The sequence below is a fragment of the Streptomyces sp. NBC_00425 genome, assembly GCF_036030735.1.
Classification (GTDB): domain Bacteria; phylum Actinomycetota; class Actinomycetes; order Streptomycetales; family Streptomycetaceae; genus Streptomyces.
The window spans coordinates 9591977-9648187 of record NZ_CP107928.1 but is presented as its reverse complement, the minus strand read 5'-3'; the positions used below and the strand labels follow the sequence as shown (position 1 = coordinate 9648187).

Sequence of the window (56211 nt, the reverse complement as noted above, 5' to 3'; positions counted from 1 at the left end):
CTTCGGCCGTGACGTTGGCCGGCGGATCGAAAGTCCAGGTCGCCAAGGACACGCTCGCGAGGGACACGATCGGCCGTTGGCGTTCACCGCCACAGCGGGCGCCCACCGCAACCCCCTGGCCAGCACACGCACCTGGCTCGACACATCATCGGCGGCCGGATACGTCGCGGCGAACCCCGGTGCCGCCTCGACATGCACGGCCGCCGTCACTGCCGCGACCACGAACGTCCGCCCCAGACGAGCCAAGTGCTGATCATCTGGGCGGCCATCACGCTCACGACCCGACGGCTCACCCGCCGCACGGACCGTCCTGCCGAACACCGTGACGTCACTCACGGCCACGAACTGTCAGGCCGCCTGACCAACTCAGAACCGCCGCCGGGCGCTGACGAGCTCAAGGCAGGTCAGAAATGCTGGTGCCCGAGGGAAGCCGCAGCCCAGAGGGCGTCACCTGCAGGCCGAACTTCGGAGGGTGCCTGAAGTCGGCTGCCTGGGACATGTCGACGACGCCACCGCTGAAGTGAGCGGGCGGCACCGTACGGTAGATGGAAGGGAGGTGGTGTTCACCGAAGTTCACCGTGCTGCCGATGAAGGTCGCGCCGGTGAAGTCGACGATGCCGTCGGAGAACTCAGCTCCCTCGAATAAGACATCGCCTGCAATGAGTGCAGCGTCTCGAAAGCTCACACGTGCACCGGTGAAGCGGGCATGGTCGAAGGTGACCCAGCCGCCGCTGAAAGTGGCACGGTTGAAGCGGACAGTGCCGCTGCGGAATTCGGCGAGCCGGAAATAGACGTGGCCGTTTTCGGCGAAGTTCACCTCATCGAAGATGATCTGGTCTGTTCCGTCGCCAGCGAAGAGAGTCTTGACGAAGAGGACGTCACCGCCGGTGAAGCGGACGCCACGGAAGTCAGCTTCGACAAGGACAGCGCCCGTGAAGTCGAGATCGTGGCCCTGCCAGGATACGGGCGCATCGTCGAGCAGGTGAGCGGCAATGAGCCTCAGAACAGTCACGCGCACTTCCCGCTCGCGGCGCCACGACGCCAGCGCCCCTTCGTCGGCGGGTGGATCGGGAGAATGCGGCATTCGCAGATAGCCGCACAGCACGTCGATGCACATCTGGCGTTCCTGCGGCCATTCATCGGCGAGCCGTGCCATGGCGTAGGTGCCCGCCATGCGTACAGCTGGCTGGTCTGCACCGAGTTGTTCCGCGGCGGCGCCGAACCGTTCGATCAGCGTCTTGTCATACTCACGCAGCTCAGTCGCTTCACTCAGATGCTGGCGCCGATAGGCAACCACGAGCGCCACGACCCCGCCGACGCCGGCAACGACAGCCAGTGCGATCTTGATGGCGTCATAGGTATCACCGGGTTTGAGCGGTCCGGACACCTGAACCTGCGGCGCCCCCAGCATCAGCCACAGCAGTCCCAGGACGGTGATCGCTGCGGCTACGGCCAGCACCAGTACGACGGCGATATGCAGGCCCAACGGCCAGCGCATGGCACCGCGCGGCGCCAGGTTCGGATTCTGCTCAGCCGCGGTCAAACTCGACCCTCCGGCCACACGGCACCACCGGCCATCACGAAGCCGACCGCACGTTCACCGCGGCGACAAACAACCTCATCATGCCCTCCCCCTGGTTCTGCTGCAGACAGCGTGACGTACCCACAGCACCCGCACCAGAGGGCTGACACCGCCGGGAAGACCGCTGAGGGCCGTCCGGTGCCAACGATCACCGCCGGTTCATGGAGTGCTCGAAGGCCCGGGTGTGGGCAGAGCTGCATCGCCTGGTCCTGGTCGAGATCGGTTCGCGCGGCGAACTGGACTGGTCGCGGTGTGCCATCGACTCGGTGAACATGCAGGCTCTGAAATGAGATGACCTCTTAGTGAGCGTTTGGTTCGGTTATCAAACGTTTCCTGCCGATTCTCGGCGGTCAGACCCAGACGCCGGACCGGGCGATCCGCCGGAATAACGGCTTATACGGCATCAGCGGACCAGTAATGCGCCGGGTTCCTGGCAAAAGCTCCTGTCTCATTCAGAAACCACCCGGTTCATACGACACCGCGAACTCGCGACCCTGAAGCACCCAACACCCCCGCACACGCCCTGCACAGGCCGGCTGCCACCGCATACCCAGGCATCATGCAGCCCTCACGGCCCTACCCCAGCGACCTGTCCGACGCCCGCTGGGAACTCATCCGTCCCACCCTCGAAGCCTGGCGCCAGGCCCGCAACGGCATCCGCAAACCCACCCACGACCTGCGCGCCCTGATCAACGCCATCCTCTACGTCGACCGCACCGGCATCCCCTGGCGCTACCTACCCCACGACTTCCCGCCCCACCAAACCGTCTACGGCTACTTCGCCCGATGGGAAACCGACGGCATCTTCGACCAGCTCACCGGCCTCTTACGCGGCAAAGTCCGCCAGGCCGAAGGCCGCACCAGCGAGCCCAGCGCCTGCCTGATCGACAGCCAGAGCATCAAAACCTCCGCCACCGTCCCCCTGACCAGCCAAGGCATCGACCCGGCCAAGAAAATCATCGGGCGCAAGCGCCACATCATCACCGACATACTCGGCCTCCTCCTCGCCGTCGCCGTCACCGCCGCCAGCGTCCACGACTCCGCCGCCGGCACCCAACTCCTGACCCACGTCCGCGAACGCCACCCCACCATCACCAAAGCCTGGGCCGACAACGGCTACAAGACCAAAGCCGTCGAACACGCCGCCCAGATCGGCATCGACCTGGAAATCGTCCAGCGCAACCCCGGCGTCCGCGGCTTCCACGTCCAACCCCGCCGCTGGTCATCGAACGCACCCTCGGCTGGCTCATGCACCACCGCCGCCTGACCCGCGACTACGAAACCCACCCACACCGATCAACCGCCATGATCCAGCTCGCCGCCATCAACCTCATGACCCGCCGCCTCACCCACGAAGCCACCACCAACTGGCGCGACAGCTAAGCCAAATGAAACGGACAACAGAGAACCAAACGCTCACTTATTCGACTGTCCGACCGCGCGGGGACGAAGTGTTCGCCCCAGTCGACGCGTTGCTGTGCACGGACGATCCGGTGACCTCGCCGGTGGACCTCACGTCGGTGGCCGAGCACGGCGCGGGCACGGCGCGAAGCTCAACTTCTCGGTCCGCGCGCTCTACAAACGCCATCGCCGGCGGCCACAAGCTGATGGTCAAGCTGGACTGCGCAGGGCATTCGGTGGTGTGGGAGATGCAGTACAAGAACGTGCACAACCTCGCCAAGCACTGGCTCAAGCACCTGAAGGTCGACGGCAAGACCCAGGGCATCTTCGACATGAACACCAACGGTGACATCAGCCCGGCTGCGTAGAACAGCCGAGCTCTCGACCGCGAACCGTGGAGCCCAGGGTCCGTACGTCAGCCTTGCGCCGTCGTCAGGGCCGCCACTGACACCGGCGAGGTGGAGTCCGCCGTCTGCAGGCTCTCGCCCGAACGGCGGGCCTCGACCTCGTCCGCCGGGGCGCCCTGAGCGCGAGCGGTACCGGGTGGATCATCTGGTGGACCAGCGACGCCGACCCGGCGCTGATCCCGTCTTCCACCCGGTTCTGGTGGTCCCGGTCGTCCAAGGCCGGGATCACCGGATCCGTCGGTACTCCCCGATGTGAGAGTCGGTGACGCCTGCTGCACCCGGTGGTGCCTCCAGCAGCGCGGCGAGCTCGGGCCGGCACAGCCCGGGGCCGATGCGGTCCTGATCCTTCACCAGGACGAGATCCTGGCTCCAGTCGGGATGCGTGAGGAAGTACACCGTCGTCGCGAACTCCTCGCCGCTGTTGAAATGCACGACGCTCGCGAAGCCGCCAGTCAACCGCACCGTGAACGTGGGCTGGGCGCCGGTCGTCGGCGCTCAGGTGGAGATTGCTGGTGATCCAGACCCCGCGAGCGGCCCGAGCCCTCCGACCAGCGCCGGTGTCCGCGGTCCTCCGGGTGGCCGGTCACGCGGTCCGGGCGGAAATCGGGGGCCCGGGTGCGCCGCCGGCGAAGCAGTCACTCGTCGTTCACCCACCGCATGAGCCGTTGCAGCGGGTAGAAGCCGTCGTGCGAGAGGCCCGGTGGCATGCCGCCCGCCCTGCCGAGGGAGACCACGCGTTGCACGCCGGCGCAGGCGAGGGCGTCGCGCAGTTCCGCCTTGCGGGTGTCGGGGTACACGCCGACCGTCTGGGTGGCGACCCCGGCATGTGCGATCGCCTCGGACAGTACGCCGACCGGGACGACGTCGACGATCTTCCCGTCGGGGTGGAAGTCGACCGGTTCGGGAGAGCGGATGACCAGGCCCCGGCCGTCGTAGGCGCCCCACACCCGGTATTCGGGCTCCATGGACCGCAGGACGTCGATCTCCTCGCGCAGTTGCGCGGCGACCCGTGGGCCGCCGGCCGAGCTGAACTCCCTCGCCACGCCCAGGCGTTCGCACAGCAGGGCGGCGTAGCGGTCGGCGTCTTCCCAGGAGCCCTCGACGAACTGGAAGCGGCTGGCCACGCAGGCCTGCTGGTTGAAGAAGGTGGCGTCGACGGCGCCCGCGTCGGCCGCCCGGGCCAGGCTCTCCTCGGACGCGAAGGCCTCGCGACCGATCATCGAGATGGAGGTCTTGGGGTCGAAGGAGACGAGCTCGAAGCCCGGGCCGACGTACTTCAGCGCGCTGCGGATGGTGGACTCACCGCCCCAGGCGACCAGCTTGTCGAAGAACTGCGGGCGGAACAGCACGCTCTCCACCGCCTCGTCGCCGCCGCGCCAGTACACCGCGGAGAACGACCGCACCACCGGGTGCCCGGGGGCGACCGTGGCCATGGTGCGCAGGATCGCGGTCGCGGTGAACAGGTCGTTCGAGGGCAGTTTCAGGAGGTTGACGCCCTTGGTGAGCGCGCCGCGCACGACGGACATCGCCGCGACTCCGGGTGCGTTGCCCGCGATGATGTGCACCAGGCGGGGCGGGAACGCGCGGGTGGCCGCGATCCGGTCGTCGGGCAGACGCACCTCGCGCCAGCCGTCGAGCACGTCCGCACCGCCGAGTTCGTGGTCGATCTGGGCGTACAGACCGGGGCGTTGGAAGCTGCGCCACAGCACGGCGTAGGCGCGCTCCAGCACTTCCGCGGGCAGCGGGCTGACCGGGACCATCCGGTCCAGGGCTTCGGCGAGCAGGCCTGCCCGGTCCGCTTTGAGGGCCTCGCCGGTCTCCACCAGCAGATCGACGATCTCCGCCACGGGCACGTGGAAGGCGGGGCCGGGTTCGGTGCGGGGCCACACGAGGCGGTCGAGGTCGAGGGCCGGTGCGGTGAACCGGCCGAGGTCGACGGGGGTGCTCCGGTCGGCCTCGCCCCGGATCACGTGGACGACGTTCACGGGGGCGGCCGTGGTGCCGTCGCGTGTCGTACGGCTCATCAGTGGATCATCCCTCGCACGTAGGAGTCGAGTGTCGCGGCGCAGGTGATCTTGTCGTCGCCGCCGAGGTCGCCGTAGCGCCGGATGTCCGGCAGGACCGCCGGTCCCGGGCGGCCGCAGGCGCACGGCGAGAAGTCCACGAAGACCCGGTCGCCGCTGATCAGCCCGCCCCAGCGGCCCTCCAGGGAGACATCGAGGAACGCGCACCGTCCCTCGACGACGCCGTGTCCGGGGTTGAGCAGCTTTTCGCCGGGCTCGTCGAGCACCAGGGGGATGACCCAGGGCGGCACGTGGTAGTTGCCCTGCTCGCAGGCGAGGCAGGAGCCCTGGAGCTCGGTCATGCCGTAGCTGCGTACGCGGCGGACGCCGTCGTAGAAGGCGGCCAGCTGCTGCTGGTAGTCGTCGGGGAGGGCGCGGCCCTTGTTGCCGCCGCCGCTGAGCACCAGCGTGTCCGGGTGCAGGCTTCCGTCGGCCACGCCGCGGGCGCGCAGGGCCTGGATCAGAGCGAACTGCTGGTTGTTCATGCCGGCGATCAGCAGCGGTTCGTCGCGGTGCGCGGCGATGTCGTCGACGATCTCGGCCATGGCCGTGCCCAGTTCCCGTTCGCGGGACTCCGAGACGGTCTCGAAGGAGCTGATCTCCTGCGGGGTCGCGGTGCCCTCGGCGATCCGGCGGCGCAGCAGCGCGCTGCTCATCAGCTCGGACACCCTCATCGGGTCCTCGGTGAGCAGCCTGGTCTCGCCGGGCTGCGCGAAGACCTCGGCGTGCCATCGGAAGCCGTCGATGGAGCGCATCGGGCCGCTCGCCGGTGCGAGCAGATATCCGCGGCGGGTGGGTTTCGCCGGCAGGGGGTCGGGCCAGCAGGTGAGGTGTTCCAGGATGTCGTGCAGGAGACTCAGGTCGCCGGCGTCGCAGTTGAGGAAGGAGACCTTTCCGGAGGTGCCGCTGGTGATGTACGGGCGGTGGCCGGCGGCGGTGATGCGGTCGGTCCACTCGTCGATGTCGCGGACGCCGTCCATGTCGACGTCGCCGGGTTCGACCGCGGAGACGGTGGTGTACCAGCGCAGGAGCCGGTCCCAGCGGCCGGCGGTGATGAGGGAGACGGGGTAGGACTTGTAGCTGGTGTGCGAGAAGAGCAGCGGCACGAGGTCGTCGAGGGCGGTGATCTCGTCGACGCCGGTCTCCGCCGCCCGGGTGCGCAGCAGCGGAACCCGCTCGCGGTGGGCGGTGAAGGTCTCCCGGGCGGCCTCCAGCTGCAACTCCTGCAGTTCGTCGGCGGGTTGGTCGAATGTGTCGCCGGAGAGGACGAGGGATCGGATCTGCTCGCGTGCGCCTGGCACAGCGTTCACCTCAATCAGTTGCGTACGTTGTCTTTTCCGCAGGGGTGCGCGCGAGGTACGAGGACTCGATCGCGTCGAGGTTGCCGCGCAGTTCTGCCGGGGTGCCGGTCATGGTGACGTGGCCGCGATGCAGGACGTACACGCGGTCGGCGACGTCCAGCACCTTGCGCACGTGCTGTTCGACCAGCAGTGCGCCGAGGCCGCGGTCGGCCGCCTCGCGTACCGCGTGCAGGAGGCGGTCGACCACCAGCGGGGCCAGACCGAGGGAGAGTTCGTCCGCGAGGAGCAGCTTGGGGGTGCGGCACAGGGCGCGGGCCAGCGACAGCATCTGCTGCTCGCCGCCGGACAGCATGCCCGCGCTGGTGCTGAGGCGCTTTTCGAGCTCGGGGAAGAGTTCCAGCGCCTGCTGGGATCCCACCCGGCCGACCCGCAGGTTGTCCGCGGTGTCGAGCCGGGTGAAGACCGCCCGCTCACCGACGTATGCCAGGCCCTGGCGGGCGCGGCGGTGCAGCGGTGTCCGGCCGGGTTCGCCCAGCCAGCGCACCTCGCCGCCCATCGGGGCCAGGCTTCCGGAGAGCGCCCGCAGGGTGGTGGTCTTGCCGGCGCCGTTGGGACCGAGCAGGGCGACGACCTCGCCGGGGCGGACCTCCAGCTCGAGGTCGCGTACGACGGGCTGGCTGCCGTATCCGGCGGACAGAGAGCGTGCTTCGATCAGGGGTGCGTCGGTGTCGTGCACAGGCCTGCTCCTCAGCCGGACGACATGGCCGTCAGGACCTTGCGGACGTCGACGAAGGTCGATCCGGGCTTGGCCCACTCGATCTTCCCGTCGCGGATGGTCAGTTCGGTGGCGGTGGTGTTGTGGATGCGGTCGAGCCCCTTGATCGGCAGGGCCGTGGACGCCTTCCAGCTCAGCGGCGGGGTCAGGCCGCCGGTGCTGATGCCCGGGCTGGTGTCGAGCTCCTGCACGAGGGCCTTCGCGGTGATCGTCGGGAGTTTCCTGGCGGCCTCGGTGAAGACCTTGAAGGCCACCCAGGTCGTCTCGTTGGCGCCGTTGCTGGTGTCGATGTCCTTGTCGCCCTTGGTGGCTGCGACGAAGTCCTTCCAGGCGGCGTCGGAGGTCGGCGGGAAGTAGCCGGTGATCGCGGCGCCCTCCAGCGGGCCTCCGGCTCCGCCGGTGCTCTCGGCGAGCTGCGGGGTCAGGTTGCCGACGACGCTGCCGAGCTTCGTCTTGGCGCCGGACTGCACGTACGACTTCACGAACAGGCCCGAGGCGGTGCCCATGATGACGCTCACGCAGTCGCTTCCCTTGGTCGCGGCGGCGACCTGCGGGGCGAGGTCGGTGGCGGTGAGCGGCACCTTGATGTCCTTGGGCGCCGCGCCTCCGGCGGAGAGCGCGCCGACGGTGAGGAACTGCGAGACGACGGCGGCGGCGGCCACGTCGTAGCGCACGCCGGAGATCTTGTTGCAGCCGCTCTGCACCAGTTGCCGGCCGTGGGCCGCGAACACCACCGGGGTGCCGCCGTTGACCGGGAACGACAGTGGGTTGGAGAACTCGGCCGCCGAGACGCCGGTGCCGCCGATGTACGGGATGGCGGCCTTCTGCAGGATGGGCATGTAGCGATCACCGGCGAGGCTGTAGGAGCCCACCACCGCGACCACCTTCTCGGCGACCGCCTGCTGGGCGCACTTCTCGGCCTCGTCGGGGTTGTTCTTCTCGTTGCAGGTGAGGACCTTCAGCGGGGCGCCCTTGATCCCGCCGTTGGCGTTGATCCACTTCTCGTAGGCCTGGGCGGTGAGCCGGACCCCGGGCTGGGCGCTGCCCTGGGTGTCCTCCGGCGTCCAGACCATCACCTTGACCGGTGCGCCCTTCAGGGCGGAGGTGTCTTCTTTCGAACTCCCGGACGCCTCTCCCCCGCAGCCGGCGGCGAGCAGGGCTCCGGTGACCGCGAGGCAGCCTGCTGCGGCGGTTCTGCGTCGGCGTGAGTGGTTCATGGGTTCCTCCGCTGGGCTCGTCGTCGAGATGCCGAACAGCATGGGGTGCGTTTTGTGGTTAGTGAAGTACTCTCGGCACAATTATTTAAATGAATGTGCTGTCTCGCTCCTGCCTTCGGGAGGTTCCTCGATGGACGACGTCCTACGTTTCGCGCTGCTCGGCCTCGCGCTCGGCGCCCTGTACGCGCTCACCGCGCACGGCATCGTGCTGGTCTACCGGGGCTCCGGCGTCCTGAACTTCGCGCACGGCGCGATCGGTATGGCCGGGGCATATGTCCAATGGGAGCTCGCAGCCCAGCACGGCGTGCCGTACTGGCCCGCCACCGCGTGCGGCGTGGTCTTCTCCGCGGTGCTGGGCGTGCTCACCCACCTGTTGGCGCTCCGCCCGCTGCGCAGAGCGTCCTCGCTGGCCCGTCTGGTCGGCACCCTGGCGGTCTTCATCGTGCTCACCGCGATCGCCGTCAAGCGCTACGGCGACGGCCTGGAGCTGGTGCCGGGCAAACTGCCCACCAAGCTGCTGACGATCGCCGGGGCCACGGTCTCCGAGGACCGTGTGTGGCTGATCGGCATCGCGGTCGTGGTGACCGTGTTCCTCCACCTCCTCTACAAGCGCACCCTGTTCGGCCTGGGCACCAGCGCGGTCGCGGAGAACGAGGGCGCGGCCGCCTCGCTCGGCTGGTCCCCGGACCTGATCGCCACCGGCAACTGGGCGCTGGGATCGGCGCTCGCGGGGCTGACGGCCATCCTGATCGTGCCCGTCATCGGTCTGTCGGTGACCGGACTGACCACCCTCCTGCTCAGCGCCCTGGCCGCCGCCCTGGTCGGCAGGTTCTCCTCCTTCCCCGTCACGCTGGCCGGGGGCCTGGTCATCGGCGTGGTGCAGTCCGAACTGACCCGCTTCGGCTCCGACGTCTCCGGACTCGCCGCGTCGGTCCCCTTCCTCTTCATCGCCCTGGTGCTGGTCGCACGCGGCCGGGCGCTGCCGCTGCGGGGCACGTTCCTTGACCGGCTGCCCGGCCTGGGCACCGGGAAGGTCCGCCCTCTGCCGTTGGCGCTCGCCGTCGTGGCCGGTCTGTCGCTGGTGAGCCTGGCGACGCCACTGTGGGCCGACGCGATCACCACCACCCTGGTGCTGTCGCTGATCATCCTGTCGATCGTCGTGGTCACCGGATACGCGGGACAGGTCTCCCTCGCGGCCTACGCACTGGCCGGGACGGGCGCCTTCCTCGCCGGACACGCGGCGGCCGACTGGGGTTGGCCGTTCGAACTCGCACTGCTGGCAGGGGTGTTCGGTACGGTGCCGATCGGTCTGCTGTTCGCCCTCCCCGCGGTCCGCACCCGCGGCGTCAATCTCGCGATCATCACTCTCGGCCTCGGCACCACCCTGGAGGCGATGGTCTTCCAGAACACCGACCTGGCGACGACCCCCGGCAGCGACGGCATCGCGGTGGGCAAGCAGACACTCTTCGGCATCAGCATCTCGGGCGTCGACCATCCGCAGCGGTACGCCGCCGTGGTGCTCCTGCTGTTCGTCGCCGCCACGCTCGTGGTCGCCAACGTGCGACGCAGCCGGACCGGCCGCCGGCTGATCGCCGTACGGGCGAACGAACGGGCCGCCGCCGCCCTCGGCATCGACGTCCGCGCCGCCAAGCTCTATGCCTTCGGCCTCTCCTCGGCCATCGCCGCGCTCGCCGGCGTGCTCACCGGCTTCCGCTCGACCTCGGTCGTCCTGTCCGACTTCGCGAGCTTCGGCTCCATCACCGCGCTCGGCCTCGCGGTCATCGGCGGGGTCGGTTTCCTCGTCGGTCCGCTGTTCGGCGCGACCTTCGCCGCGGGCACGGTGGGTGCCCGGTTCGGAGACCTCGTGCTGCCCGGGCTCAGCGAGTGGATGCCGCTGATCGGCGGAATCATCCTGGTGCTGACGCTGGTGAGCAACCAGGACGGCATCGGAAAGGGGCTCGGCACACGGGCGGCGGGGAGCCGGCGCAAGCTGCCCCCGCAGCGGCCGGCATCGGTCCCGCAGGACGAGCCGTCGCCCGACCCGGCCGTGACCCGCGCCGCCCCACTCCCCCTCCAGGTACGGGACCTCACCGTCCGCTACGGGGGTGTCGTCGCCGTCGAAGGGCTCTGTCTGGACGTCGGACCGGGCCAGGTCGTGGGGCTCATCGGTCCCAACGGCGCCGGCAAGACCTCCGCCATCGACGCGGTCACCGGCTTCACCCGGGCCGTGTCGGGCAGTGTGCGCCTCGGGGACCGGGACGCGACCCGGCTGCCGGTCCACCGGCGGGCCGCCGCCGGTCTGAGCCGGTCCTTCCAGTCTCTGGAGCTGTTCGAGGACATGACCGTCCTGGACAACCTGTACGCGGCCTGCGACCGGCCCGGCCGGTGGGCGTACCTCACGGACCTGGTCCGCCCCGGCAGCCGCCCGCTGCCTGCCCATGTGCTCGTCGCGGTAAGGGAGTTCGGTCTCCAGGGCAGCCTGGACCGGCCGGTGGGCGACCTGTCGTACGGAGAGCGTCGGCTGCTGGCCATCGCCCGCGCCGTGGCCGCCTCGCCGTCCGTGCTGCTCCTCGACGAACCGGCGGCGGGCCTGTCGGACGACGAGACCAGGGAACTGGCCCACCTGGTAAGGCGGCTCGCCGAGGACTGGGGCATGGGGGTCCTGCTCGTCGAGCACGACGTCGACATGGTGATGAGCGTCTGCGACCAGGTCGTCGTCCTGGACTTCGGCCGCCGGATCTGCGCCGGCACGCCGGAGGAGGTACGGCGCGATCCAGCAGTGCGGGCGGCTTACCTGGGCGACCTGGAGCCGGAGACGATGGTCTGAGCGTCCCGGGCGACGCCGAGAACCGGAGGCGCTGATCCCAGCGCCTCCGGCGGCAGTCACAGGGGCCGTGTCAGGCGTCGCGCAGATCCGCGACATACGGCTGATGGGACAGCAGGCCGCCGTCCACGCGCAGGGTGTGGCCGGTGATGAACGCCGACTCGTCGGAGGCGAGGAAGACGACCGCCGACGCGACGTCCTCCGGCTGTCCCAGGCGCGGCGTGAGGTGATGGCGCAGCATCGCCTCACGGATCGCCCCGTGCGCCGAACCGGAGCTGGCCGGCGTGACGATGAACCCCGGCGCGATGGCATTGCAGCGCACGCCCTGCTTGCCGTACTGGGTGGCGACGTACTGCGTGAGGTTGATGAGGGCGGCCTTCGAGGCGCCGTATGCCGGGTTGCGCAGGTCGCCCGAGAGCCCGGCCCCGGACGAGGTGTTGATGATGGAGCCGCCGCCGCGCGCGATCATGTGCGGGACGGCGGCCTGGACGGCGACCATGGTCCCGCGCAGGTTGATGCGCATGGTGTCGTCCCACACCGCCGGGTCGGCCTCGACCACGGCGAGGTCCTGACGGGCGGCCAGGTGGGTGGCCGCCGCGTTGTTGTGCAGGACGTCGAGACCGCCGTACGTCTCGACCGCCGCGGCCACCATGGCCCGTACGCTCTCGATGTCGCCGAGGTCGACCGGGACCGCCGTCGCGGAGCCGCCGGCGGCGCGGATCTCCTCCGTCACCGTCTCGGCCCCGTCGAGGTTCAGGTCGGCGACCACCGTGTGCGCGCCCTCGGCCGCCAGGCGGCGTGCGGTGGACGCGCCGATGCCGGACGCGGCCCCGGTGACGACGGCGATCTTGTCCTGGAGTCGCGTCATCGCGAACCGCCTGTTCTACTCGGTGAGTTGGCTGCCGACGACCGACACGAACGAGACACACTCGCCGGGTCCGCCGCCGAGGTTGTGGGTCAGGGCGAGCGAGCGTCCCTCGGCCACGGACTTCACCGTCCGCTCGGCCGGCGCCTCGCCGCGCAGCTGGAGCCAGGCCTCGAACATCATGCGCAGGCCGGAGGCGCCGATGGGGTGCCCGAACGCCTTCAGGCCACCGTCCGGGTTGACCGGCAGCGAGCCGTCCAGGTCGAACGCCCCGCTGGTGACGTCCTTCCATCCCTGACCGCGCTCGGCGAAGCCCAGGTCCTCCATCAGCACCAACTCCGTGGGCGTGAAGCAGTCGTGGACCTCGGCGAGGGCGAGTTCGGCGCGCGGGTCGGTGATGCCCGCCTGCCGGTAGGCCTCCTCTGCGGAGGCGACGACCTCGGGGAAGGTGGTGAAGTCGTACGCAGGGTCGAGGAGCCCGTCCGCGGGACCGGCGACGAAGGACAGCGCCTTCACGAAGATCGGCTTGTCCGTGTACTTGTAGGCGTCCTCTGCGCGCACCACGATCGCCGCCGCCGAGCCGTCCGAGACGCCCGAGCAGTCGAACACGCCCAGCATGCCCGCTACGGTCGGGGCCGACCGGATGCGCTCCAGCGGCACCTCCTTGCGGAACTGCGCGCGCGGGTTGCGGGCCCCGTTGACGTGGTTCTTCCAGGCGATGCGGGTGATGACGTCCTTCATCTCCTCCCCCGCCAGGCCGTACTTGGCCGCGTAGGCGGGGGCCAGGAGAGAGAAGTTGGCCGGGGCGGTGATCTCCCCGCGGCTGTCGTCGCCCGCGCCCGGCATGGCCGTGCCGGACAGTCCGGACATGCCTGAGTCCTTGAGCTTCTCCACGCCGACGGCCATCGCCACGTCGTACGCCCCCGAAGCGACGGCGTAGCAGGCGTTGCGCAGCGCCTCGGAGCCGGTCGCGCACATGTTCTCGACGCGGGTGACCGGCTTGTGGGGCAGGTGGAGCGCCCGGCTCAGGGTCAGCCCGGACACGCCGGACGCCTGGGTGCCGAACCAGTACGCGTCGATGTCGTCGAGGGTGACGCCGGCCGAGGTGACGGCCTCGCCGACGGCGTCGATCAGCAGGTCGTCCGCCGAGCGGGTCCAGTGCTCGCCGAAGGGCGTGCAGCCCATGCCGACGATCGCGACCCGGTCCCGTATTCCGTGCGAGCCCATCAGTGTGTCCCCTCGGTCTCGCCCGTGCGCACCGGCCGGGCCTTCCAGAAGTAGTTGTGGACGCCGGCCGCCGTGACCGTGCGCCGGAACGTCATTGCGACCCGGGCCCCGATGACGGCGTCGACCTCGGTGGCGTCGGTCAGCTGGCAGCGGAACCGGCCGCCGCCGTCGTAGTCGACGACCACGACGAGCATCGGCGGACTCGGCGTGGCCGCCAGGCGGTCGACGGTGAACGTGGCGACCGTGCCGCGCACGTGCGCCATCGGCTCGTCGGTCATGGCGTCGACGCTCCGGCAGGATGTGCACACTCGGTCCGGCGGCAGATGCCTGGTCGCGCACTTCTCGCAACGGGAGGCCACGAAGCCGTACTTCCAGCCGGTGCGGCGGTGTGCGGGCGGCGCGTACGGCGGCTCGGGGTCCGGCCGACGGGGCGGTTCACGGTCGAGAAGGCCGCGCCAGGACAGGTAGGTGGTGTACGGCATCGGAGCGCTGCCCGCCGCGATCTGAGAGGCGACCGGACGGGCCGCGCGGTGAGCCGGGAGCGCGTCGGTGGCGCGCAGCAGGAGGGCTCCGGCGCCGTCGCCGAGCACGACGAGGGCGATGGTCTCGCCGGGCCGGGCCCGGTCGAGGACGTCGGCGAGAAGCAGTCCGGGCTGCGCGGTGCCGGCGTTGCCGATCGCCCCGGCCAGGTCCGGGGTCACCGCCTCGGGACGGACACCGGCTGTGCGTCGGACCGCCGCGCACGCGCGCGCGTGGAGGCCCGCGACCACGAAGTGGTCGATCGAGCCGATGTCGACCGCCGCATGGTCGAGGGCCGCGGTGAGCGCCTTGTCCGCGAGGGACACGTAGATCTCCTCGGCGAAGCGCTCCTCCCAGACGCGGGAGACGGGCGCGCCCGGCAGCCGCCAGCGGTCGAGGATCTCGTCGCTGACCGTGTCGTGGGCGAGCACCTCCGCGATGACGGGCGCACCGTTGCGGTGTCCGCCGAAGACGAACGCCGCCGCGCCGTCGCCGCCCGCGACCTCGTCGCTGCCGCCGGGCAGGCCGATACGCAGGTCCGACAGGACCGTCAAGGTCGGGACCGGGGACCGGGCGGCCGTGACCAGGGCGCCGAGGCCGGAGCGCACGGAGCCGGCCATGTCGGCGGCGAGCACGTGCGGGTCGAGGCCGAGCGCGGCATGGACGGCGGCCGCGTTGGTCTTGTCGAGGTAGGCGGGTGCGGCGGTGGCGAGGAAGAGCTGGCTGACGCGGGCGCGCAGGCCGTCGCGGGCCAGGGCGCCGCGCGCTGCCTCGACGGCCATGGACGTGGTGTCCTCGTCATAGCCCGCGACCGCGCGGGTTCCCTTGCCCCCCTTGCCGCCCAGGGCGGCTGCGACATCCGTCCTCGCGAGGCGGTGATACGGCACGTAGGCGCCGTACGCGATCAGTCCGGCCATGTCAGCGTCCTCCATGAGCGTGGATTGGGTCGGTCGGCCGTTCGAAGACCGCGGCCAGGCCCTGGCCCCCGCCGAGGCACATGGTCTCCAGGCCGTAGCGGGCCTGGCGCCGGTCGAGTTCGCGCAGCAGGGTGGCGAGGATGCGGCCTCCGGTGGCGCCGACGGGGTGGCCCAGCGAGATGCCGGAGCCGTTGACGTTGAACCGTTCGAAGTCGGCCTCGGTCAGGCCCCATGCGCGGGTGCAGGCCAGCACCTGGGCGGCGAAGGCCTCGTTGAGTTCGATCAGGTCGATGTCGGCGAGTTTCAGACCGGCTCGCTCCAGGGCCCGCGCGGTGGCGGGAACCGGGCCGATGCCCATCGTCTCGGGTGGTACGCCGACGACGGCCCAGGAGACCAGGCGGCCCAGCGGGCGCAGTCCGAGTTCGGCGGCGCGCTCGGGGTGGGTCACGACGCACAGGGCGGCGCCGTCGTTCTGGCCGCTGGCGTTGCCCGCGGTGACAGTGGCCCCCGGGTCCTGACGGCGGAGCACGGGACGCAGCTTCGCGAGCCTCTCCAACGAGGAGTCGGGGCGCGGGTGTTCGTCGGTGTCGACGACCGAGTCACCCTTCCGGGACCGTGCGGTGACGGGCACGATCTCGTCGGCGAACCGGCCCTCCCGCTGGGCCGCGACCGCCTTCTCGTGGGAGCGCAGGGCGAGTTCGTCTTGTTCCTCGCGTGGGATGGCGTACTCGCGCCGAAGGTTCTCAGCGGTCTCCAACATGCCCCCGGGGACAGGGTGGTTGACCCCTCCTGACGTGACGCGCCCACGCGCCAGCCGGTCGTGCAGGGTGGTGCCGGCCCCGCGGACACCCCAGCGCACACCGGTCGTGTAGAACTCGGCCTGGCTCATGGACTCGACGCCCCCGGCCAGCACGAGGTCGCTCGCACCGGTCTGCACCTGCATCGCCGCGGTGATGATCGCCTGCAGGCCGGAGCCGCAGCGGCGGTCGATCTGCAGTCCCGGCACCTCCACGGGCAGACCGGCGTCGAGGGCGGCCACGCGGCCGATGGCCGGGGCCTCGCCGTTGGGGTAGCACTGGCCCAGCAGGACGTCGTCCACGGCTGCGGGCGGTATGCCGGTGCGTTCCAGTACGGCGCGTACGACCGTGGCGGCGAGTTCGGCCGCCGTCACGTCCCGGAGGGCGCCGCCGTAGCCGCCGACGGGGGTACGCACGGGTTCGCAGATCACCGCGTCACGCAGGAGGGCGGGCATCGGCAGTTGCCTTTCATGAGGGGTCACATGTATCGGCCGCCGGTGACCTCGACCACGGCTCCGGTGACGTAGCTCGCCAGGTCGGAGGCGAGGAACAGGACGACCTGGGCGACCTCGGCTGGCTCTCCGGCACGTCCCATGGGGATCTCCGCGAGCTTCGCGTGCCAGGCGGCCTCGGGCATCGCCTCGGTCATGGCGGTACGGATCAGACCGGGCTGGACGGCGTTGACGCGGATCCCGGCCCGGGCGAGTTCCTTCGCGGAGGCCTTGGTGAGGCCGACGAGCCCCGCCTTGGCCGCGCTGTAGTTCGTCTGGCCGAAGTTGCCGACCTTGCCGGCGATGGAGGAGATGTTGACGATGTTGCCGCCCCGACCGTGCGCGCGCATCGCCTCCGCGGCGTACCGGGTGCCGTTCCAGGCACCGGTCAGGTGCACGTCGACGACGGCGCGGAAGTCGGCGAGAGCCATCTTGCGCAAGGTCGCGTCCCGGGTGATCCCGGCGTTGTTGACCATCACGCCGACCGGTCCGAAGCTGTCGGCGCAGTGGGCGACAAGGGCGGCGACCTCGTCCTCGTCGGTGACGTCACAGCGCAGCGAGGTGGCAGCCACACCGTTCTTGGCCAGGCGTTCGGCCGCTTCCGCCGCCGCATCCTCGTTGATGTCGCCGAGGACGACGGACGCCCCTTCAGCGCCGAGGACACCGGCGATCTCGAACCCGATGCCCTGTGCGCCGCCGGTGATCACCGCGTTCCGGCCGTCCAGCAGTCCCATGTCAGCCCGCCCTGGCTCGACGCTATTCCTCTTAAATAGATAACCTATTATGCTGAAACAATCAATACAGCGACGGAGCTGTGGGCACGGGACCGGACGAGAAGAGTGCGCAGGTGGACATCAGCTATCCCCCCGAGACCGAAGCGTTCCGCACCGAGGTCAGGGCGTTCCTCGCCGAGACACTGCCGCCGGACTGGAACGGGATCGGCGCCCTCGGCGAGGAGGCGGCCTGGGCATTCGCCCGGGACTGGCGCCGTCTTCTGGCCGAGCGCCGCCATCTCTCATTGACCTGGCCGGAGCGGTACGGCGGCCGGGGCCTGACCAAGCTCCACCAGGTGGTGCTGATGGAGGAACTGGCGCTGGCAGGTGTTCCGTTCGGGCTGCCGCAGGACACCTTCGGCGTGAAGATGCTGGCCAACACGCTGCTGCGCTGGGGCACGGACGAGCAGAAGGCCCACTTCCTCCCCCGCATCCTCAGCGGCGAGGACACCTGGTGCCAGGGGTACTCGGAGCCGGACGCGGGCTCGGACCTCGCCTCCCTCCGGACACGCGCGGTGCGCGACGGCGAAGAATGGGTGATCGACGGCCAGAAGGTGTGGACCTCCGGCGCCCACCACAGCGACTGGATCTTCGTCCTGGCCCGCACGAACCCCGACGCACCCAGGCACCGCGGCATCTCCTTCCTCCTCGTCCCCCTCGACCAGCCCGGCGTCGAGGTGCGGCCGTTCCGCATGATGAGCGGGCAGTTGCACTTCAACGAGGTGTTCTTCCAGGGCGCCCGCACCCGCGCGGATCTGGTCGTCGGCGGCGTCGACAACGGCTGGACGGTCGCCCAGAGCCTGCTGGGCGTGGAGCGCGGGGAGGAGGCGGCGACCAACCCGATCCTCTTCAAGGCGGAGGTGGAGCGCCTCGTCGAGCTGGCACGGCTGTACGGCAAGGACCAGGACCCGGTGATCCGCCAGCGGATCGCCTGGTGCTGGTCCAAGGTCGAGATCATGCGCTATCTGGGCTATCGGATCCTCACCGGCTGGCTCAAGGGCGCCGAGCCCGGACCCGAGTCGTCGATCGCCAAGCTGTACTGGAGCGAATACCACAACAAGGTCACCGATCTGGCGATGGACATCATGGGCCTGCACGGCCAGGTGCCGCTCGGCCGCCCGCCCCTGCGCACGTACCGCACCGACGACCCCGGCGCCGCGAACTCCTCGGCGTCCTGGTCGACGACCTACCTCATCGCCCGCTCCGGCACCATCTACGCGGGGACCTCCCAGGTGCAGCGGAACATCCTCGCGGAGAAGGTGCTGGGGCTGCCGCGCGAGCCGAGGGCAGCAGCGGGTTAGAACCGGTCGGGCGCTGCGCCGGCAACGGCAGTGGGCCGCGTCGCGGGCGGGGCAACCGGCGGCCGGTGGGCTGCGGCGCCGTCGGTCTGGTGTCTCAGGGCCTGACGATCCTCGACTCGGTCCGGCAGAACCTGAGCGGCCAGGGGTCCTCCGACGCCAGCCCTCCCCCGGAGAGCGGCGGCAACGGCCTGCTCCAGCTGCACTCGCGCAAGGACGGCAAGACGGACGACGGCCCGGTCGCCGCCGGCTGACGGTTCCCCTGTCGGGGTCAGGGCGATGAGGCGGGGCGCGTCGACCGATCCGCCTCGACCGCCCACCTCTCGCTCGGCCCGGGCTTGCCCGAGCGCGAACCTTCCCCGCATTCAGGCGTCGGACGCCCCCGGACCCCGTTGCTCGAAGGTCCTGAGCGGCGGCACCGGACGCGGCCCGGTCCCCGGGACCCAGCCCGCGTCCAGCTTGCGCAGGCCCACTCCGTCCGGCGCCCAGATGTGGCAGCTGTTCAGCACACCGGCCGTGGAGCGCGGGTCGTGGGCCTGCTCGCCGGCGTACCGCAGGCCCGCGTTCGCCGAGATGGCCGCCTGCACCACCGCGGGGCCCAGGGCGCGGGCCAGCTCGTGCAGGTGCGAGCAGCCGGACACGCCGCGGAACCGCTCCTGGATGGCCCGGTTGTATCCGGCGGCGACGCCGAGCCCGACCAGCCCGTCGAACACCGGGGTGATCAACGGGCACTCGGCGTGCGGGAAGGTCCGCATGTCCGCTTCCGCGTGCACGACGACCATGTCGGCCAGGCGGACACGCACGGCGAGGGCCATCCGGTGGACGACGCCCGCCGACGGCTCAGCCCAAGGGCGTACGTCGCTCAGTTCCGCCTCGACCGAGATCTCGTCGCCGTCTTCCGCATACGCGGTGACGGTGATCGTGCGGCGGTGCAGCGGGAGTGCGGAGCGGCTCACGACGACGCCTCCCGCGCAAGCGCCGGGGCCACGGCCGGGGCCTCCCCCAGCCCCGCGAACTCCGGCGGCCGGCGCTCGATGAAGCTGCGCACGCCCTCCCGGTAGTCCGGGGCGCGCTTCGCCGTGGCGAGTAGGGCGGCAGCGTGGTCGCGGCTCTCGGTGAAGGTCCTCGCCTGGTCGTCGGCGAGCTGCCGCTTGATGAGGGACATCGCGTACGGGCTGGCCGAGCGAGCCAGGTCGCCCGCATAGGCGAGCGCCGCCGGGAGCAGGTCTCGCGGTTCGACCAGGCGGTTGACCAGCCCCATGGCCAGGGCCTCCGTCCCGTTGATCCGGCGCGAGGACAGCAGCAGGTCGGCGGCGTTGCCGTGGCCGACCACCCGGGGCAGGAGCCAGGACACGCCGTCCTCGGCCACCAGTCCGCGGGCGCTGAAGGCGGCGGCGAACCTGGCGTGCGGCACGGCGAACCGGACGTCGCACATCAGCGCCTGGTTGAACCCGATGCCGGCGCAGGCGCCGTTGACGGCCGCCACCACGGGCTTCGGGAAGGACATGGGGCGGGTGCGTGGGGGCAGCTGGCCGGTCGGCCAGGGGCGGGCGCCCGAGGAGGCGGCGTCCAGGATGCTCATGTCCATGCCGGGGCAGAAGCTGCGCCCGGCACCGGTGAGCACCACGACCCGCACGCTTGGATCGTGCTCCGCCCGGTCGAACAGTTCGTTGTAGAGCAGCTCCATCTCCAGCGTCCAGGCGTTGTGCCGCTCGGGCCGGTTCAGGGTCAGCAGCATGACCCCGTCGTCGGTGAGATCGGTGAGGATCTCCGGGTCCGGGTTCTCGGTCATCGAGGTCACTCCCGCGGTATCCGTCGGCTGGACCGGCTTTATAGATAGATGAATCATCTATATACCCGAGGACCGTCAGGGCGCCAGACCAGGTCGCGCACGGAGAAGATCACCGAGGGTTTGACCTGGTACCCTCGATGCACTAAGACGATTCATTTAGCTATACGAGGAGCCCATCGTGGCCGAGGCAGCCCGCACCGCAGAAGCGGCGACCGTGCCGGTCCCCGCCCGCAGTCGCGTAGGACGTCAGGTTCGGGTGCCGAAGACCGCCGAGCTGGTCGCCGCCCACCTGCGTCGCCAGATCGTACGGGGCGAGCTGAAGCCGGACGACGCACTGCCCCCGGAGTCGGGCCTGATGGAACAGTTCGGCATCTCGCGGCCCACACTGCGCGAGGCGTTCCGGGTGCTCGAGTCCGAGTCCCTGATCACGGTGCGCCGCGGCGCCCACGGCGGTGCCCGGGTGAGCGCTCCGGACTCGGACGTCGCCGCCCGCTTCGCCGGCCTGATCCTCGAGTACCGCGGCGCCACCCTGGGCGACATCTACCGCGCCGCGGCCGTCATCGAGCCGCCCTGCGCCCACCAGCTCGCCACCAAGCACACGGCCGACGACATCAAGCGGCTGCGTGACGCGGTGGCGACCGAGAAGGCCGCCCTCGACGACCCGCTCGCCCTGGTCGACGCACAGGACGCCTTTCACGCCCTGCTGGTCGAACTCACCGGCAACCAGACCCTGATCCTGCTGTGCGGCATGCTGCGCAACATCATCGACCGGGCCAACGCCTCGTACACGGCGGGCGCGGCCGACGCCGAAGCCCAGAAGGCGCAGGCCCTCAAGGGACACCGGGCACATGTGCGGATGGTCGGCCTGATCGAGTCCGGAAAGGCGGACGAGGCCGAGAAGCTGTGGCAGCGGCACATCTCCAGCGCGGACGACGTCGTGAACGCCGCGGGACCCAAGACGGTGCTCGAACTCCTCGACTGACCGGCTCCACCTCGCGGCGGACCCGCCTCCGTTCCCCTCTTGCGCTCTCTAATCAGTTAGATAATTATAGAAGGCGTACTGAATAGCTCCTGGGGCCCGGAGGCGACGCCATGGCCGAACAGCGCAAGCCCATCTTCGACTGCGACCAGCACATGTACGAGGAGCGGGACTCCTTCACCCGTTACCTTCCGAAGGAGTTCCTCGGTGCGGCCGTCGCCCCGGTGACCCTGCCGGACGGGCGGGAGGTGATCCTCGCCGGGGACCGTGTCGTCGTATGCCTGGAACCGGAGTTCGGGCAGGTGTACCGTCCCGGTTCACTGAAGGAGATGCTCAAGGCGATGGCCTCGGGCAATCCCGAGGAGACGTACCAGTTCGAGCCGATGCACGAGTCGTACCAGAACCGCGACGCCCGGCTGCGCGTCATGGACGAGCAGGGTCTGGACCAGACGATCATCTACCCGGGCGGCTGGGCGCTGGTCGCCGAGGAGTACGTGAAGGGCGTGGAGCCGCTCTACGCCAACTACCACTCCTTCAACCGGTACATGAACGAGGTCTGGGGCTTCAACCACCAGGGCCGCATCTACGCCCCCGCGCTGCTGTCACTGCGCGATCTGCCCAGCGCGGTCAAGGAGTTGGAGTACGTCCTCAACCAGGGCGCCCGCTTCATCCTGCTGCCCACCGGGCCCGTGTACGGCCGCTCGCCGGGCGACCCGTACTTCGACCCGTTCTGGAAGCTGGTCAACGAGGCCAAGGCGAGCGTCTGCTACCACATCAGCGAGTTCTACTACAACTCGCAGGTGGCGCCCTCCTGGGGCTACGACCCGAACCCCATCCACTTCCGGATGTCCGCCTGGCAGTGGCAGAACACCTACGGCCAGCGCCCCGTCGAGGAGACGCTGTCCGCGCTGATCTTCGACAACCTCTTCGGCCGTTTCCCCGACATCAACGTCCTGGTGTCCGAGTTCGGCTCCGAATGGGTGCCGCACTTCGTGCGTCACATGGACAAGAGCCGCGGCATGGGCCGCAACGGCCCCTGGATCGGCGGGCAGTTGGGCGAGCGCCCCAGCCAGGTCTTCCGCAAGCACGTCCGCGTGGTGCCCTATCCGGAGGACGACATCGTGAACGTCGTCAAGCGCCTCGGCTATCACGAGTCCATCGTCATGGGCTCCGACTTCCCGCATGCGGAGGGCCTGGCCAATCCGGCCGACTTCCGCAAGCTCATCGCGGAACTCGACGAGTCCGCGCAGGACGACATCATGTTCAACAACGCCCAGCAGCTGATCAGCCGCTGAGTGACACGGTCAAGCGGGCAGCCCGGTACCGGAATTCGGTACCGGGCTCAGATCTGCCTAGTCGGTGAGATCCGCCGCGAGATTCGCGATGTTGGTGAGCAGCGCCGTGCCGCGCGGGGAGTGGTCGTAGCCGGCGAGCGGGTAGCCGTTGCTCAGGCAGGCGAAGGACAGACCGGTCTCCGGGTCCATGAAGCCGAGTTGGTAGGCGGCTCCGGCGCTGCCGAAGAGGGCGGACGAACCGGTGGACGGCAGGTTGCTGCCCGCGTCCGGACCGGCCACGGTGACGAACAGGCCCATGCTGGTACGGCGGCCGGAGCCACCCCCGTAGATCTGCTCCCCGTGCGGGTGGTCCGTCAGCCGGATCCGGGTCCCCTCCGCCACGGCCTCCGGCTTCCACAGTCCCGAGTGCTCCAGCGCCTGGAAGTACAGGGCGACGTCGGCGGCCGTGGCCACCAGCGCGTGGCTGGGCTCCCCGGCCGCCAGCACCCGGGGGTCGGACAGGTACCAGGGGCCCCAGGGGTCGGGCTCCTGCTCGTCGCTCGTGCGGTCGGTGGCGGTCATCGGGGCGACGGTGCCGGGCTGCCGGTCCACCGGGACGCCGAGTTCGAGCGAGGACAGGCCGAGCGGTTCGGCGATCCGCTCGCGCAAGTACTCGGCGAAGGCGAGGCCCGTACGCCGCTCCACGATCTCGCTGATCAGCCAGGCCGCCGAAGTGAGGTGGAACTGGAAGCGGCTGCCGGGCGCATAGTCGAGCCGCCAGCGGCCGAACGCGGCGAGGCGCTGCTCGCGGTCGAGCATCTTCGGGTACCCGAGCGGTGCGAAGGGGAAGCCGGCGGAGTGGGTGAGCACCTGCTCCACCGTCACCTCCTCCTTCCCGTTGGGCGCGAACTCCGGAATGATCGAGGCGACTTGCTCGCCCACCTCGATCAGGCCCTCGCCGATCAGCTTCCACACCGCGCCCGCGACGATCGACCGCCCGACTGACTGCAGGACGTATCGGGTGGACGGTTCCGCTTCCCCCCAGGTCTCGAAGGCGACCAGGCTTCCGCCCCGCGCCACGGCGACCTGCGCGGACGGCAACCGTCCGTGCTCGACCTCCAGACGGATCCGGCGCAGGAGCACGTCCAACCGGTGCGGGTCGACGCCGACGGCCTGCGGGGCGACGACCGAGTGGTCAAGCGTCATATGGTTCTCCTTCGAGCGCGGTGGGTTCCCGAAGGCTTCGGCGTACGACCTTGCCGTTCGCGTTGCGCGGCAGGTCCTCCACGAACCACCAGCGGACGGGGACCTTGAACCCGGACAGCCGGGCGCGGGTGTGGCCGCTGAGTGCCGCGGACTGCGGTGGGGCGGTGGGATCGGCGGGGACGACGAAGGCGACGACGGTCTGGCCGAGCCGCTCGTCCGGAACTCCGGTGACCGCGACGTCCGCCACCCCGGGGTGCGCGGACAGGACCGTCTCCACCTCCAGCGGGTGGACGTTCTCGCCACCACGGATGATCATGTCGGTGCGGCGGCCGAGCAGGTAGAGATACCCGTCCTCCACCACGCGGCCCAGGTCGCCGCTGTGCAGCCAGCCTTCGGCATCGATCCTGAAGAGGTGGTCGGCGCGGGCGTGGATCTCTCCGATGCCGTCCGGGCCGGGGGCGTGGACCCTGATCTCGACACCGGGCGCGGGCCGCCCCACCGACCGCAGCAGCTCGGTGCGGCCGGCTACCGCCTCCCGGTGGTCCTCCGGGGTGAGCACGCTGATCGGCGAGCCCTCCGTCTGGCCGAACATGTTCAGCATGCGGACCCCGGGCATCGCCTCGTACGTTCGCCGCAGCGTGCCGGGGCGGACGGGTGCGCCGCCGTACTGGAGGGTACGCAGCCTCTCGTGGCGGGCCTGTCCCGCCGCCAACAGCGTCTCCAGCATCGCCGGGACCATGCTGGTGTGCGTGGTGCCGAGTTCCCGCAGCAGGGCCCAGCCCTCGACGGTGAAGCGGGGCAGGCCGGTGATCAGCGCGCCGGCGGCGAGGGCGACGGCGATGTTGCCGAGGCCCGCGATGTGATGGAAGGGGGCGCTGCCGCCGTAGAAGCTGTCGGAGTCCAGCGCGCACAGCCGCCCGTTCACGCGGGCCCGGGCGGCCAGGCGCCCCTGACTCATGGGGACGGGCTTGGGCAGGCCGGTCGTTCCGGAGGTGTGCAGAACGGCGGCGAGGTCTTCGGGTCCGCCGGTCAATTGCCGTGCGCCGGGTGCCAGTACGGGAACGACGGCCATCCGCCGGCCGGAGAGTTCGGCGACCTGCCTGGCTAGGTCGGCGAACTCGGGTTGGGCCAGCAGGACGTGAGCCCGCGTCTGCTTGACCACGGCGGCGATCTCGTACGCCGTCATGCGGACGCCGAGCGGCGCGAGCGGGTGGCCTGATCCGGCGCCGCCGATCACCAGCGCGAGGGCGTCGGCGGAGGTGGCGACCAGTGCGGGCACCGGTTCGCCGGGCTTCAGGCCGAGGGTGTCCAGCCAGTCGGCCGCGCCGGCCGCACGGTCGAGCAGTTCGCGTCCGGTCCAGGTCAGGTCGCCGAACCGGACGGCGGGGCGGGCATGATCGTAGGCGCGGCTCACCATGGCGGTCCAGGTGGCCGCCTGCATCCCTTCCTGGGCGACGGCCATCGGGTCAGGGCTCCAGGCGGGCCGCCGCGGTGCCGGTGACCACCTCGGCGCCGTCCTGGTTGACGGTGCGCAGGGTGAAGTGGGCGACCGGGCCGGTCGGCGTGTCCTCGATCGACTCGACGGTGACCGTGGCGGTGAGGGTGTCGCCGGGCCAGACCTGGGCCTTGAAACGCACCCCGTAGCGCAGCAGTGCCTCGGAGCCGACCCAGTCGGTCAGGACCCGACCGGACATGCCCATCGTCAGCATGCCGTGGGCGAACACGCCGGGATAACCCGCGGCCTCGACGGCGAACCGCTCGTCGGTGTGCAGGGGGTTGAAGTCGCCGGAGGCGCCCGCGTACTGCACGATCCGGGTGCGCTTGAGGTCGTCGACGAGGATGCTCTCGCGCATCTCGCCGACCTTGATGTCGTCCGCGCTCAGGCTCATCGGGCGTCCTTCGGGGTCGCCGGGCCCTCGGGGACGACGGCCACGGTCACGGCGCTGACGACCGGCCGGCCGTCGGCGTCCCGGTACTCGGTGATGCGCTCGCTGAAGAGCAGGCGGCCGGTGCGGCCCTGCTTCTCCCAGCTGCGGCCGGTGCTGTTGTGCGCGTAGAGGGTCTCGCCGGCGCGCACCGGACGGTGGTACTCGAAGTGCTGCTCGGCGTGGAGTCCGCCACCGCCTTCGGCCATGACGCCGGCGTCACGCCCCGACCCGAACCAGTCCTCGTCCGGCTTGGGACGCAGGTGGTACTCGGGGTCGTAGTGGGCGCTCGCCATGGTGAAGGTGGGCGGTGCGAGCGCGGACTCACCCTCGTACGCCGGGTTCTCGTCGCCGATGGCGCGGGCGAACATCATGATGTGCCCGGCCTCGACGGGGAAGGGTCGCCCTGTCATCTGCGTGTGCTCCTCGCATCGGTTCAGTACGGCAGAAACGCGTCGCGGGTGGCGTCGTCCGGGTCGAAGTCCGGCGGCAGGCCCTCGAACTTGGGCTCCCGCTTCTCCACGAAGCTCGACACGCCCTCGCGGAAGTCGGGCGAGCCCGCGAAGAACTCCATGGCGGAGTAGGAGCGGGCGAGGGCGTCGGTGAAGGTGCGGTCCAGGTCGCCGTACACCTGATGCCGCAGGACGGCCATGGCCCGCGGTGAGCAGTTGCGGGCGATGTCCCGGGCGTAGGCGCGGGCCGCGTCGAGCAGATCCAAGGGTTCCACGACGCGGCTGACCAGGCCGAGGCTCTTCGCCTCGTCGGCGTCGAAGACGCGGCCGGACAGCAGCAGGTCGAGCGCGTTCTCCAGACCGATGACGCGCGGCAGCACGTAGGGCAGGTTGTACTCGCCGGCCAGCCCGCGGCGGGTGAACGCGGTGGTGAAGCGTGCCCCTCGGGCGGCGAAGCGGACGTCGCATATGAGTGCCTGGACCAGGCCGATGCCCGCGCAGGCGCCGTTGACGGCGGCGATCAACGGCTTCGGCATGTTCCGCCTGCTGTACATGGGGACGCGGGCCTGGAGGTTGAGAGACTCCCCCGGCTGCGAGTTCTGCTCCAGGCGCTGCATGTCCATCCCCGGGCAGAAGGCCCTGCCCGCACCGGTGACGATCACGACCCTGACGGCGGGGTCCTGTGCCGCCCGGTCGAGGAGCGCGAAGAAGCGGCGCTCCATCGGCAGGCTCCACGCGTTCTTGCGCTCGGGCCGGTTGAGGGTGACGGTGGCGACGCCGTCCTCGTCCACCTCGTACAGGACCAGGTCCAGGTCCTCGGGGGCCATGGTTTCCTCGGGCATCGCGTCACTCCTCGTCCAGCGGTTCGATCGGTTCGCCGACGCCGGACCGTTCCCCGGAGATGGTCACCACCACCTGCCCGCGGGCGCAGATCCGCCCGTCCGCCCGCACGTCGACGTCGGCGAAGTGCACCCGGCCGCCCCGCCGCACACAGCGCGCGTACGCGACCGCCTCTCGGCCGCGGGCGGGTGCGAGGTACTGCACCGACATCGACACGGTGCTGAGCCGGCTGCCCTTGGTGAAGTCGTGCCCGGCGATCACGGCTCCGGCGCCGGCGGTGTCGATGAGTGCGGAGATGACGCCGCCGTGGAAGACGTCCTCGTGGGCCGAGAGGGACTCGGCGTAGGGGAGCACGATCTCGACCCCGTCCGCCTCCCAGCGCGTCACCCGTATGCGGCAGCGCCGGTTGAAGGCGACCCCGCGCTCCCAGCGGGCCCGGAACCAGGCCCGGCGTTCGCGCTGTTCCTGATCGGTGAGGGTCCTCGCCGCGACGGTCATCAGCCCGTCCTCCGGTCCCGGCCTGACGGCCGATCCATATAGTTACATGAATTGAATAGATGAGGCAATCGCCCGGACCGCAGCCGGGACGCTAGATGTATTATTTATATAACTGATTCGCTGTCTGTGAACAGAGGGAGGCCCAGATGCCGTCGACCGCACTGGCCGGGGTCCGCGTGCTCGATCTGTCCCGCATCCTCGCCGCGCCGCTGGCGACCCAGATGCTCGCCGATCTGGGCGCCGAGGTGATCAAGGTCGAGCGGCCGGGATCGGGGGACGACTCCCGCACGTACGGTCCTCCCTTCGCCGCCGGACCCGAGGGCGACCGGACCGACACCGCCGCCTTCTACCTCTCCTGCAACCGCAACAAGCGCTCGGTCACCGTCAACCACGCCTCCGCCGAGGGACAGGAACTGATCCGCGCCCTCGCCGCGCGGTCGGACGTACTGGTCGAGAACTTCCGGACGGGCACGCTGGCGAAGTACGGTCTCGACCACGCGAGCCTGCGCGCGCTCAACCCGCGCCTCGTCTACCTCTCGGTCACCGGCTTCGGCCAGACCGGCCCGTACGCCGACCGACCCGGCTACGACGGCATCTTCCAGGCCATGTCCGGGATGATGAGCGTCTCCGGGCACCCCGAGGAGCCGATGAAGGTCGGCGTCAGCATGATCGACATCCTCACCGGGCTCTACGCCTCCACGGCCGTCCTCGCGGCCCTGCGCCATCGGGACCTCACCGGCGAGGGCCAGTTCATCGACCTGTCCCTGCTGGACTGCGGCCTGGCCTCGCTGTCCCACTTCGCGATGAACTACCTGGTCTCCGGCGAGGTTCCGCAGCGGCGCGGCAACGGCGGGTACGGCGGGATCCCCTCTCAGGCCTTCCCCTGCAAGGACAAGCCGATCTTCCTGGTCGCGGGCAACGACAAGCAGTTCGCCGCGTTCTGCGCCGCGGCCGACCGCACCGACCTCCTCCAGGACGAACGGTTCGCCACGACCCCGGCCCGGATCGCGCACCGCGAGGAGATCCTGCCGGTGCTGGCGGCGATCCTTCGCACCCGCACCCGGGACGAGTGGCTGACCGTACTCGACGCACACGACGTGCCCGCGGGCCCGTACAACGAGATGCCCGAGGTCTTCGCCGACCCGCAAGTGCAGCACCGGGGCATGCTGATCGAGGTCGAGGACCCGGCCTCCGGACGCCTCCCGATGCTCGCCAACCCGATCCGGTTCACGGCCACGCCGGTCGAGGGGTACGCCCCGCCGCCGGCGCTGGGCGAGCACACCGACGAAGTGCTCGCCGTTCTCGCGGGAGTGACGGAAAGTCAGCTGGCTGCGCTGCGGGCACGAGGTGTCGTGTAGCGGCGTCAGCCGATCAGGGTCCGGCCGCCCTCCAGCATCAGCGTCGCGCCGGTCAGATAGGCCATGTCGTCGCTGACCAGCGCGACCACCGCCCTGCCGATGTCGGCCTCCGGGTCCCCGAGCCGGCCCATCGGGATCTGCCGGGCGAGTTCGTCCGCCTTGTGCGGGTGCGCGGCCAGGTAGTCCTCCGCCGCCGGGCTGAGCGCGGCCGGACAGATGACGTTCACCCGGATCCCGTACGCGCCCCACTCCCGCGCGGCGACCCGGCTCAGGCCGCGGATCGCCTCCTTGGCCATCGCGTACGCCGCGAAGGTCGCCTCGCCCTGTACGGCGGCCGACGAACCGAGGTTCACGACGCTGCCGCGGCTCTCCTTGAGGTGGGGCAGGGCGGCCTGCATGGCGTGGAAAGCCGCCAACGGTCCGCTGCGGTAGGTGAGTTCCACATCCTCGTACGACGTCTCCGCCAGCCGGCGCTGCACCGAGGACTGCGCGTTGTTGACGAGCACATCGAGACCGCCGAACTCCCGGACCGTCTCGGCCACCATGCGGTCGACGTCTTCCCGCTCCCCCACGTCCCCGACCACGGTGTACGCCCGTCCCCCGCGCTCGGCGATCTCCCCGGCCGTGTCCTTCAGCTTGCCCTCGGTGCGACCGGTGATCACCACCGCCGCCCCTGCGGCGGCCAGCGCGAGCGCGATGCCGCGGCCCACGCCCTGCCCGCCGCCGGTGACCAGCGCCGTCCTCCCCGACAACCGTGCCATCATGTCTCCTTCCAGAAGCCCGACCAGGCGGGGAAGGTCTCGGGCAGCGCCGGCTCTCCGGCATCCGCCCAGCCCTTGAATCCCACGGCCTGGGGGCGCTCGGTCACGTCCGCCGCGTACCAGTGCCGCTCGCGGCGCCGGGAGAAGTACCACTCGCCGTCCACGCGCGCGTAGTCGTCCCAGTAGCAGATCGCCATCACGATCCACCGCTCTCCCACCTCGTGTTCGGCCCGGCAGTACACCGCGCCGGTCGCCGTGTCGCGGCCGGTGAACTCGATGCGGTGGCCGCAGATCTGGTGGACCGACCGGTGGAAGCCGCGCACCTGGGGTTCGATGTGCCGACGCAGGACATCCCGCCCCCGGCCGTGGCGCCCCATGTCCACGTCAGGCCGGAAGCAGGCGACCCAGGCGTCCAGGTCGCGGCCGTCCACGGCGAGCGCGTAGCGGATGGGCAGCTGCTGGATGGCGAGCTGCGACTCGACTCGGTCGAGACGGTCCTCGACCGGCGTCACGGGCGTGGCTCCTTCGGCAGGCCCAGGACCTGCTCCCCGATGATGTTGCGCTGGATCTCGCTCGACCCGCCGTAGATCGTCTCCGCGAGGGAGAGCAGGAAGGAGCGCTGGCGGCGGTCCAGGGCGTAGCCCTCGCCGACGATCTGTCCGGCGGGGCCCGCCAGCTCCGTGGCCAGCCGGCCGAGTTGCTGGTGCCGGGTCGACGCGTACAGCTTCGCTGTGGTGGCCTGTGCTCCCGGCGTGCGGCCGGCGGTCAGTTCGGCGATGGTGCGCAGGTTGGTGGTGCGCATGATGCGTACGGAGATCCAGGCGTCGACGATACGGCGGCGCAGCATCGGGTCGTCGAGCGCGCCCCGTTCCCGGGCCAGGTCGATCAGCGCCTCGGCCTCCCGCTCGAAGGTGAGCTGCTGGGGCAGGAGCGTGGTGCCGCGTTCGATGCCGAGCGTGGCCATCGCGGTGCGCCAGCCCTGGCCGACCTCGCCGACGACCATGTCGGCGCCGGTGCGGGCGTCGGAGAGGAAGACCTCGGCGAACTCGTCCTGGCCGGCGAGGTTGCGGATGGGACGGATCTCCACGCCGGGCTGGTCGGTGGGCACCAGCAGCAGGCTCAGACCCTTGTGCCGCGCGGACCGCGGGTCCGTGCGGGTGAGGACGTAGAGCCAGTCGGCGTGCACACCGAACGAGGTCCACACCTTCTGTCCGTTGACCACCCACTCTCCCCCACTCTCGGCTCCGCTCGAGCGGGAGGTGCCCCCATCGTCCAGCTCCGCCCGGGTGCGCACGGACGCCAGGTCGGAGCCGGCGCCCGGCTCGCTGAAGCCCTGGCCCCACAGCTCCTCGACCGCGAGGATCGGCGGCAGGAATCGCTTCTTCTGTGCCTCGCTGCCCATCCTGAGGAGCATCGGGCCGAGCAGGTCGAGGGCGTTGACGGTGGCCCGGTACGGGGCGTTCACGCGGGCGTACTCGTACTCGAAGACGATCTCCTCGAGCAGCCCGAGCCCGCGTCCGCCGTACTCCCGGGGCCAGCCGACGCCCAGCCAGCCGCCGGCGGACAGTTCACGGTCCCAGGCGAGGCGGACCTCCCAGGCGGCTCCGTCGGTGGGACCGCCCACGCCCCGGTGCTCGGCGAACTCCCCCACCAGGTGGTCCGCCAGCCAGTCCCGTACCTCGTCGCGGAAGTCGCGTACGTCGGGCCCGAAGTCCAGCTCCATGTCAGCTTCTCCCTGAGGTCTCAGATGCCGAGCCGGGTGGCGAGGAGTTCCCGGTGGTACGACGGTGTGCCGAGCAGTACCTCGGAGCTCTTGGCCCGCTTGAAGTACAGGTGCGCGGGGTGCTCCCAGGTGAAGCCGATGCCGCCGTGGACCTGGATGTTGTCGGCGGCGACCTTGGTAAACGCCTCCGAGCAGAACGCCTGGGCGAGGGCGGCGGCGATGGCGATCTCCGTGTCGCCGCCCGCGTCCAGTGCCCACAGCCCGCCGTACGCGGCCGAGCGGGCGGACTCGATCTCCATGAGCATGTCGGCGCACTTGTGCTTGATTCCCTGGAACGAGCCGATGGGCCGGCCGTACTGCTCGCGGATCTTGGCGTACTCGACGGCGGCGTCCAGTGCGGCCGCGGCTCCTCCGACCTGTTCGGCGGCCAGGAGTACGGCGGCGGTGGCGAGGGTGCGCTCCAGGGCGGGCCACGCCGTGCCCTCGGGGCCCAGGAGGCGGGCGGGGGTGTCCGTGAACTCGACCCGGGCCTGTTTGCGGGTCTGGTCGAGGGTGGGGAGGGGGGTGCGGGCGAGGCCTGGTGCGTCGGCGGTCTCGACGGCCAAGAGGCTTGTGCCCGAGGGGGTGCGGGCGGCGACCAGGAGCAGGTCGGCGAGGTGTCCGTCCGGGACGTACGTCTTCACGCCGTTCAGCCGCCAGCCGCCTGTCTCGTCGTAGGCGGCGGTGAGCCCGATGCCCTGCTCGTCCCAGCGGCCGCCTTCCTCGGTGAGCGCCAGCGTGGCCACCGTCCCGCCGGACGCGATGCCCGGCAGGAAGTCATGCCGCGCCTGCTCGTCGGCACAGCGCAACAGGGCCTCGGCGGCCAGGGCGACGGTGGCGAAGTACGGCCCGCCGAGCAGCGCGCGGCCCGCCTCCTCGAAGACGATGCCGAGATCGACGTAGCCGAAGCCCGAGCCGCCGTACTCCTCCGGGACGGCGAGCCCCTGGAGGCCGAGTTCGCCGGCCATCCGCCGCCAGACGACGGGGTCGTGCCCCTGGAGATCGGCGGCCAGGCGGCGCACGTTCGCCTCGTCGGAGTGCCTGGCGAGGAACGAGCGGACGACCTTGCGCAGTTCGTCCTGTTCCTCGCTGAAGGTGAGATCCATCCCGAACTTCCCGTCCTCCGTGCAACGTCCCGTGCGGCCTGCTTGCCGCCCACCCTTCGATACAGTTAGATAATTATAGTATCCACACTGAATACACCAGGAGCGCGACGTGACCGATCCCTACGCCCCGTTCACGAGCCTGACCTTCGAGCGGCCCGCGCCCGGCGTGCTGCGGATCGTGCTCGACGCGCCGAACCTCAATGCCGTGGATCCGCGGATGCACGGCGAGCTCGCCGACGTCTGGTCCGTCGTGGACCGGGACCAGGGGACCCGCGCGGTGCTCGTCCAGGGGGCGGGCCGGGCGTTCTCGGCGGGCGGGACCTTCGACTCCATCGAGGCCATGACCGAGGACTACGCGGTGCGCGCCCGGGTGATGCGGGAGGCGCGCGACATGGTCTACGGCGTGCTCAACTGCGCCAAGCCGGTGGTGTCCGCGATCCACGGGCCGGCGGTCGGGGCGGGTCTCGTCATCGGCATGCTGGCGGACATCTCCGTCGTCGCCCGCACGGCGAAGATCGTCGACGGGCATACGCGGCTCGGTGTAGCGGCCGGTGACCATGCCGCCATCTGCTGGCCCTTGCTGTGCGGCATGGCCAAGGCCAAGTACTACCTCCTCACCTGCGAGACGCTCACCGGCGAGGAGGCCGAGCGGATCGGGCTGGTGTCGAAGTGCGTGGACGACGCCGACGTGCACACCGAGGCCCTGCGGGTGGCGACCGCCCTGGCGGCCGGGCCGGCCAGCGCGATCAGCTGGACCAAACGGTCCCTCAACCACTGGTACCGCACCGCGCAGCCGATCTTCGAGGCCTCGCTCGGGCTGGAGTTCTTCGGGTTCGGCGGGCACGAGGTCGTCGAGGGGCTCGCCGCGCACCGCGAGAAGCGGCCCGCTGACTTCGAGGGCATCGGCGGCAAGCACCCGCTCGACCTGTGACCACCGTACGAGAGGAACCGATCGACCATGGCACCACAGCAGACCAGCACCGAAGTCCCCCTTCTGGTCAAGGGGCTGACCTACGAGGAGATGCCGGTCGGGCAGATCTTCCGGACCGCCCGCCGCACCATCACGGAGACCGATCTGGTCAACTTCGTCACCTGGGGCGGCTTCACCGAACCCCTCTTCTGGGACGCCTCGCACGCCGCGGACGGCGGCTACACGGGGCGACTCGTCCCGGGGGGACTGACGTACTGCATCGCCGAAGGCCTCGTCCTCCAGACGAACGTGCTGCACGGCACGGGCCTCGCCTTCCTGCACATGGAGCTCACCGTGCACGGTCCCGTGTACGTCGGCGATACCGTGCACGCCGTCGTGGAGACCACGGACTGCCGGCCCTCCAGCAAGCCCGGCCGGGGCGTGGTGACCAGCCGGATCACCGTACGCAACCAGCGGGACGAGAACGTCCTCGTCTACACGCCGGTGCGACTGATCCGCGGCAGGGACTACGAGGCTCCGGCATCCTGAGCCCGGGACGGGGCCGGCACCAGGCTCAGACCGGCGGGCCGCCCCGCTTCGGGTACGGCGGCGTCCGCGAAGGCGCCGTGGTGCAGCCAGTCGGAAGGGATCGAGGGACGCGGCGGGGCCTCGTGGTCCGGGACCGCCATCGCGTACAGGCGGGTGTAGCGGAACTTGGCCTCCAGGTTGTCCAGGACCGACCAGTACTCGTAGCCGCACACCTGCACACCGGCCGCGGTGAGTCCGGCCAGCCAGGAGAGCCGGGCGCGCAGCAGGGCCCGGCGCCGGTCGTCGTCGCTGTGTCCCATGGCGTCGACGAGGTCCAGGTCGCCCATGCCGTTGTCGATGACGGACAGCGGCGGCAGCACGTCGCCGTAGAGCTCGTAGAGGCCGGCGACGGCGTCGGCGAGCCCTTCGGGGATGATCGGCCAGCCGTAGGCGGTGGTCTCCACGTCGTCGAACGGGACGATCGCGAAGCCCAGGCCCACGAGCAGGCGGTTCACCTCGTTGAGGGCGCTCTGGCAGGTTCTCGTCGGCAACACGCGGGGCAGGTTCTCCGGCGCGGTGACCCGGAACGGGGTGTGCCAGGACAGGCCCAGCAGGTCCTGCTCGGCGGTGATGGTCTCCAGGTCGCCGGGGCGCACGCAGCCGGTGTCCTCGACCGGTGAGTCGCCGTCTTCGGTCACCATGTGCTCGCCGAGCAGCAGGGGGTCGAGGAAGAGTCGGTTGGTCCAGCTCTCCAGGCGCTCCAGGGCGAGACGGTCGTAGGGGTCCTCGGTGGCCGGGTAGCCGCCCACGAGGGTGACCGTGGTGCCGATCCGGCCTCGCGTCCCAGTGGCCCTGAGGGCCTGGGTGGCGAGCCCGTTGGCCAGCAGGATGTGGTGGACCGCGGGCAGTCCGGCCCGGCCCGCACCCCGGCCCGGGGGGTACATTCCGGCCACGTGGTCCGCGAGCGTGGGGCCGGCGAGGTCGGTGGAGGTGATCCAGCGTTCCACGCGGTCGCCGAACCGGCGGCCCAGATCGGCGGCGTAGGCGGCGAAGTGCTCGGCGGTTTCGCGGGCGAGCCAGCCGCCGGCGTCGTCCAGCCACGCCGGAAGTGAGCGGTCGAGCAGGGTGAGGGCGGGTCGGCTGCCGTGCGCGAGCAGTGCGTCGAGCGCGCGGTCACAGCGGTCCAGGGCGTCCCGGTTCCAGCTGCCGGGGCCGTCGGGCTGGAGCTGCGGCCATCCCGCGACCATGCGGTGGGTGTCCGCGACGACACCCGTCAGCTGCTTGAGGTCGTCGGTCCACTGCCGGAAGTGCCCGCCGCGTTCCGAAAGGGGCGGCAGAGGCGCCGCGATGGTGTCCGCCGTGGCGACTCCCCAGTCGACACAGCGAAGGGATTCATGCAGGAAACCATCGCTCATGGTTACCGTCCAGGCGGTGAATGGTTTAGCGCATTCAACTGAATGTCCGCCGACCGGACGCTAACAGGTCAAACACACCACGACAATGTTTCGGCCGGATCTCGCGATACGGGATCAGCCCCCGTCCGGGGCATGGTGTCCCCGCCTGTGCCGCTGATCGAGGGCGGCGGCCGGGACGCCGCACCCACGATCGGAATGCCTGATGCGGTCGAACGTCGTCAGCCGTGGCCCTCCGATGCCGGTGCCCGCTCCTCCAGAGGACGGAACTCCTCCTCCTGCCACCAGGGATACAGGGGTGGCATGTCCTTGCTGACCCGGCCCGGGAAGGTGGGCGGCCGTTTGGCGAGGAACGACTGGACGCCCTCCACCGGGTCCGGGCCGCCGCCGATCTGGCTCATGATCCGGGAGTCGAGCCGGTGGGCGGCCATCGGGTGGGGTTCGCCCAGCATCCGCCACATCATCTGGCGGGACAGGGCGACGGAGATCGCGGAGGTGTTGTCGGCGATCTCCCGGGCGAGTGCGTACGCCGCCGGCAGCAGTTCCTCCGGCGGGTGCACGGAGCGGACCAGCCCGGCCGCGAGTGCCTCGTCGGGGCCGAAGACGCGGCCCGTGGCCACCCACTCCATGGCCCGCTGCATGCCGACGGCCCGGGGCAGAAACCAGCTCGCCGCCGATTCCGGCACGATGCCGCGGCGGGCGAAGACGAAGCCGAACTTCGCCGAGGTCGATGCCAGACGGACGTCCATGGGCAGGGTCATGCTGGCCCCGACCCCTGCTGCCGGGCCGTTGATCGCCGCGATCACCGGCTTGGTGCTGGAGAAGATCCGCAGGGCGACCCGGCCGCCGGTGTCCCGGTGCCAGGCGCCCGCCTTGCGGTGGTCGAAGGAGGAGCCGCCGGAGCTGACGTCTGCGCCCGCACAGAAGCCGCGCCCGGCGCCGGTCACCACGATCACCCGGATCTCGTCGTCGGCGTCGGCCGCGTCCAGGACGTCGAGCAGGTCGGCCATCATCTGGGGATTGAATGCATTGAGCTTCTCGGGCCGATCGAGGGTGACGGTGAGGATCCCGTCCGCCACCTGGGTCCGCACGGTGTCGTACTCCTGCTCCGGCATACGCGTCCTCCGTCACTCCGCCGAGCCGTTTCCAGAAAGCTTAATTAGTTATAGCATTCAACTCTAATGATTCGTTCCTGGCTGATGGATGAGCTGATGGATGAACTGATGGCGGTGGAGATGACCGACCTGGTGGTGACGGCTGTCGGCCCGATCCGGCTCATCGAGCTGAACCGGCCCGACCAGCTCAACTCGATGAGCGAGGAGCTGCACTCCGCGCTCGCGTCCCTCTGGGATTCCCTCGCCGCCGACCCGGAGGCCCGGGTGGTCGTCCTCACCGGGCGCGGCCGGGCGTTCAGCGCCGGGGGCGACTTCGACATCATGACCCGGGTGCAGCACGACCGCGCCTTCCGCGAACGCAACGTGGACGAGGCGCGGCGGATCATCACCGGCATGGTGCGCTGCCCGCTGCCGGTGATCGCGGCCGTCAACGGGCCCGCGGTGGGCCTGGGATGCAGCCTGGCTCTGCTGAGCGACCTCGTCCTGATCGCCGACGATGCCCATCTCGCCGACCCGCACGTCCAGGTCGGGCTCGTCGCCGGTGACGGCGGTGCTCTCGTCCTGCCGTTGCTGGTCGGTCTGACCCGCGCGAAGGAACTGCTGTTCCTCGGCGACCGGGTGAGCGCCGAAGAGGCGGTCCGGCTGGGCATCGCCAACCTCGCCGTGCCCAAGGACAAGCTCCTGGACGAGGCCATGGACCTCGCCGGACGGCTGGCCGCCCTACCCGCACAGGCGCTGCGCGAGACCAAGCGCGCGGTGAACCTGCACCTGGAGCAGGCGCTCGCCACCGTGCTCGAACCCGCCCTGCTCGCCGAGCGGGAGACCATGCACTCGCCGGACCACATCGCCGTCGTCGAGAAGATCATCGCGTCCCGCGCCCGTCGCCGGACCGCCGGAGACGGCTGAGACCCGGAGAGGGCTGAGACATGGACTTCGCGTTCAGCGAGGAGCAGGAGGAACTGGGGCGCACCGTAAGGGCGTTCCTGGCCCGCACCTCACCCGAGAGCGAGACGCGTCGCCTGATGGAGACACCCGAGGGCTTCGACCGGGCGCTGTGGCTCCGGATGGGGAGGGAGCTCGGGCTGCAGGGCCTGGCGGTCCCCGAGGAGTACGGGGGCGCCGGGTGCGGGCCGGTCGAAGTGGGCGTGGTGATGGAGGAGATGGGCCGCGCGTTGGTGTGTGCGCCGTTCCTGTCCTCGGCCGTGCTGGCGACGACCACGCTGCTGCGCTGCGCCGACGAGGACGCCCGCAAGCGCCTCTTGCCGGGCCTGGCCTCCGGTGAACTCGTCGGGACACTCGCCCTGACCGAGGGCTCCGCACGCTGGGACCCGGCAGGGGTCAGGCTCAATGCCCGTGAGAGCAAAGGGAGTTGGCTGCTCACCGGGCACAAGATGTTCGTCCTGGACGGTGCCTCCGCCGATGTCGTCCTCACCGTCGCCCGCACCGGCGACGGCATCGGCGACGGCATCGGGGTGTTCTGCGTGGAGGGCGACGCGGCCGGCCTGACCCGTGCGCCGCTGCCCACGATGGACCCGACGCGACGCCAGGCCCGCCTCGACTACCAGGACGTACCGGCGACCCGGCTGCGTACGCACGGCGACGGCTGGGACCTGGTCTCGGAGGTGCTCGACCGGGCCGCGGTGGCGCTGGCCGCCGAGCAGGTCGGGGTGGCCTCCCGCGCGCTCGACATGGCGGTGGAGTACGCCAAGGTGCGCCACCAGTTCGGGCGGCCCATCGGTTCCTTCCAGGCCGTCAAGCACCTGCTGGCCGACGTCCTGCTGGAGGTGGAGTCGGCGCGCGCCGCCGCCCACTACGCCCTGCTCGCCGCCGAGAACGCCGAGAACGCCGAGAACACCGAGAACACCGTGAAGACCGAGAACGCCGACCCGGAGCTGCCCGCCGTGGCGAGTCTGGCCAAGGCGTTCTGTTCCGACGCGTGCGTACAGGCGACGCAGGAGAACATCCAGGTGCACGGCGGCATCGGCTTCACCTGGGAGCATCCGGCCCACCTGTATCTGAAGCGGGCCAAGACGTCACAGCTGCTGTTCGGCGACCCGGCGTACCACCGGGAGCTGCTCGCACGGCGCATCGGCATGGAAACGGAACGGGACAAGGGAGCGGCATGAAGGTCGACGGCAAGCTCAACGTGTGGAGCACCACGGAGGTCGTGGAGGAGGCCCGGCACCACGAGAAGGCCGGCTACGACGGCCTGTGGGCGTCGGAGTCCAAGCACGATCCCTTTCTGCCGCTGGTGCTGGCGGCCGAGCACACCGACCGGCTGGAGGTCGGCACGGCCATCGCGGTCGCCTTCGCCCGCTCCCCCATGCAGCTCGCGTACACCGCGCACGACCTGCAGACCTACGCCGGCGGACGGTTCTCGCTCGGACTCGGCAGCCAGATCAAGCCGCACATCGAGCGGCGCTTCGACATGCCGTGGAGCCGGCCCGCGGCCCGCATGCGGGAGTACGTGAGCGCACTGCACGCGATCTGGGCCGCCTGGAACGAGGGCGAGAAGCTCGACTTCCGCGGCGACTTCTACTCGCACACCCTGATGTCGCCCTTCTTCTCGCCACCGCCCGCCCTCGGCGGCGCGCCCAAGGTGTTCGTGGCCGCGGTCGGCCAGGCGATGACCGAAGTGGCGGGCGAGGTCGCAGACGGGCTCCTCGCGCACGGCTTCACCACCGAGCGGTACCTGCGGGAGGTGACCCTGCCGACCGTGGAGGCGGGGCTGGCCGCGTCCGGCCGTACGCGGGCCGACTTCGCCGTCTCTCATCTGCTGCTGACGGCGACCGGCCGCACGGAGGAGGAGATGGCCCGCGCGATCGACGGCACCCGCGCTCAGATCGCCTTCTACGGCAGCACACCCGCCTACCGGGGGGTGCTGGAGCTGCACGGCTGGGGCGAACTCGGGAACGAGCTGCACGCGTTGTCGACGTCCCGGCGCGAGGACAAGTGGGAGGCGATGAGCGGCCTCGTCGACGACGAGGTGCTGCACACCTTCGCGGTCGTGGCGGAACCGGAGCGGGTCGCGGGCGAGATCCGGCGCCGGTACGGGGCATTGGTCGACCGGGTGTCCTTCTACACGGCGTACGAGATCGACGCCGAGGTGTGGGAGCCCGTCGTGCAGGAGCTGCGCACACCCGAGTGACGGTCAGCCGAGCAGGTCCAGGACGGTGGTCATGGACCTGTTCTGCAGCAGGTAGTCCTCGGCCTCCTGGAGATGGAGACGCCACAGCTCCTCGGCGGCCTCGGCCCTGCGCTCGGCGACCAGTTCGACAAGCGCGCCGTGGGCGCGGAAACCCCGGCGGTTGGCCCTGATGTTCTCGGGGCTGCCCGTGTCCAGGTCGACGTGGGACCAGTTCGCCTGGTCGATGATGTGCCGGACCATGCCGTTGAGGACGCTCAGCGTCTCGTTGCCCGCCAGTTCGACGACCAGGGCGTGGAACTCCATGTGGGCACGGATGAAGGCCGACGGGTCGTCCATCAGGGCCTCGCCCTCGGCGACGGCGGCCCGCAGCCGCTCCAGGTCCTCGTCCGTGCGCCCCTCGGCCAGCAGCCCGGCGCAGGGTACCTCGATGACCGTACGGGCGTCGTAGACGTCCTTGAGGGTCGTGCCCCGGTATTCGAGGACCACGCCGGCATACCGGGCCGCGACCGTGCCCTCCGGGATCTGCACCCGCGCCCCGCCCCGGGCTCCCCGGCGCACGCTGATCAGCGACTCCGACTCCAGCACCCGGAACGCCTCGCGCAGCGTCGGCCGGGACACGGCGAACTCCGCCATCAGCGCCGACTCGGCCGGCAGCGCCTCGCCCTCGGCCAGCTCTCCGCGCACGATCTTGCGGCGCAGCTGTGCCGCCACCAGCTCGGCCATCTTGGGGACGCGGACCTTGACACCGTTCACGCGCCCACCGCCGTGCCGCCCCGCCGCACTCATCACCGGGCCCACCTCCGTCCGCCCACAGGTGCGGGACAGGGCCCGAGCACCGGGTAGACGGTTCACTCTACTAGATAACTGATTTGACTAGGTTATCGAGTTCTCACATTCGCCCTCATCGGTGTCCACCGATGCGATCAACGCTCCGGAACAAAACAGGGCAGCGTGATCTCGTCCGTGAGGGGCCGGAAGTCGACGCGCACGCGCATGCCGATGGCGACGGCGTCCGGATCGCCGGCGTCCACGTGGGAGAGCAGGGTGGCGCCGTCGTCGAGGTCGATCACGGCGAGCGCGAAGGGCGTGTCGAAGCCGGGGCCGGGTGCGCGGTGCACCACGGTCACCGAGTAGACGGTCCCCCGGCCGGCGCTCGGAGCGTAGTGCCAGCCTGGGGCCAGGCATCCGGGGCAGGCGGGCTCGGGGACGAAGAAGCGCAGGTCACAGCTCGGGCAGTAGGGGACGACCAGGTCGCCGCGTCGGGCCGCCTCCCAGAACGGTTGGGACAGTTCGGTCGGGACGGGTACGGGCCGGCTCATCGCGTTCTCCCCAGCAGGCTCATCTCGTAGTGCTGGGCGCCGGACCCGGCGTTCCCCACGACGGCGAGCTCGGCACCCTCGACCTGGTGCACGGCGGTGCCGCGCAACTGCCTTACCGCCTCGACGACTTTGAGCGTCATCTGCTGGGTCCCGTTCCAGGCATAGGACAGGCAGCCCCCGTCGGGATTGACGGGATGCTTGCCGCCGACGGCGATGGCTCCGCTGGCCGCGAACGGTCCGCCCTCGCCCTCCCCGCACAGACCGAGTGCTTCCAACTGCCGTATGACCTCGAAGGAGTTGGGGTCGTACAGGGAAAACACGTCCACGTCGTGGGGACCGACGCCGGCCATCGCGTAGGCGCGGGTGGCCGCGTCCCGGCCGAGTTGGCCGACTTCCCGGTACAGAGCCGGGTTGGCGTACGCGGCCTGGTGGTACTCCATGCCGCCGCCGAGGACGGCGACGGGCGGGTGGGGCAGGTCGCGGGCCCGTTCGGCGGTGGTGACCACGAGTGCGGCGCCGCCCTCGCCGACGATGCAGCAGTCCAGCAGGTGGAAGGGCGTGGCCACCATCCGGGAGGCGAGGACGTCGTCGGCGGTGTAGGGCCCGCGCCCGTGCATCATCGCCTCCGGGTTGCTGCTGCCGTTGTTGCGGATCGTGGCGGCGACCTCGGCGAGCTGGCGGGAGGTCGTGCCGTACTCGTGCATGTGCCGTGCCGCCACCAGCGCGAACTGGGCGACGACATAGCTGCCCCACACGTCGGCGAACTCCAGGGGCACCCCGGCTCCCACGGGACCGGCTCCGCGCGAGACCAGCTTGCAGCCGCCGAGGACGACGGTGTCCGCGTATCCGGCGCTGATGGCGGCGGCCGCCTTCAGCAGGCCCCGTGAGCCGGCGTTGTCGAGCATCGAGTCGCTGGTCCAGCGCAGGTCCCGGCCGAGCATCCGCGCCCAGGAGCTGCCCTCGCCGGGTACGCCACCGGGGCCGGGCCAGTCGACCTGGGCGCCGTCTACGTCGGCCGGGGTCAGTCCGGCGTCCGCGATCGCGCCGCGTACCGCTTCGAGGGCGAGGTCCATGGCGTCGCGGTCGGGCAGTGTCAGCGCCTGTTCGGTGGCGTACACTCCGACGACCACGGGTTGGCGGCCGTTCACGACGTCACCGCCCCGCGCCGAGCGTGTCGCCGCCGGGGTAGCCGCCCCCGCCGAAGCGCTCGTCGAGCACCTCGTAGTCCTTGGCGTAGTCCTTGGTTCGCGGCAGGACCTCTACGAACTCGACCGTCTTCGGCTTCTTGTACGAGGCGATCCGCGCCCGGCAGTGCTCGATGACGTCCGCTGCGGTGACCGGCCCGGCGCCCGGCCGGAGCACCACTACGGCCTTGACGTCCTGCGCCCAGCGCTCGTTGGGCACACCGATCACGGCGGCTTCCTTCACCGCGGGATGGGACTCGATGCAGTTCTCCACCTCGGCCGGGAAGATGTTCTCGGCCGCGGACTTGAGCATGCGGGTCGTCGTCCCGAGGAAGCTGATCGTGCCGTCGGGCTCTCGCCGGCCGAGGTCGGTGGTGTGCCACCAGCCGAAGCGGAAGCGTTCCTCGTTGGTCTCGGGCCGGTTCCAGTAGCCGAGATGCACGAGGTCGCCGCGGACACAGATCTCGCCGGCCTCGCCCACCGCGCACTCCTGGCCGGCGCCGTCCAGGATGCGTACGGCGGTGAAGGGGCCGGGCCGTCCCGCGTTGCCGGTGCCCGCGTCGCCGTAGGCGCCGGTCACCGCGAAGCCGGTCACCTCGGTCTGCCCGTACCCGCGGCCCATGCCGCCGCCGTTGCGGGTGAAGCGGCTCTGATCGGTGGGGACGGTGCCCTCCCAGAGCTGTGCGGCGACACTCGCGCGCAGGTGGGAGAGATCGTGGCCGGCCTCGCGGTTGAGGGCGACGAGCTGCGCGATGGTCGGGGGCATCAGGTAGGCGTGGGTGCACTTCTCGCCCGCCAGGAGCGGGAGCAGTTCCTCGGCGACCACGCGGCGCACGACCACGTTCTTGCCGCCGTGGACGAAGGCCGGGACGCCCCAGAACTGGTAGTTGCCGATGTGGAACATGGGACCGGCGCCGAGGAAGGAGGTCTCCGTGCCGATGTCCCCCATCCAGGCGGCGCTCGCGCCCATGGCGAGCAGGTTGCGGTGCGAGAGCATCGAGCCGGACTGCCGGCCGGAGATCGCCGCGGTGTAGATGACCAGCAGGGCCGCCTCGGGGTCGACCTCGGCGACTGGGTCCTCCGCCGAGCCGGAGGCCAGGAAGGCCTCGTAGGAGTCGGCGCCCTCGGAGTCGTGACGCAGCCACAACGCCCGGTGGTCGTCGCCGAGTTCGGCCCGGGCCTTGGCGACCGTGTCACCGATCTCCTCGTCCTGCCAGACGACGACCGCGGGGTCGAAGTCCTCGACGGCGAAGGCCATCTCGGGCGCTGCCCAGCGCCAGTAGCCGGGGCAGACCATGGCGCCGATCTTCGCTGCGGCGCCGAGGAGCTCCCAGATCCGGAAGGAGTTCTGGCCCAGCCACAGGATGCGGTCGCCGGAGCCGACGCCCGCGTCCGCGAGGGCGCCTGCGAGTCGGTTGGTGCGCTCGTCCAACTGGGGCCAGGTCAGCCGGACGTCGCCGTCGACGAGGGCGACGCCGTCGGGGAAGGACCTTCGGTGCTCACGGATGATGTCGCCGAACGTCAGGCGACGGGCGGAATGCATGCTGTTGGCTCCAAAGGCTCGGGAGAGGTGGGGGCCGTCAGACGCGGCCGATACCCACACCCTTGACGTTGATGAACTCGTCCAGACCGGCCTTGCCGCCTTCCCGCCCGAACCCGCTCATGCCGACGCCGCCGAACGGTGTGGCAGGCGAAGTAATGGGATTCGGGCCGGGATTGACGTAGACCGTCCCGGCCTTCAGGCGCGGCACCAGCCGGTTGACGCGTGCGATGTCACGGGACTGGATGTAAGCGGACAGGCCGTACTCGCTGTCGTTGGCCAGGGCGACGGCCTGGTCCTCGGTGTCGAACGGGGTGATGGCCAGGACCGGGCCGAAGATCTCTTGCTGGGCGAGATCGCTGCGGTTGTCGACGTCCGCGAAGACGGTCGGCGAGACGAAGTAGCCGTCGGACGCGAGGTGTTCGCCGCCGTACACGAGCCGCCCCGCACCGTCTTCGACCGCCTTGTCGACCACGCCCCGGACGCGCTCGCGGGCGGCTTCGTTGATGAGGGGTCCGATGTACGTCGAGGGGTCGAGCGGGTCGCCCACAGGCAGGTGGGCGACCACCCCGGTGACCCGGGCGATGACCTCGTCGTAGATCGGGCGCTCCACCAGCAGCCGGGTGGGCAGCGCGCAGCCCTGACCGGTGTTGCTCATGGCGAAGGCGGCGCAGTAGGGGACGACGGTGTCCAGGTCGGTGTCGGAGAAGAGCAGGTTGGCGGACTTGCCGCCGAGCTCGAACACGACCGGCTTGAGGCTGAGGGCCGCGTCGGCCATGATGCGGCGCGCGGTGGCGGGACCGCCGGTGAAGGAGATCTTGTCGATGCCGGGGTGGGTGACCAGGGCCGATCCGGCGTCGCCGAGCCCGGTGACGACGTTGACGACGCCGTCGGGGATGCCCGCTTCGCGGGCCAGGTCGGCGAAGAGCAGCGCGGAGAACGGTGTGGACTCGGCCGGTTTGATGACCACGGTGTTGCCGGCGGCGAGCGACGGGGGGACTTTCATCGCCAGGGACAGTGCGGGAGAGTTCCAGGTGATGATGTGGCCGATGACGCCGTACGGCTCGGCGATGGTGTACTCGACGTTCTCGTGCGGGCTGTAGGCCGCGCCGACCATGCCTTCGATCTTGTCGGCCCAGCCCGCGTAGTACTCGGTCCACTCGGCGACGTGCGGTCCGACGTTCTCCGCCCAGCCGCCGATGCACACGCCGTTCTCCAGCGGGCAGATCGCCGCGAAGTCGGGGATGTGGTCGCGCAGCAGCCCGGCGAAGCGGGTGAGCAGCCGGCGGCGCTCGGCGGGGCGCATGGTGCCCCATACCTCGAAGGCCTGGCGGGCGGCCGCGACCGCCTGGTCCACCTCGGTGGGCCCGGCCAGCGGGATGTAGGCCTGGATGAGGCCGGTGGCCGGGTTGCGGTGCTCGTAGAGGCCGCCGCTGGTGTCGGTGACGTCCTTGCCGCCGATGACCAGACGCGGCTGCGGCAGGTCGTGCTCGGCTCTGTCCTGGTGCAGCTGCACATCGACCGTGACCACGGGTACCTCCTAGAGACCGCGCAACGCTGCACATATCCAGGCTAAATAGCTAACCTATTAAGCCAAGCTAGTCAATAAGTTCAGGGAGCTCCGGAGCGGGGCCTACAGTCCCAGCGACCGCCCGATGATCTCCAGCATGATCTCCGAGGTTCCGCCGAAGACCCGTTGGACCCGGGTGTCGCGCCAGATGCGCGCGATCTCGTACTCGTTGACGTAGCCGTAGCCGCCGAAGAGCTGCATGCAACGGTCGATGACCTCCCAGCCGGTCTCGGAGGTCCAGTACTTGGCGGCGGCGGCCTCCTCGGCCGTCAGCTCGCCCTGGATCAGGGCCATGATGCAGCCGTCCACGTAGATCCGGGCGGCGTTCAACTTGGCCCTGATGTCGGCAAGCGCGAACCTGTTGGCCTGGAACTCTCCGATGGGCTGCCCGAAGGCGGTGCGGGTCCTGGCGTAGTCGAGCGCCAGCGCGTAGGCGCGCTCCGCGGCCGCCAGCGAGGAGACGGCGATGGCCAGCCGTTCGGTGGGGAGGTTGCCCATCATGTGGTAGAAACCGCGACCCTCCTGCCCGATGAGATTGTCGGCCGGGACGCGGACCTCGTGGAAGAAGAGTTCGGCGGTGTCCTGGGCCTTCATGCCGACCTTGTCGAGCTTGCGTCCGCGCTCGAAGCCCTCGGTGCCGCGCTCGACGACGATCAGGCTGATGCCCTTGTGGCCGGCCTCCGGGTCGGTCTTGCAGGCGACGATCACCAGGTCCGCCAGGATGCCGTTGGTGATGAAGGTCTTGGAGCCGTCGATCACCCACTCGTCGCCGTCCCGGCGGGCCGTGGTGCGGATGCCCTTGAGGTCGGACCCGGCGGACGGCTCCGACAGTGCGAGCGCGCAGATCGTCTCGCCGCTGATGACACCGGGCAGCCAGCGGGCCTTCTGCTCAGATGTGGTGAGGTTCATCAGATAGGGCGGGAGGACGTCGTTCTGCAGCCCGAGCCCGATGCCGACCGAGCTGGTGGCCGCCATCTCCTCGGCCATGATGGCGTTGTAGCGGAAGTCCCGGATGCCCTGGCCGCCGTACTCCTCGGGGAACTGCCAGCCGATGAGTCCGGCCTTGCCCGCCGCCGCCCACGCGGCCCGGCTCACCTGGCCGTCGCGCTCCCACTGCTCGGCATACGGGGCGCATTCGCGCAGGTAGAAGGTGCGGGCGGTCTCGCGGAACAGCTCGTGCTCCTCGGTGAAGATCGTTCGGCGCATGCTCGACTCCACTCAGGCATCTCGCTTATTTAGCTGAAGTAGTTATACGATAGCGCTGTATCGGGACCTGGGCGAGGGAGGGCGCGTGAGCGTACGGGACAAGGTGGCACTCGTCACCGGAGCGGGACGCGGTATCGGCGAGGCGATCGCCGACCGGTTCGCCGCCCAGGGAGCCGCGGTCGCCGTCTGCGACCTGGACCCTGAGGCCGCCACCAAGGTCGCGGGCCGACTCGTCGAGCGGTACGGGGTGCGGGCAACGGGGGTCGGCGCGGACATCTCCGACGGCGCGGCCGTGCACACGGCCGTGGAGCGGGTGACCGTCGAGCTCGGTCCGGTGGACGTCCTGGTCAACAACGCGGCCGTCGACGTCATCGGCCGCTTCGTCGACAGCACCGCGGACACCTGGAACCGCATCATCGACGTCAATCTGCGCGGCACGATCACGGTGACCCGGGCCGTACTGGACTCGATGATCGAGAGCGGCGGCGGCCGGATCGTGCACATCGCCTCGGACGCCGGCCGCGTCGGCTCGTCCGGCGAGGTGGTGTACTCCGCGACGAAGGGCGGAGTCATCGCCTTCGGCAAGGCGCTGGCCCGCGAGGTCGCCCGTCACGGCATCACCGTCAACAGCGTCTGCCCCGGCCCGACCGACACCGCACTGCTCGGACAGGTCGCCGACTACAGCCAGAAGATGTACGACGCGACAGTGCGGGCCATCCCGCTGCGCCGCGTCGCCCAGCCGGACGAGATCGCCGGTGTGGTGGCCTTCCTCGCGTCCGACGACGCCGCTTACATGACCGGGCAGACGCTCTCGGTCAGCGGCGGCCTGACGATGGTCTGAGGTGAGCACCGTGCTGCGTACGGAACTCCGCGACCGGACAGCCGTGCTGACCCTCGACCGGCCGAGACAGCTCAACGCGCTCGGCTCCGAGATCGCTGACCAGCTGAAGCAGACTCTCGCCGACCTGCGCGACGACGACGCCGTGCGCGCTCTGGTCCTCACCGGTGCGGGACGGGCCTTCTCGGCCGGCGCCGACCTCGGTGAGATCGAGTCGTTCACAGCACCCGGGCAGTTCCGTGCCTTCGTGGGACACCTGACCGAGGCGTTCGCGCTGCTGGAGGACTTCCCCAAGCCGTCGGTGGCGGCCGTCCACGGGTTCGCCTTCGGCGGCGGCCTGGAGCTGGCCCTCGCCTGCGACCTGCGGGTGGCCGAGCGCGGCACCCGGCTGGGCCTGCCCGAGATGAAGCTCGGCGTGCTGCCGGGCGCGGGCGGCACCCAGCGGCTGCCCCGCCTCCTGCCGCCGGCGATCGCCAAGCAGATGATCCTCACCGGTGAGCCGATCGACGCGGAGCGGGCTCACGCGCTCGGGCTCGTCAACGAACTCGCCGAGCCCGGAGGCGCGCTCAAGACCGCCGAGGCCCTGGCCGCGAAGCTGACCGCCGGGGCCCCGCTCGCACTCGCGGCGGGCAAACGGCTCATCGACTACGGGCTCGGCATGGACCTGGAGGCGGCGATCGCGTACGAGCGCGAAACCGTCGCGGTGCTGTTCGGCACCGCGGACCGGGCCGAGGGACTCAAGGCCTTCCGGGAACGCCGACCGGGCGACTTCCGCGGCGTGTAGCAGGCGTACAGGCGCCCGAGTGATCTGGAGGTGGGCCGTGCGGCCACTGGAGGACTATTCCGTGGTGGAGTTGGGCATGTGGGTGGCGGCGCCGGCCGCGGCCACCATGCTCGCCGACTGGGGCGCGGACGTGGTGAAGGTGGAGGCGCCGACCGGCGACCCCAACCGCTACACGCTCAAGCACGTCGGGCAGGACATCGACAGCGCTCCCCCGTTCGAGACCGACAACCGCGGCAAGCGCGGGATCGTCCTCGACCTGCGCTCGCAGGAGGGCAAGGACGTACTGGAGCGGCTGCTGGAACGCGCCGACGTGTTCGTCACCAACCTTCGCCCGGGCGCCCTGGAACGGCTGGGCCTGTCCCCGGACGCGCTGCGAACCCGCCATCCCCGCCTGGTCGTCGGCACGTTGACGGGCTACGGCTGGACGGGCGCCGAGCGCGACCGCGCCGGATACGACGTCTCCGCGTTCTGGGCCCGGCCCGGCATCGCCGCCATGCTCAACCCGGCCGGGGAGCCGCCGCCCGGCATCCGGCCCGGCCTCGGCGACCGCACGGCCGCGGCCAACCTGGTCGCCGGGGTGCTGGCCGCGCTCCTGCGACGCGAACGCACCGGCGAGGGCGGGGTGGTGGACGTGTCGCTGCTGCGGTCCGGTACCTACGCCAACGGAAACGACCTCGCCCTGCAGAACTTCTTCGGCAAGCGCGGCCGTACCCGCCACCGCGCCGAGCACGAGTCACCGCTCTACAACTCCTACCGGGCCGCCGACGACCGCTGGTTCTGGCTGGTCGGCCTGGAAGGCAACCGGCACTGGCCCGGTGTCGTCAAAGCACTCGGTCGCGAGGACCTGGAGACGGACGAGCGGTTCGCCACCGGCAAGGCCCGGCGCGGCCACGCACGCGAACTGATCGCCGTGTTCGACGAGGAGTTCGCCAAGCGGCCGCTGGACGAGTGGGCCGAACGCTTCGACGCCGAGGGCGTGTGGTGGGCGCCCGTGCAGACCCTGGCGGAGGTGGCGGCCGATCCGCAGGCGGAGGCGATCGGGGCGTTCGTCGAACAGCCCGGCATGGGTGACGCGCCGCCGCTGCGGACGGTGGCGACCCCGGTCGCCTTCTGGGGCGTCGACGAGAAGCCGCGCGGCGGCGCACCGACACTCGGCGAGCACACCGACGAAGTGCTTCGCGAACTCAACTGAACTCATATATCTGGAGGTACGGCGTGGGCATCCTCGACGACAAGGTCGCCATCGTGACCGGCGGCGGCAGAGGGCTGGGCCGGGCGCACTGTCTGGCGCTCGCCGAGGCCGGCGCGACCGTGGTGGTGAACGACCTCGGCTCGGGCATACACGGCGAGCAGACCCGTGACTCCCCCGCCGACGAGGTCGTCGCCGAGATCTCCAAGCTCGGCGGCCGGGCGATCGCCAACCACTCCTCGGTGACGGACTGGGCGGCGACCGAGACCATGGTCGCGGACACCGTCGACGAGTTCGGCCGCCTCGACATCGTCGTGAACAACGCGGGCATCGTACGCGACCGCATGCTGTTCTCGATGACCGAGGCCGAGTTCGACACCGTCGTCGCGGTGCATCTGAAGGGCACCTTCGCGCTCACCCGGCACGCGTGTGCGTACTGGCGTGAGGCGTCCAAGCGAGGCGAGCGCGTGGCGGGCCGCGTGATCAACACGACCTCCGGAACCGGCCTGTTCGGCAACCAGGGCCAGGCCAACTACGGGGCCGCGAAGGCCGGGGTCGCCGGACTCACCGTCCTCACCGCCCTGGAGATGCGTAAGTACGGTGTCACCGCGAACGCCATCTCACCGATCGCCGCGACGCGGATGACGGACGGGCTGGCCGTCGGCGAGTCCCTCCAGGCCACCGAGGGCTTCGACCCGCGCGACCCCGCCAACGCCTCCGGAGTCGTCGTCTACCTGGCCTCCGACAGCGCGGCCTGGCTGACCGGCCAGATCCTGCGCATCGAGGGCAACCGCCTCAACCGCCTGCAGGGCTGGACCGTCGCCGCCGTCCACCCCAGCCATTCCGGACAGGCCCTCAGCTACGACGAACTCGTCGACGCCGTACCACAGTTGTACGGCGCCGTTCCCGTGGGCCGGGCGACGGGCGTCGGCCAGTGAAGGGCCACGACACCGCCGCCCTCGTGCTGCGCGCGGCCCTCGGCCCGATGCTCTTCGCGCACGGCTGGAACAAGGTCGCCGGACCGGGCGGGCTCCAGGGCACCACGGGCTGGTTCGAGGCGCTGGGCCTCCAGCCGGCCGAGGTGCACGCCCGCATGGCGGCCGGCACCGAGATGGCGGCAGGCGTCGGCATCACGCTCGGCGCCGCCAACCCCCTCCCCGCGGCGGCGGCCGTCGGTCTGATGACCGTGGCCGCGCGCACCGACCACCGCGGCAAGGGCTTCTTCGTCTTCAAGGGCGGCTGGGAGTACGCCGGCGTCGTGGGCGGCGCGGCCGTCGCACTGGCCGCGCTGGGCAACGGCCGATATTCGCTGGACGGCCTGCTGCGCCGCCGACGCGCCGACACGCGGCACGCGTTGCTGGCGGCCGGGATCGGCACGGCGAGCGCGGCGGCTCTGCTGGCGCTGTGCTACCGGCCGGAGCGCGAGCCCGAGACAGATCAATGCGACCGATGAGGGCAACAAGGGAGAGTCGACATGGACGCGGCTGACTTCAGCGCGGTGCTGTCCGAGGTCCGGCGTTTCGTCCGGGACCGCGTCGTGCCGCTCGAGGCGGAGATCGACGAGACGGACGAGATGCCCGCGGACATCCGCGAGGCGGCCAAGAAGATGGGCCTGTTCGGCTTCGCGCTGCCCGAGGAGTACGGCGGACTCGGGCTGTCGATGCTCGAGGAAGCCCAGTTGATGTTCGAGCTGGGCTACACGACCCCGTCGCTGCGTTCGATGTTCGGCACCAACAACGGCATCGCGGGTCATGTCCTGATGGTCGGCGGTACGGAGGAACAGAAGGCTCACTGGCTGCCGAGGATCGCCTCGGGCGAGGTTCTGGCGTCGTTCGCGCTCACCGAACCGGAGGCCGGTTCCGATCCCTCGACGCTCACCACGAGGGCGCATCCGGACGATGGGGGCACCTCCCGCTCGAGCGGAGCCGAGAGTGGGGGAGAGTGGGTGATCAACGGTGCCAAGCGCTACATCACCAATGCCCCGCTCGCCGATGTCTTCATGGTCTTCGCCCGCACCGACCCGGATGCCCCGCGCACCCGCGGCATCTCGACCTTCCTGGTCCCGGCCGGTACCCCGGGCCTCACCGTGGCTCCCAAGGACCACAAGATGGGCCAGTTCGGCGCCTGGACCGCGGACGTGTTCTTCGACGACGTCCGCGTGCCGGCCTCGGCGCTCGTCGGCGGCGACGACGGTCTGAACCGGGGCTTCTCCACGGCGATGGGCTGCATCGCCCACGGGCGGGTGCACATCTCCGCGCTGATGGTCGGCATGGCCGAGCGCCTGGTCGACGAGTCGGTCGCCTACGCGAGCACCCGCAAGCAGTCCGGGAAGCTCATCGGCTCCTTCCAGCTCGTCCAGGGTCTGATCGCGGACTCGCAGACCGACTACTACGCCGGACGCGCCACCGTCCTGGAGGCCGCCCGCGCCTTCGACGCCGGCACGGACACCAAGATCGGGCCGTCCTGCACGAAGTACTTCGCCAGCGAGATGGTGTGGCGGGTCGCCGACCGGGCGGTGCAGGTCCACGGCGGCGCGGGCTACATGCGCGGGGTCGCCGTCGAGCGCTTCTACCGGGACGCCCGGCTGTTCCGCATCTACGAGGGCACCAGCCAGATCCAGCAGGTCATCATCGCGAAGGCGCTGCTGGGCGAGGCGGCGCGCGGCTGAGCGGGCAGAGGTGAGTGAAAAGGGTGCAGGCCCCGGGAGACCGGGGCCTGCACCCTTCTTCGCGTTCCGTCGTGCCTGTCAGATCCCGAGCCGGTCCAGCAGCCGCTCGTGGTACACCGCCGGCCCGCCGAACAGCAACTGCGAGGACTTGGCCCGTCGGAAGTACAGATGGGCCGGATGCTCCCAGGTGAACCCGATGCCGCCGTGGACCTGGATGTTCTCCATGGCGGCGACCATGTACGCCCGTGAGCAGCAGGCGTGCGCCACGGCCGCGGCCACGGGGAAGTCCGGGGAGTCCTCGTCGGCCAGCCGGGCCGCCTCACGGGAGGACGCCTCGGCCAGTTCCACCTGGGCGAGCATTTCGGCGCACTTGTGCTTGACGGCCTGGAAGGAGCCGATCGGCCGGCCGAACTGATGGCGGACGCGGGCGTAGTCCGCGCTCGTCTCCAGGCACCGCCGTGCCCCGCCCGCCTGTTCGGCGGCCAGCCCGACCGAGGCGATGTCGAGGACGGTGGCCATGATGCGCCCGCCCGCCCCCTGCGCCCCGACGAGGGTCGCGGGCACGGCGTCCAGGGTCAGCCGGGCCATGGCCCGGGTGGCGTCCAGCGTCTCCATCGGTTCCGCCGAGAGCCCCACGGCGTCCCGCTGCACGGCGAAGAGCGTGGGTCCGGCGACGGTACGGGCGACGAGGAGGATCACGTCGGCCGTCGTACCGTCGACGACGAAGCACTTGCGGCCGCGTACCGTCCAGCCGCCGTCGCTGTCCGGCACCGCGCGCGCCAAGACCATGGCGGGGTCCCAGGAGCCGTGGTCCTCGGCGACGGCGAGGGTGGCCGTGGTCCGTCCGGAGGCGATGCCGGGGAGGAGGCGCGCACAGGCCTCTTTGTCCCCCGAGGCCAGCAGCGCCTGGGCAGCCAGGAGGACGGTGGCGAAGAAGGGCGCGCAGAACAGCGCGCGGCCCATCTCCTCCAGGACGACGCCGAGTTCGACGAGGCCGAAGCCGTCGCCGCCGTACTCCTCCGGGATCGCCAGGCCGGGCAGGCGTAGCTGGTCGGCCGCCTGGGCCCACACCGCCGGGTCGAAGCGCGGCTCGCTCTCCATGAGCTTGCGTACGGCTTCCTCGGGCGACTTGGAGTCCAGGAACTCCCTTACGGACGCCCGCAGTTCCCGCAGTTCGCTCTCGTCGGCGGTCACGGCCGCACCTCCCTGGCAGCGGCGGTCACCGGTTCCTTGGGCAGGCCCAGGACCCGTTCCGCGAGGATGTTCTTCATGATCTCCTCGGTGCCGCCGAGGATGCGCAACGCCGGTGTGGCCAGGAGCAGTTCGGTCCAGGCGTACGTGCCCCACTGGCCGGTGTCGGCGATGATCCGGGGGCCGAGCACGTCGGACACGAAGTGCGCCGCCCGGGTCAGGTTCTGGCCGTACATCAGCTTCGAGACGGACATCTCGGGGCCCGGCGCGACTCCGGCGCGCAGCTTGTGCAGGGCGCGGGCGTTGAGGTGCTCGGTGGCCAGGACGTCCACCAGGAGTTCCGCGAGGCGGGCGCGCAGGGCGCGGTCGTCCCAGGTCCAGGTGGCCCGCATGAGCGCCGAGAGGTGGTCCGGGGACAGGGCGGCGGCCACCGGGCCGACTCCCTCGCTGCCGACGGTCGCGCGCTCGTTCATCAGGGTGGTCAGGGCGACCGTCCAGCCGCCGTCGACCTCGCCCAGGCGGTGGTCGTCGGGGATCCGGACGTCGGTGAGGAACACCTCGTTGAAGTCCGCGCCGCCGGTCATCTGCCGCAGCGGCCTGACCTCGACGCCCGGGGTGTCCATGGGGACCAGGAAGGCCGTCATGCCGCGGTGCTTGGGCGCGTCCGGGTTCGTCCGGGTGAGGGCGAGGCCGATCTGGCTGTGCTGGGCGACCGAGGTCCACACCTTCTGCCCGTTCAGTACCCAGTCCTCGCCCTCGCGGACGGCCCGGGTCGCCACGCTCGCCAGGTCGGATCCGGCGCCGGGTTCGCTGAACAGCTGGCAGGCGATGGCGTCCCCGCGGTACATCGCCGGCAGCCAGCGGTCCTTGATGTGGGGCTGGGCGTGGGCCAGGATCGTCGGCCCGATCATGCCCAAGCCGATCACACTGAGTACACCGGTGTCGGCGACGTCGTACTCCGACTCGACGGCGTCGTAGAGCAGGTCGTGCACAGGCGTCAGGCCCCGGCCGCCGTACTCCGCCGGTCCGGTGATCCAGCCGAAGCCGTTCTCGTGGCGGATCCGCTGCCACGCGCGTGCCCGCTGGACGTGCTCGTGCTCCTCCTCGGGCGGGAGGCTGCTGAAGTACGCCATCGAGTCGTCGCCCTCGCCCCAGGTGAAGGCGGTGCGGTCGAGGGCCTTCGCCACGTGCGCGTCGAGGAAACGGCGCGCCTCGACGGCGAAGTCCTGCATGTCCTGTTCCATCGCGGGTCCCTGCTGCTCTCAGGTCGATCTCAGGCCGGTCTCAGGTCGAGAGGATCGTCACGGCCGACGCGCCGGGCGCGCCGTACAGGTGGGTGTAGCCGACACGCGGTGTGCCGGGGATCTGGCGAATGCCCGCCGTGCCGCGCAGCTGGAGGACGATCTCGTGGATCTGGCGCAGTCCGGACGCGCCGATCGGTTCCCCGTTGCCGAGCAGTCCGCCGTCGGTGTTGACCGGGAGCCGGCCGCCGATCTCGGTGGCGCCCTCGGCGATGAGGCGTTCCTGCTCGCCGTCCTTGCAGAGGCCGTTCTCCGCCATGTGGATGATCTCCGACCCGGCGTCGGTGTCCTGGAGCTGGGCGACGTCGACGTCCTCGGGGCCGATGCCGGCGCGTTCGTACGCGTCCCGTGAGGCGTCCACGCTCGGGCTGTCCACGGCCTCCCCGACCGGGAACGACGGGCTCTGCACCTCGAACGCGCCGAGTCTGCGGCTGCGCAGGGCCGTGGCGCGGACCCGTACCGGTGTGGAGGTGTACTTGTGGGCCTGGTCGGCCCGGCACATCACGATCGCCGCCGCGCCCTCGTTCGGGCCGCAGTACATGAACTGACGCAGGGGGTAGTTGAGGACCGGGGAGGCGAGGACCTCCTCCGTCGACAGGGGCGTGCGGCGCCAGGCCTTCTCGTTCCCGGCCGCGTTGCGGAAGTTCTTGGAGGCCACGCGGGCGAGCGAGTCGTGGGAGATGCCGTGCTCGTGCATGTAGCGGTTGATCTTCATGCCGAAGAAGTGGGTGGTGAGGAAGAGCCCGGTCCGCCCGTACCAGGAGGGGATGCCGGCCACGGACGGGTCGGCGGCGAACGCGCCGCGCGGGTGCTTGTCCAGGCCGATGGCGATGGTCAGGTCGTGCTCGCCGGTCTCGATCGCGCGGGCGGCCAGCGCCACCGCCGTACCGGCCGTCGCGCAGCCGTTGAAGACACCGCGCAGGGGTACGCCGGTCAGGCCGAGCCGGCCGACGATCGCGTCCGGGTTGGCGACCTCGTAACTGCCGATGTAACCGCCCTGGATCTGTGGCCAGTTCACGCCCGCATCGGCGAGTGCCAGCCGTACGGCGTCCGCGCCCATGTCCAGCGCGGGCTTGCCGGGGAAGCGGCCGAAGGGGTGCAGGCCCACCCCTATGATGACGGCCTCGGTCATGACGCCTCCTCCTCGATCTCCGTGGGTTCCTCGACCGGGGCGAACGCGAACGTCATGACCTCCGTGCCGTCGTGCTGCACCGTGTAGGGCACCAGCGTCAGCCGCATGGCCTGCCCGATCCGCAGCTTGCCCGGGTCGGGTTCGGTCAGTCGCGCCTCGACGAGCAGCTCGCCGGGGAGCTCGATGTATCCGACGGAGTACGGCTCGAAGGTCTCGGGGCCGTCGTACGGCGGGGACGGCGGGCGGAAGTCCTGCGTCGTGTACGTCCACAGCGTGCCGCGGTCCGCCAGGAGCCGTTCCTTCGACTCGTCGCTCGCGCACCGGACACAGGTCGCGGCCGCCGGGAAGCTCACCAGGCCGCACACCCTGCACTCGGAACCGATCAGCCGGAGGGGCGCGGCGGCGGGCGGCCAGGTGAACAGGCCCTCGGAGACGGGGCGTTGTGTCGTCGGCATCTCAGGCTCCGTTCCGGTTGCCCAGGACGTCGGCGTTCGGAGCCGCCTTGGCCACCAGGTTCGGGACCACGGAGGACAGCTCCTCCGGCGCCCAGCGGGTGTCGGCATTCGCGGCGGGCCCGTTGACCCAGCCCTCCAGGACCGTGATGCGGTTGCCGACGACGCCGAACACCCGGCCGGTGATCTCGCGCGAGGCGGCCGAGCCCAGCCACACCACCAGCGGCGAGATGGCCTCGGGGGTCAGATCCTGGCTCGCGGCGGCCTGCTTCATCATCTCGATGTCATCGGTGAGCCGGGTCAGGGCGGTGGGC

54 protein-coding genes and 2 pseudogenes (1 of these 56 running past the window's edge) are annotated in these 56211 nt (G+C 70.7%); 20 read left to right on the top strand and 36 right to left on the bottom strand.

The window, feature by feature from the left end; translation table 11 throughout:
* Positions 1-394: 394 nt before the first annotated feature.
* Positions 395-1543 (bottom strand): pentapeptide repeat-containing protein, encoded by a 1149-nt coding sequence (locus OHS82_RS42815; protein WP_328435988.1) that lies wholly within the window; start codon positions 1541-1543, stop codon positions 395-397.
* 167 nt (positions 1544-1710) lie between these two features.
* Between OHS82_RS42815 and OHS82_RS43670 the strand changes: the two are divergent.
* From OHS82_RS43670 to OHS82_RS42800, 3 genes and pseudogenes are all read left to right on the top strand, one after another.
* Positions 1711-1869, top strand: a pseudogene (locus OHS82_RS43670) (IS5/IS1182 family transposase); the annotation flags it as partial.
* A gap of 272 nt (positions 1870-2141) precedes the next feature.
* Positions 2142-2965: pseudogene (locus OHS82_RS42805) on the top strand (IS5 family transposase).
* Positions 2966-3033: 68 nt separating this feature from the next.
* Positions 3034-3351, top strand: coding sequence for a hypothetical protein (locus OHS82_RS42800; RefSeq protein WP_328435987.1), 318 nt, complete (start codon positions 3034-3036; stop codon positions 3349-3351).
* Positions 3352-3615: 264 nt separating this feature from the next.
* Here the strand turns inward: OHS82_RS42800 and OHS82_RS42795 are convergent, their stop codons facing one another.
* From OHS82_RS42795 to OHS82_RS42775, 5 genes are all read right to left on the bottom strand, one after another.
* The gene (locus OHS82_RS42795; RefSeq protein WP_057582417.1) at positions 3616-3822 is read right to left on the bottom strand and encodes a hypothetical protein; all 207 of its coding nucleotides are present in this window, start codon (positions 3820-3822) and stop codon (positions 3616-3618) included.
* Positions 3823-4025: 203 nt separating this feature from the next.
* Positions 4026-5414, bottom strand: coding sequence for an acyl-CoA reductase (locus OHS82_RS42790; RefSeq protein ID WP_057582416.1), 1389 nt, complete (start codon positions 5412-5414; stop codon positions 4026-4028).
* A complete protein-coding gene (locus OHS82_RS42785) occupies positions 5414-6754 on the bottom strand; it encodes a hypothetical protein (protein ID WP_328435985.1) in 1341 nt (446 codons plus the stop codon). Before OHS82_RS42785 ends, OHS82_RS42790 begins: the two co-directional genes overlap by 1 nt.
* 10 nt (positions 6755-6764) lie before the next feature.
* On the bottom strand, positions 6765-7490 hold the full coding sequence (locus tag OHS82_RS42780; protein WP_057582415.1) for an ABC transporter ATP-binding protein: 726 nt from the start codon (positions 7488-7490) through the stop codon (positions 6765-6767).
* An 11-nt stretch (positions 7491-7501) separates the two neighbouring features.
* The gene (locus OHS82_RS42775; RefSeq protein WP_328435984.1) at positions 7502-8746 is read right to left on the bottom strand and encodes an ABC transporter substrate-binding protein; all 1245 of its coding nucleotides are present in this window, start codon (positions 8744-8746) and stop codon (positions 7502-7504) included.
* A gap of 130 nt (positions 8747-8876) precedes the next feature.
* On the opposite strand from OHS82_RS42775, the gene OHS82_RS42770 reads away from it, so the two are divergent.
* On the top strand, positions 8877-11573 hold the full coding sequence (locus OHS82_RS42770; RefSeq protein WP_328435983.1) for a branched-chain amino acid ABC transporter permease/ATP-binding protein: 2697 nt from the start codon (positions 8877-8879) through the stop codon (positions 11571-11573).
* A gap of 70 nt (positions 11574-11643) precedes the next feature.
* Here the strand turns inward: OHS82_RS42770 and OHS82_RS42765 are convergent, their stop codons facing one another.
* From OHS82_RS42765 to fabG, 5 genes are read right to left on the bottom strand one after another with little or no spacing between them, the layout of a single operon-like run.
* On the bottom strand, positions 11644-12438 hold the full coding sequence (locus OHS82_RS42765) for an SDR family NAD(P)-dependent oxidoreductase (RefSeq protein WP_328435982.1): 795 nt from the start codon (positions 12436-12438) through the stop codon (positions 11644-11646).
* A 15-nt stretch (positions 12439-12453) separates the two neighbouring features.
* Entirely contained in the window at positions 12454-13662 is a 1209-nt protein-coding gene (locus OHS82_RS42760; RefSeq protein WP_328435981.1) for an acetyl-CoA acetyltransferase, read from the bottom strand.
* Positions 13662-15098 carry an OB-fold domain-containing protein gene (locus tag OHS82_RS42755; protein WP_328435980.1) on the bottom strand — a complete coding sequence of 479 codons (1437 nt, stop codon included), beginning with the start codon at positions 15096-15098 and terminating at the stop codon, positions 13662-13664. The genes OHS82_RS42760 and OHS82_RS42755 overlap by 1 nt, the downstream gene beginning before the upstream one ends.
* 1 nt (position 15099) lies before the next feature.
* On the bottom strand, positions 15100-16350 hold the full coding sequence (locus tag OHS82_RS42750; RefSeq protein ID WP_328435979.1) for an acetyl-CoA C-acetyltransferase: 1251 nt from the start codon (positions 16348-16350) through the stop codon (positions 15100-15102).
* A 23-nt stretch (positions 16351-16373) separates the two neighbouring features.
* Positions 16374-17120 carry a 3-oxoacyl-ACP reductase FabG gene (fabG, locus tag OHS82_RS42745; RefSeq protein WP_328435978.1) on the bottom strand — a complete coding sequence of 249 codons (747 nt, stop codon included), beginning with the start codon at positions 17118-17120 and terminating at the stop codon, positions 16374-16376.
* An 80-nt stretch (positions 17121-17200) separates the two neighbouring features.
* On the opposite strand from fabG, the gene OHS82_RS42740 reads away from it, so the two are divergent.
* Both OHS82_RS42740 and OHS82_RS42735 read left to right on the top strand, forming a co-directional pair.
* On the top strand, positions 17201-18460 hold the full coding sequence (locus tag OHS82_RS42740) for an acyl-CoA dehydrogenase family protein (RefSeq protein WP_242433356.1): 1260 nt from the start codon (positions 17201-17203) through the stop codon (positions 18458-18460).
* 89 nt (positions 18461-18549) lie between these two features.
* Positions 18550-18711 (top strand): hypothetical protein, encoded by a 162-nt coding sequence (locus tag OHS82_RS42735; RefSeq protein ID WP_242433355.1) that lies wholly within the window; start codon positions 18550-18552, stop codon positions 18709-18711.
* Between the two features lie 111 nt (positions 18712-18822).
* Here OHS82_RS42735 and OHS82_RS42730 read toward each other — a convergent pair whose 3' ends face one another.
* Both OHS82_RS42730 and OHS82_RS42725 read right to left on the bottom strand, forming a co-directional pair.
* Positions 18823-19413 (bottom strand): DUF2889 domain-containing protein, encoded by a 591-nt coding sequence (locus OHS82_RS42730; protein ID WP_057582407.1) that lies wholly within the window; start codon positions 19411-19413, stop codon positions 18823-18825.
* Positions 19410-20249, bottom strand: a complete 840-nt coding sequence (locus OHS82_RS42725) for an enoyl-CoA hydratase-related protein (RefSeq protein WP_328435977.1) — start codon at positions 20247-20249, stop codon at positions 19410-19412. Before OHS82_RS42725 ends, OHS82_RS42730 begins: the two co-directional genes overlap by 4 nt.
* A 178-nt stretch (positions 20250-20427) precedes the next feature.
* Between OHS82_RS42725 and OHS82_RS42720 the strand changes: the two genes are divergently transcribed.
* Positions 20428-21231: a FadR/GntR family transcriptional regulator gene (locus OHS82_RS42720; RefSeq protein WP_057582406.1), complete on the top strand. Its 804-nt coding sequence runs from the start codon at positions 20428-20430 to the stop codon at positions 21229-21231.
* 110 nt (positions 21232-21341) lie between these two features.
* Positions 21342-22523 carry an amidohydrolase family protein gene (locus OHS82_RS42715; RefSeq protein WP_328435976.1) on the top strand — a complete coding sequence of 394 codons (1182 nt, stop codon included), beginning with the start codon at positions 21342-21344 and terminating at the stop codon, positions 22521-22523.
* Between the two features lie 57 nt (positions 22524-22580).
* Here OHS82_RS42715 and OHS82_RS42710 read toward each other — a convergent pair whose 3' ends face one another.
* From OHS82_RS42710 to OHS82_RS42685, 6 genes are read right to left on the bottom strand one after another with little or no spacing between them, the layout of a single operon-like run.
* Positions 22581-23708, bottom strand: a complete 1128-nt coding sequence (locus OHS82_RS42710) for a serine hydrolase domain-containing protein (RefSeq protein WP_328435975.1) — start codon at positions 23706-23708, stop codon at positions 22581-22583.
* Positions 23698-25170, bottom strand: a complete 1473-nt coding sequence (locus tag OHS82_RS42705; RefSeq protein ID WP_057582403.1) for a class I adenylate-forming enzyme family protein — start codon at positions 25168-25170, stop codon at positions 23698-23700. Before OHS82_RS42705 ends, OHS82_RS42710 begins: the two co-directional genes overlap by 11 nt.
* A gap of 4 nt (positions 25171-25174) precedes the next feature.
* The gene (locus tag OHS82_RS42700) at positions 25175-25597 is read right to left on the bottom strand and encodes a MaoC/PaaZ C-terminal domain-containing protein (RefSeq protein WP_057582402.1); all 423 of its coding nucleotides are present in this window, start codon (positions 25595-25597) and stop codon (positions 25175-25177) included.
* Positions 25594-26046 (bottom strand): FAS1-like dehydratase domain-containing protein, encoded by a 453-nt coding sequence (locus OHS82_RS42695; protein WP_057582401.1) that lies wholly within the window; start codon positions 26044-26046, stop codon positions 25594-25596. The genes OHS82_RS42700 and OHS82_RS42695 overlap by 4 nt, the downstream gene beginning before the upstream one ends.
* A 23-nt stretch (positions 26047-26069) precedes the next feature.
* Positions 26070-26927: an enoyl-CoA hydratase-related protein gene (locus OHS82_RS42690; protein ID WP_057582400.1), complete on the bottom strand. Its 858-nt coding sequence runs from the start codon at positions 26925-26927 to the stop codon at positions 26070-26072.
* A 4-nt stretch (positions 26928-26931) separates the two neighbouring features.
* Positions 26932-27423: a PaaI family thioesterase gene (locus tag OHS82_RS42685; protein WP_057582399.1), complete on the bottom strand. Its 492-nt coding sequence runs from the start codon at positions 27421-27423 to the stop codon at positions 26932-26934.
* A 146-nt stretch (positions 27424-27569) separates the two neighbouring features.
* Between OHS82_RS42685 and OHS82_RS42680 the strand changes: the two genes are divergently transcribed.
* The gene (locus tag OHS82_RS42680; RefSeq protein ID WP_057582398.1) at positions 27570-28781 is read left to right on the top strand and encodes a CaiB/BaiF CoA transferase family protein; all 1212 of its coding nucleotides are present in this window, start codon (positions 27570-27572) and stop codon (positions 28779-28781) included.
* Between the two features lie 5 nt (positions 28782-28786).
* Here the strand turns inward: OHS82_RS42680 and OHS82_RS42675 are convergent, their stop codons facing one another.
* Genes OHS82_RS42675 through OHS82_RS42660 form a run of 4 tightly spaced genes read right to left on the bottom strand, consistent with a single transcriptional unit; the run spans position 28787 to position 32410 of the window.
* Positions 28787-29545 carry an SDR family NAD(P)-dependent oxidoreductase gene (locus OHS82_RS42675; RefSeq protein ID WP_242433354.1) on the bottom strand — a complete coding sequence of 253 codons (759 nt, stop codon included), beginning with the start codon at positions 29543-29545 and terminating at the stop codon, positions 28787-28789.
* Complete coding sequence (locus OHS82_RS42670) at positions 29542-30054, bottom strand: nuclear transport factor 2 family protein (RefSeq protein WP_057582396.1); 513 nt, start codon at positions 30052-30054, stop codon at positions 29542-29544. Before OHS82_RS42670 ends, OHS82_RS42675 begins: the two co-directional genes overlap by 4 nt.
* Positions 30051-31265: an acyl-CoA dehydrogenase family protein gene (locus OHS82_RS42665; RefSeq protein ID WP_328435974.1), complete on the bottom strand. Its 1215-nt coding sequence runs from the start codon at positions 31263-31265 to the stop codon at positions 30051-30053. The genes OHS82_RS42670 and OHS82_RS42665 overlap by 4 nt, the downstream gene beginning before the upstream one ends.
* A 20-nt stretch (positions 31266-31285) precedes the next feature.
* On the bottom strand, positions 31286-32410 hold the full coding sequence (locus OHS82_RS42660) for an acyl-CoA dehydrogenase family protein (RefSeq protein ID WP_328435973.1): 1125 nt from the start codon (positions 32408-32410) through the stop codon (positions 31286-31288).
* A gap of 109 nt (positions 32411-32519) precedes the next feature.
* Here OHS82_RS42660 and OHS82_RS42655 point away from each other — a divergent pair, with 109 nt between their 5' ends.
* On the top strand, positions 32520-33341 hold the full coding sequence (locus OHS82_RS42655; RefSeq protein ID WP_328435972.1) for an enoyl-CoA hydratase/isomerase family protein: 822 nt from the start codon (positions 32520-32522) through the stop codon (positions 33339-33341).
* A gap of 27 nt (positions 33342-33368) precedes the next feature.
* The gene (locus OHS82_RS42650; RefSeq protein WP_057582392.1) at positions 33369-33869 is read left to right on the top strand and encodes a MaoC family dehydratase; all 501 of its coding nucleotides are present in this window, start codon (positions 33369-33371) and stop codon (positions 33867-33869) included.
* Here the strand turns inward: OHS82_RS42650 and OHS82_RS42645 are convergent.
* Positions 33848-35263: a family 1 glycosylhydrolase gene (locus tag OHS82_RS42645; RefSeq protein WP_328435970.1), complete on the bottom strand. Its 1416-nt coding sequence runs from the start codon at positions 35261-35263 to the stop codon at positions 33848-33850. The genes OHS82_RS42650 and OHS82_RS42645 overlap by 22 nt on opposite strands.
* 218 nt (positions 35264-35481) lie before the next feature.
* Positions 35482-36375 (bottom strand): crotonase/enoyl-CoA hydratase family protein, encoded by an 894-nt coding sequence (locus OHS82_RS42640; protein WP_328435969.1) that lies wholly within the window; start codon positions 36373-36375, stop codon positions 35482-35484.
* A 96-nt stretch (positions 36376-36471) separates the two neighbouring features.
* On the opposite strand from OHS82_RS42640, the gene OHS82_RS42635 reads away from it, so the two are divergent.
* From OHS82_RS42635 to OHS82_RS42625, 3 genes are read left to right on the top strand one after another with little or no spacing between them, the layout of a single operon-like run.
* A complete protein-coding gene (locus OHS82_RS42635; RefSeq protein WP_328435968.1) occupies positions 36472-37281 on the top strand; it encodes an enoyl-CoA hydratase/isomerase family protein in 810 nt (269 codons plus the stop codon).
* 20 nt (positions 37282-37301) lie between these two features.
* The gene (locus OHS82_RS42630; protein ID WP_328435967.1) at positions 37302-38501 is read left to right on the top strand and encodes an acyl-CoA dehydrogenase family protein; all 1200 of its coding nucleotides are present in this window, start codon (positions 37302-37304) and stop codon (positions 38499-38501) included.
* Positions 38498-39523: an LLM class F420-dependent oxidoreductase gene (locus OHS82_RS42625; RefSeq protein ID WP_057582388.1), complete on the top strand. Its 1026-nt coding sequence runs from the start codon at positions 38498-38500 to the stop codon at positions 39521-39523. Before OHS82_RS42630 ends, OHS82_RS42625 begins: the two co-directional genes overlap by 4 nt.
* Before the next feature lie 3 nt (positions 39524-39526).
* Here the strand turns inward: OHS82_RS42625 and OHS82_RS42620 are convergent, their stop codons facing one another.
* The 6 genes from OHS82_RS42620 to OHS82_RS42595 form a co-directional block, all read right to left on the bottom strand.
* Positions 39527-40276: a FadR/GntR family transcriptional regulator gene (locus tag OHS82_RS42620; protein ID WP_328435966.1), complete on the bottom strand. Its 750-nt coding sequence runs from the start codon at positions 40274-40276 to the stop codon at positions 39527-39529.
* 170 nt (positions 40277-40446) lie between these two features.
* Entirely contained in the window at positions 40447-40842 is a 396-nt protein-coding gene (locus OHS82_RS42615) for a Zn-ribbon domain-containing OB-fold protein (protein ID WP_057582386.1), read from the bottom strand.
* A complete protein-coding gene (locus OHS82_RS42610; protein WP_328435965.1) occupies positions 40839-41990 on the bottom strand; it encodes a thiolase family protein in 1152 nt (383 codons plus the stop codon). The genes OHS82_RS42615 and OHS82_RS42610 overlap by 4 nt, the downstream gene beginning before the upstream one ends.
* Before the next feature lie 4 nt (positions 41991-41994).
* Positions 41995-43569 carry an AMP-binding protein gene (locus OHS82_RS42605; RefSeq protein ID WP_328435964.1) on the bottom strand — a complete coding sequence of 525 codons (1575 nt, stop codon included), beginning with the start codon at positions 43567-43569 and terminating at the stop codon, positions 41995-41997.
* A 37-nt stretch (positions 43570-43606) separates the two neighbouring features.
* Complete coding sequence (locus tag OHS82_RS42600; protein WP_057582383.1) at positions 43607-45097, bottom strand: aldehyde dehydrogenase family protein; 1491 nt, start codon at positions 45095-45097, stop codon at positions 43607-43609.
* A 102-nt stretch (positions 45098-45199) separates the two neighbouring features.
* The gene (locus OHS82_RS42595) at positions 45200-46342 is read right to left on the bottom strand and encodes an acyl-CoA dehydrogenase family protein (RefSeq protein ID WP_328435963.1); all 1143 of its coding nucleotides are present in this window, start codon (positions 46340-46342) and stop codon (positions 45200-45202) included.
* An 85-nt stretch (positions 46343-46427) separates the two neighbouring features.
* Here OHS82_RS42595 and OHS82_RS42590 point away from each other — a divergent pair, with 85 nt between their 5' ends.
* The 6 genes from OHS82_RS42590 to OHS82_RS42565 are packed head-to-tail and all read left to right on the top strand — an operon-like array spanning position 46428 to position 51821.
* Complete coding sequence (locus OHS82_RS42590; RefSeq protein WP_328435962.1) at positions 46428-47183, top strand: SDR family NAD(P)-dependent oxidoreductase; 756 nt, start codon at positions 46428-46430, stop codon at positions 47181-47183.
* A 1-nt stretch (position 47184) separates the two neighbouring features.
* On the top strand, positions 47185-47964 hold the full coding sequence (locus OHS82_RS42585) for an enoyl-CoA hydratase/isomerase family protein (RefSeq protein WP_328435961.1): 780 nt from the start codon (positions 47185-47187) through the stop codon (positions 47962-47964).
* 37 nt (positions 47965-48001) lie between these two features.
* Positions 48002-49156: a CaiB/BaiF CoA transferase family protein gene (locus OHS82_RS42580; RefSeq protein WP_328435960.1), complete on the top strand. Its 1155-nt coding sequence runs from the start codon at positions 48002-48004 to the stop codon at positions 49154-49156.
* Between the two features lie 23 nt (positions 49157-49179).
* Entirely contained in the window at positions 49180-50091 is a 912-nt protein-coding gene (locus tag OHS82_RS42575; protein WP_057582378.1) for an SDR family NAD(P)-dependent oxidoreductase, read from the top strand.
* Entirely contained in the window at positions 50088-50606 is a 519-nt protein-coding gene (locus OHS82_RS42570) for a DoxX family protein (protein ID WP_057582377.1), read from the top strand. The genes OHS82_RS42575 and OHS82_RS42570 overlap by 4 nt, the downstream gene beginning before the upstream one ends.
* A 21-nt stretch (positions 50607-50627) precedes the next feature.
* Complete coding sequence (locus OHS82_RS42565; protein WP_328435959.1) at positions 50628-51821, top strand: acyl-CoA dehydrogenase family protein; 1194 nt, start codon at positions 50628-50630, stop codon at positions 51819-51821.
* Positions 51822-51899: 78 nt separating this feature from the next.
* Here OHS82_RS42565 and OHS82_RS42560 read toward each other — a convergent pair whose 3' ends face one another.
* The 5 genes in view from OHS82_RS42560 to OHS82_RS42540 are tightly spaced (at most 40 nt apart) and all read right to left on the bottom strand, a layout consistent with a single transcriptional unit that may run on beyond the window.
* Positions 51900-53015 (bottom strand): acyl-CoA dehydrogenase family protein, encoded by a 1116-nt coding sequence (locus tag OHS82_RS42560; RefSeq protein ID WP_328435958.1) that lies wholly within the window; start codon positions 53013-53015, stop codon positions 51900-51902.
* Positions 53012-54256, bottom strand: a complete 1245-nt coding sequence (locus tag OHS82_RS42555) for an acyl-CoA dehydrogenase family protein (protein ID WP_328435957.1) — start codon at positions 54254-54256, stop codon at positions 53012-53014. Before OHS82_RS42555 ends, OHS82_RS42560 begins: the two co-directional genes overlap by 4 nt.
* A 40-nt stretch (positions 54257-54296) precedes the next feature.
* Positions 54297-55445 carry a thiolase family protein gene (locus OHS82_RS42550; RefSeq protein WP_328435956.1) on the bottom strand — a complete coding sequence of 383 codons (1149 nt, stop codon included), beginning with the start codon at positions 55443-55445 and terminating at the stop codon, positions 54297-54299.
* The gene (locus OHS82_RS42545) at positions 55442-55900 is read right to left on the bottom strand and encodes a Zn-ribbon domain-containing OB-fold protein (RefSeq protein ID WP_057582372.1); all 459 of its coding nucleotides are present in this window, start codon (positions 55898-55900) and stop codon (positions 55442-55444) included. Before OHS82_RS42545 ends, OHS82_RS42550 begins: the two co-directional genes overlap by 4 nt.
* A 1-nt stretch (position 55901) precedes the next feature.
* Positions 55902-56211 carry the 3' portion of an SDR family oxidoreductase gene (locus OHS82_RS42540; protein WP_057582371.1) on the bottom strand. Its footprint extends 602 nt past the window's final position, so the window shows 310 of its 912 coding nt (coding positions 603-912); the start codon falls outside the window, past its right edge — the gene reads right to left on this strand; the stop codon is at positions 55902-55904.

What these genes read in the sequence shown, in the direction of transcription:
- OHS82_RS42790 (WP_057582416.1), bottom strand. Translation starts at nt 5,414, where the DNA reads ATGAGCCGTACGACACGCGACGGCACCACGGCCGCCCCCGTGAACGTC.
- OHS82_RS42775 (WP_328435984.1), bottom strand. Translation starts at nt 8,746, where the DNA reads ATGAACCACTCACGCCGACGCAGAACCGCCGCAGCAGGCTGCCTCGCG.
- OHS82_RS42770 (WP_328435983.1), top strand. Translation starts at nt 8,877, where the DNA reads ATGGACGACGTCCTACGTTTCGCGCTGCTCGGCCTCGCGCTCGGCGCC.
- OHS82_RS42765 (WP_328435982.1), bottom strand. Translation starts at nt 12,438, where the DNA reads ATGACGCGACTCCAGGACAAGATCGCCGTCGTCACCGGGGCCGCGTCC.
- OHS82_RS42760 (WP_328435981.1), bottom strand. Translation starts at nt 13,662, where the DNA reads ATGGGCTCGCACGGAATACGGGACCGGGTCGCGATCGTCGGCATGGGC.
- OHS82_RS42755 (WP_328435980.1), bottom strand. Translation starts at nt 15,098, where the DNA reads ATGGCCGGACTGATCGCGTACGGCGCCTACGTGCCGTATCACCGCCTC.
- OHS82_RS42750 (WP_328435979.1), bottom strand. Translation starts at nt 16,350, where the DNA reads ATGCCCGCCCTCCTGCGTGACGCGGTGATCTGCGAACCCGTGCGTACC.
- fabG (WP_328435978.1), bottom strand. Translation starts at nt 17,120, where the DNA reads ATGGGACTGCTGGACGGCCGGAACGCGGTGATCACCGGCGGCGCACAG.
- OHS82_RS42725 (WP_328435977.1), bottom strand. Translation starts at nt 20,249, where the DNA reads ATGACCGAGAACCCGGACCCGGAGATCCTCACCGATCTCACCGACGAC.
- OHS82_RS42715 (WP_328435976.1), top strand. Translation starts at nt 21,342, where the DNA reads ATGGCCGAACAGCGCAAGCCCATCTTCGACTGCGACCAGCACATGTAC.
- OHS82_RS42710 (WP_328435975.1), bottom strand. Translation starts at nt 23,708, where the DNA reads ATGACGCTTGACCACTCGGTCGTCGCCCCGCAGGCCGTCGGCGTCGAC.
- OHS82_RS42705 (WP_057582403.1), bottom strand. Translation starts at nt 25,170, where the DNA reads ATGGCCGTCGCCCAGGAAGGGATGCAGGCGGCCACCTGGACCGCCATG.
- OHS82_RS42700 (WP_057582402.1), bottom strand. Translation starts at nt 25,597, where the DNA reads ATGAGCCTGAGCGCGGACGACATCAAGGTCGGCGAGATGCGCGAGAGC.
- OHS82_RS42695 (WP_057582401.1), bottom strand. Translation starts at nt 26,046, where the DNA reads ATGACAGGGCGACCCTTCCCCGTCGAGGCCGGGCACATCATGATGTTC.
- OHS82_RS42690 (WP_057582400.1), bottom strand. Translation starts at nt 26,927, where the DNA reads ATGCCCGAGGAAACCATGGCCCCCGAGGACCTGGACCTGGTCCTGTAC.
- OHS82_RS42685 (WP_057582399.1), bottom strand. Translation starts at nt 27,423, where the DNA reads ATGACCGTCGCGGCGAGGACCCTCACCGATCAGGAACAGCGCGAACGC.
- OHS82_RS42680 (WP_057582398.1), top strand. Translation starts at nt 27,570, where the DNA reads ATGCCGTCGACCGCACTGGCCGGGGTCCGCGTGCTCGATCTGTCCCGC.
- OHS82_RS42675 (WP_242433354.1), bottom strand. Translation starts at nt 29,545, where the DNA reads ATGATGGCACGGTTGTCGGGGAGGACGGCGCTGGTCACCGGCGGCGGG.
- OHS82_RS42665 (WP_328435974.1), bottom strand. Translation starts at nt 31,265, where the DNA reads ATGGAGCTGGACTTCGGGCCCGACGTACGCGACTTCCGCGACGAGGTA.
- OHS82_RS42660 (WP_328435973.1), bottom strand. Translation starts at nt 32,410, where the DNA reads ATGGATCTCACCTTCAGCGAGGAACAGGACGAACTGCGCAAGGTCGTC.
- OHS82_RS42650 (WP_057582392.1), top strand. Translation starts at nt 33,369, where the DNA reads ATGGCACCACAGCAGACCAGCACCGAAGTCCCCCTTCTGGTCAAGGGG.
- OHS82_RS42645 (WP_328435970.1), bottom strand. Translation starts at nt 35,263, where the DNA reads ATGAGCGATGGTTTCCTGCATGAATCCCTTCGCTGTGTCGACTGGGGA.
- OHS82_RS42640 (WP_328435969.1), bottom strand. Translation starts at nt 36,375, where the DNA reads ATGCCGGAGCAGGAGTACGACACCGTGCGGACCCAGGTGGCGGACGGG.
- OHS82_RS42635 (WP_328435968.1), top strand. Translation starts at nt 36,472, where the DNA reads ATGGATGAACTGATGGCGGTGGAGATGACCGACCTGGTGGTGACGGCT.
- OHS82_RS42630 (WP_328435967.1), top strand. Translation starts at nt 37,302, where the DNA reads ATGGACTTCGCGTTCAGCGAGGAGCAGGAGGAACTGGGGCGCACCGTA.
- OHS82_RS42625 (WP_057582388.1), top strand. Translation starts at nt 38,498, where the DNA reads ATGAAGGTCGACGGCAAGCTCAACGTGTGGAGCACCACGGAGGTCGTG.
- OHS82_RS42615 (WP_057582386.1), bottom strand. Translation starts at nt 40,842, where the DNA reads ATGAGCCGGCCCGTACCCGTCCCGACCGAACTGTCCCAACCGTTCTGG.
- OHS82_RS42605 (WP_328435964.1), bottom strand. Translation starts at nt 43,569, where the DNA reads ATGCATTCCGCCCGTCGCCTGACGTTCGGCGACATCATCCGTGAGCAC.
- OHS82_RS42595 (WP_328435963.1), bottom strand. Translation starts at nt 46,342, where the DNA reads ATGCGCCGAACGATCTTCACCGAGGAGCACGAGCTGTTCCGCGAGACC.
- OHS82_RS42565 (WP_328435959.1), top strand. Translation starts at nt 50,628, where the DNA reads ATGGACGCGGCTGACTTCAGCGCGGTGCTGTCCGAGGTCCGGCGTTTC.
- OHS82_RS42555 (WP_328435957.1), bottom strand. Translation starts at nt 54,256, where the DNA reads ATGGAACAGGACATGCAGGACTTCGCCGTCGAGGCGCGCCGTTTCCTC.
- OHS82_RS42550 (WP_328435956.1), bottom strand. Translation starts at nt 55,445, where the DNA reads ATGACCGAGGCCGTCATCATAGGGGTGGGCCTGCACCCCTTCGGCCGC.
- OHS82_RS42545 (WP_057582372.1), bottom strand. Translation starts at nt 55,900, where the DNA reads ATGCCGACGACACAACGCCCCGTCTCCGAGGGCCTGTTCACCTGGCCG.